Source organism: Clostridium sp. C8-1-8, from assembly GCF_009928445.1.
Lineage (GTDB): Bacteria > Bacillota > Clostridia > Clostridiales > Clostridiaceae > Clostridium_AR.
Window position 1 is genome coordinate 173,015 of record NZ_JAABNO010000007.1, and the last position, 57,671, is coordinate 230,685.

A 57,671-nucleotide genomic window follows, 5' to 3' on the forward strand; every position below is an offset into this window, starting at 1 on the left:
TTTTGATTATAATTATATTGTTTTTCTGCTATGCTATAAGTTTTTTCGTTATTAATCTGTTGTTTTGAGTTTGAGTGGTTCATATTACTTGTTGCTTGCTGATTTGAATTAGAATTACTAGTTGAAATAGTAGAATCACTTGTTGCTTCTTTTTTTGAATTTGAATCGTTATTTTCAGATATGTTAGTCTTGGAAGAAGCATAATTAACATAATTACTAGTGCTACATCCTACTAAACTAACACATAATAAAACCAGTACTGGTAATAACATTTTTTTCTTCATAAAACACATGCCCTTTCACAAGTATTTAATCCATTTCTTCGAAGGCTGGATACAAACTTAGGAATTCTAGTGAACTATTCTGAACACTTTTGCTTTTCTAAATATATTATGTCATTTAACTCTCTTAAAATATTCTTATTGTATAAAGCATGATAGAAGCTAGAATATTTATATCATCAATATTTTATTTACAACATTTTTTTGAAATCCTCATAATTGTATAACTATTATTAGAAGCACATTTATTCACTGATAGTTGTTAACTTTATACAACATATTATAGCAGTGTCGTTTAAAGTAGAATTAAACATAAAAATAAAAAACTAGTATAAATCTAATATTATTCTTATAAACAGCTTATTACATACCTTAGTTTCCATGTGTTAGTATTACATCATAGAAATTGTTTAAGAGGAAAGCACTTAGTTAATCGCTAAGTGCTTTTTTGCGCCATGAAAAAAGGTGTTTTGCTAGATAAACCTAGTAATATCAAAGGCTTAGAACAGATATTTATGTTAAACAGTAAAAAATAAAATTATATCGACTTCTAGAATCTCTTCACATAGGTTCAGAAAAGGCAGATGTACAAAAAAGCTCGCTGAAGAAGGCCGATTCAGCGACTTTTTTATTAAATGCTAACGCATTAAAGGAGGTGGTTATTTTGTGACTTTGATATTCAATAAAAATCATACGTTTAACAGCATAATTCAACAAAGATTAAAAATTACAATTATAAAATTTGAGGAGGAATAAAAATGGGAAAGAATTATCCAGATATAAAACCAGGAGAAATAGTTTCAGGAGGTTTTACCTATCCAAACAATGCTCAGATAGTAGGGGATTCTCTTTATATAAGAGATGAGAATGGAAATACAATTGCAGGAAGACAAACTGATAATGGTGATAAGATCACAGTTCTTGATGTAGGATACACAAAACAGCTTACTTTAATACAGTATCCTGCAGGAACTTCAGTAAGACAAGGTTATGTAACTAACAATACTAATATAATCAAGTATATAAATCAAGGTGCTTGGAAGAATGGATCTAGTGCAGAAAGTGTATATGATGAAAACAATACAGTAATAGGCTCTTTAGATCCTTATGAAGTAGCAACACCTTTGTATAAAATTAGTGATGGTAAAACTCATGTGGTATATAACACTAGTAAAGGAGCAAATACGAAGTCAGGTTATGTTGTATATGCTGGAGCAAATGGTTCATCTAATCCTACAGGTGGTATAAACCCTGGTGAAGTAGTTCCAGGCGGATTTACTTATCCTAACAATGCACAGGTTATAGGTGATGACTTATATATAAGAGATGCAAATGGAAACACAATAGCAGGAAGACAAGTATCAAATGGAGATAGAATTACAGTATTGGATGTAGGGTATACAAAGCAACTAACTTTAGTTCAGTATCCAGCAGGAAGCGTAGTAAGACAAGGTTATGTTACTAATGTCCCATCCTTAATAAAATATGACAGGCAAGGCGAATGGCATAATGGATCTAGTGCTGAAGAAGTGTTGGATGAAAATGGTGCTCACTTGGGTTCTTTAGATCCATATGAAGCAGCAACACCATTATATAAGAAAAATGGAATGACACATGTTGTTTATAATACAGATAAAGGGCCAAATACAAAATCAGGTTATGTTAGATATGAAGGAAGTTCAATAAGCCCTATTACAATACCTCAAGTATCTGTAGCTGGCGCACAAAGGATAGTATATGGTACAAGCGGTAAAGGCAGAGATTTGGCAGCATATAAGATAGGCAGTGGAAGTAATTCTTTAGTATTTGTTTGTGAACAGCACGGATTTGAAGATAATTGGAGCAGAGACGGAATTGAATTAGTTTATATAGGTAATGATCTAATTAATTCGCTTGCAGGCAGTTCAACAAATGGATGGACTGTATATGTAATTCCAGCAGCAAATCCAGATGGGCTCATAGATGGCTATACTAATAATGGACCAGGAAGATGTACAATAGTAGGAGCAGTTGATACTAATAGAGATTATCCTATAGGCTTTACCCCTCATGGTACTACAAGAAACTGGACAGGAGATGCTCCATTAAGTGTTTCAGAGTCTAGAAGTTTGAGTACTTTCATACAAGGAGTTAAGAATAGTACCTCAGGTGAAATGGTAGTAATAGATCTTCATGGCTGGGAAAATGCTGCTATCGGTGATCCTCAAATTGGTCAGTTCTTTAGAAATCAATTTGGCTTTGAACAGAGGAATGGTTATGGTGAAGATAGTGGATTTATGATAGCTTGGGCTAAATCAATTGGTGCAAAAGCAGCTTTAATTGAACTTCCTACTAATACCCACAGCCATGATGATGTAGTTAATGGTGGATATTCACAGAAGGTTATAAATGCAGTAAAGAATTTAATGGGCACAATCAGTATGGAACAGTTAAATAAAGATGCGAAATCTATTATGAATATATTAAAAATAGAATTAAATGACTTTAAGCTTAATCATGAATTTGTTGTATATAATGGACCTATATATATAAAATATGAGTTTGGATTGACACCTTTTATTGGTTCTTCAAACAATACGGTTTCTGTTAAAGATGGAAAAATAGAAAATATAGAATGGGTATTTGATAAATTAAGTGTAGTCACTCCGATTGTGAGTCCATCGATAGGAAATTTAACAAGTATTCTTGAAGATTTAGTAAATAGATTAGGAATATCTATTACTAATGGAACTATAAAGTTCGGGTTTAATACTGAAGAAAAAACAATAGAAATAGAAATTGCCAAGGAAAGACAAGATCAAAAATTATTTACGAAAATAAGTGTCGGATTTAACGAGTTACCTGACAAGGTCGTTAATGTTCTAGCTACTGGAGGAAAAATTCTTTTATTTGCTGGACTAGTAGCTTTAAGTTTTTACCTTTTAGTTGAGGGGGCAGGAGTAGCAATAGTAGCTATATTTGTTAAGGTAATTTCAGCTTTAGCAGAAGCTTTAGGTTAATGAAAAAAGTAACAGATATGATAAAGTTATATCTGTTACTTTTGAATTAGAAGATTGTATAAAAATGGCTAATAAACTAAAAGTTTATTAATATAGTCGAGAAACTTTTTTTCTTCTTCTAAACTTTCAAATATTCTTTTGGGTACAAATATAGTATCTTTATAATCATTAGTATAAAGGTGTATGTATTTATCGGTTTCCAATAACCTATCAAGTGATTTACGGGGTATTTCTTTTTGAGAGAGGGATGATGTTACCAATATACTCTCATCATTTAAGAATATGGATTTTTTGGATAAATTATATTTTATATTTTTTTTAATTACATCGTTTATCTTCTTTTTAGTAACTAAAGGTATTATGAGTATGCAAACTATGTATAATATTATAAAAAATACAAAGTTCTCCCCTGATATGAGTGTGAGAAGTAAGGAACTGAAAAAAGTAAGAACGTAAGTTTCTATAAGTTTACCTTTTTTGTAGTATTTATGATGCGTTTTATTTTCTATGCTTCCCTGTATGAATTCTTCCTCTGAAAGTGTGTATTCAATATTCATAGTGACCTCCTTGAAAATAAATACTTTATTTAAATTAAATATTTTTAATATACAACTAATTATCAATTGACACTTGGATTTTTTAGCTACTTCTATTATAGTATAAAATTCATTTGCTATTTATTCAATAATAATGTACAAGACTTGAAGATGTTAAAATAAATATATAAAGCTATATAATTAAAAGTAGCTTATGGAACGGTTGACAGAGAAGGTAATTTTACTTGATTTTTTATAAGCTTACAGGCTAATAGGAGGTGAATAAAATAGATAAACAAAATATAATAACCTCAATAATTGCTGTAATTGGGACAGACATAACTTGGATTTTTGGCATGTGGGATACGGCGTTAATGGTACTAATTGCTTTTTTGGTGCTTGATTATGCTACAGGAGTTATAAAAGCCTATATAAATAAGATAATATCTAGTGACATAGGTTTTAAAGGCATAGCTAAAAAGTCAGTTATATTTATAGTACTTATAGTAGCTGTTTTACTGGATAAGTTATTAAATACAGGTACTTGGGTATTTAGAACCTTAGTATGCTATTTTTATATTGCTAACGAAGGAATTAGTTTGCTGGAAAACTGTGTGGCTCTTGGACTGCCTATACCAGAGCAATTGCAAAATGCGCTAGTTCAGCTAAAGGATGGCAACAAAAAAGCAGTTAACGATAAAAACGAACAGTAAGAGCAACAAAAGTAATATATTAAAAGGTATCATTAAAATATTAAAAAGTAGATATTATTAAGTTTTAGCCACTAATGAAATTTCATTAGTGGCTTTTTAACCGTATAGGTTTTTTTAAAGAATTTAGGGTTTCATAAAAGCAGATAAAGAAAAAACATCAACTAAGTGGAAATTATTAAAAAAGTCACATATTCAACAAAATCAATTGCTGTACAAACAAGTACAAGAGATGTTATAAGGAGAGTGGTAAACGTGAAAATTGCAATAAGAGGTGGGCATAACTTTCAAGCTCCAGGGGCTTCAGGAATAATTGATGAAACCTCTGAAGACAGGAAAGTAAAAGCTGCAGTAATAAAATATTTAACACAAGAAGGACAAGAGGTTATAGATGTTACTCCAGGTGAATGCGATGTAAATACAGATTTAGAATATGGAGTTAATAAAGCTAACTCTTTTTGAGCAGAACTATTTGCATCAATACATTTTAATAAAGCTTATGATAGTTATAATAGTGCCATAGGAACTGAGGTATGGATATATGCTATAGGAGGTAAAGCAGAGCCTATAGCTAACAGGATAGTAAATAAGATTTCTATTAAAGTTATTGGATGTGGTCATAAAGGTACTTAGTAAAAGACTCTCTTTCTAAACTAGAAGAGAATGCGTTAAAAGGTATTGACATGCCACTGTTTATGTTAAGGTAAATTAGTATATGCTTCTTAGTAATTATTATATCATCTACTGAGTTCCATGGTAGCCTATATTCAGAAGAGCTACTTGTTGCTTCAAATCCTTCCTCGGATAATTCTAAAGTGGTAGATTCAAGATTAATTGGTCCTAACATATCAAGAAAACGCTTTTTATAAATTATATCAAGAAATTTAGGAAAAAATATAATCCATAGTATACCGAATACAACCATAAGTATGGATAAGAAGTTTAGTGCTTGATTAAGATATTGATAAATTAAATTTAAAACTACTATTATTGGAGCGATACCTGTAGAAATAAATTTAGCATATTTAGAACGTTTAGAGGCTTTAGATTCCTTATTGAAAATAAGCAAATCTTCAATTGTATTTGTAAAGAATATTTTAATAGTAATCACCCTATCTTTTCAATATAGTATTATAAATATTTGCAAATAGTATTTCCATCTTCGTCAAATACATAAGTAAGGTTTGTCAATGCATCAACTTTTACAATGGTTACTACATTTTGTTTTAAATTCATCGATGGAATTTTATACTTACCATGATTTAAAGGGGTTATCTTCTTAGATAATAAATTTACAAAATAAAAGTTTCCTTGAGCGTTGACAAATACTTTATTAGTGTTCTTAAAAGGGAATACTATGATATTTGTTACTCTTTCTTTTAAAAATGATGTCACTAAAAACTCTCTTAAATCTTCAGATAAAGGAGATTTAATTTTTATTACTGATTTCTCGTTATCTATATAAGTAAATACACAATCCTGATTCTTTGTGATCTGGTAGCTACAATAATTTAAATTGTTATTTTTTATTTCTATAGTCTTATTTGATATAATATTGTCTTTTTCGTTATCTATTTCAAATATTCCAGCAGTTCCATAATTATATAATTTATTTTCAACTTTCATTACTAAACTGCAATTATAGTTAATTTGTTCAGTTACACTAGAAAAGCTGTACTTACTGCTATTCAAATCATTTTTAATAAATATAACTACGCACAATAATATTATTAGGGCAAAAAAAGCTAGTAGTATCTTTTTAAACATTATTAACTCCTTTATTAATAAAAATTAATGAAATCAACTTATCAAATTCCGTATTAAGAAGTTTGATTAAGCTCTCTTTTAGTTCTAAAATATTTTTATATTATTTTTGGTACAAGTCAGATATTTTAGTTAATCAAGAATTTGTGTACTTTAAATACATGATGAATTTCATATTATAGTACCTTTAACTATAGTATACAAATAAATCACTAAATTTTCATTTAATAAATTTATTATAATATGATGAGAAATATTAATTTTTTGCATACAAGAATATAGCAAGTATGAAAAAGTAAGCATGTTTTTATTTGTAACTGAACCTCTTACTCTGAAATGCGATTTTTTCTACATAATAAGACAGCAAATTTATTATGTAAGAAAATTACAATTTTGTGTGTTTTTATGTAGAGGCGTTGACAAATAAGTATAACTTAGCGATAATAGGACGTTTTAAGGATAATGGTGTTGATTATTGAATTAAGATAGAAGATTCTCGGGTTTAGTGGACTTATATGAGAAATATTAATAACTTTTGAAAAGCATAGATGTTTAAATTAAACAAGAGCCTGGTTTTTACATAAATGAGTTAGTTAATGCTTAAAAGCTTGATTATCTAGGATAAAACAGGAAACTATTAAATGATTAAAGCTGAATTGGAAAGTAATATTTAGGTATATAAATTCGTATTTGTGTAAGTTACTAGCACTTATTGATAAAACTTATAAAAATATTATGTCGATAGAAGGAAGATAATAAATAAAATAATTCTATATATTCAGTTGTTTTATTAGAATATCTAATTCTAAATTATTTTTTTGAAGAAGAAAAAGTTGAATTAATATTAAAAACATATAGTAAATATATCGAAATTAAGCAGAAGAATCGACTGTTGTATGCATAATATATAGTTTGAAAGAATACTGTGAATTTATTGTTATTATAAGAAGATAAAAATTATGGATGAGTTAAATATTAAGAACTTTTACACTAGGTTATGGAGTTTTTTGTAGAAAGTATGCATCATAAGAAGCGCAAAATATAGCATACTATAAGTATACCATTAAAGAGTTTTTACTCTATAGATTACGTCGAAAATAATCTATAATGAGGTCTTTGATGGTGTTAGGTACTAAAAATATATGCAAAGCTTTTACTTGTTTCGCCAATCTAAGACAAGTTGAAAAAATAGTCGACAAGATGGTTGATAACTAAGTTTGCATATATATAATTAAAAATTTATGGAGGTGCTAGTAATGAACAGTAGACATAGAAGAGTTTATACAGAGAAGACCTTCAAAAAAAATGGTACCAAAACACAAAACCAATGGGCTAAAAGCAGATTTCCAACAACAATTGAAGAGCCAAGTAAAAATAAAAGTGGAGTAATGGCAGAGGAACAAGGTTGGACCTAAGATTTAATAAAAAGTCTAGTTATGTAGTTTGTAACTAGACTTTTTTATTTTTTATAATAATATACAATAATGTCACAATTTTATATTTATTGATGTGTTTTTTGGAAAAGATAGTTATAATGGTATTAGGGATAAAAAAGTATTGATGAGTGAAGGGATGATCTATTTGCAGTTTTATAGTCCAAATGAGAAAATAAAACTAATGAGGACAAACTTAAGGGTTAATCAGTGGGAATTGGAATCGGAAAACATGTCTGTAGGCTTTATTAGCATGATGGAGATTGGGAAAAGAAATGTAAGTAAGGAAAGCTCAAAAAAGCTATCGGAAAAGTTCAATCTTATAGCAAAAGAGAACTCAATAAAGATTGAGCTTGATGAAGAGTATTTTTATAGGCAACCTGAAGAAGATGCTAGAATTTATTGTGAGCTGGAATTGCAAAAAGAAAATAATCATAAGCAATTAGACGAGCTTATAGTTATAGCCAATAGGTTTCAATTACTTGATTTATTGGCTAAGATATATCATTTAAAAGCTTTGAGGTACATGGAAGAAAAAGATAATAATAATGCTTTTATATGCTTAAATAATTGCTTAGGAATATACAAGGAACTTAGAGAAGACAAGCTTCAAGCTAATATCTATGATTTGATGGGAAGTTGTAAGTTAAAGCTCAGTGAGTATGATGAAGCTATATTCTACTATACCCAAGCCATAGCATACTCAATATATGAAGATAGCAATGATATATTTTTTAGAGCAAACTTAAATATTTCTAATGCATATGGGCGTAGTAAATCTTATAAGAAATCTATAGATATAATTGATAAAAATATTTTAAAGAGAAGTTCTATAGTTGAAGCTAAATATGTTACTAATGCAAGGGTAATAAAGGCTATTTCATTAGATAAGCTTGGTAGAAGAGATGAAGCTTTAAAAGAATATTTTAAATTGCTTGAAGATCTGAATGATGAAAATCAAAAGTTACTGGCTTTAATCTATAATAATGTAGGTGAATGCTACTATGAAAAAGGCGAATATAATGAGGCTTTGAGATATTTATCTAAAGCAAATATAATAAAGAATAGAGTAGATAAAGAAACCTTATCAAATACTCTTAATATAAAAGCAAAGATATTTTTTAAACAAGGACTATATGAAGAAAGTATAATGATTCTTGAGATGGCTATAAGAATGGCTGAAAAGTATAAAAAAACTGAGATTATTTATGATAATTACTTTGATTTGGTTTTTATTTTAGAGTCAAGAAATGATATAGAGAAAGTTATTTATTATATGAAAGAATTTTTGAATACTCTAAAAGAGTATGACTTTGAAAAAGGAAATTTGTTTGCGATGTATAAGCTTTCAGAAGCATATAGTAAAAATGGACAACTAAGTGAAGCCTTTGACACTATGAAGCAGTTAGAAGAGATTTTATAAAATGAAATATATAACTCTCGATTCTTATTTAAAGTTACTAACTAAGAGTATACTAAAAATATAATAATTTATTATTGGAAACTTAAATAATATACAAACATACCTGATAAAAAATAACTAATTGTTATTGATTAGCGATTTTTTGTTAGGTATGATATAATAAAGTTGGTACTTATGTAAAGGATTTCTTTGTTGATATATAAGCATCTAATAAGAAATGTATGGCTAAAACCTATGTTGCAAATAGGCTGTGGTTTTAGGATAAAAAATAAGTAACAAATATTTATTTTTTGAAGATAAAAGAATTACCATAAAAATTATAAATTAAAATATAGTAGGATAAGGGGAATGTATATGGGGTTCAATAGTATTAATGAAAGCAGTAAAAGTGATGCAGAGGTTTTTGTGGAAAGACTTGAAAATTTGTTTGGTAAACCGCATTCTGTGAGAAAAGCGGAATGCTTGGACGGAGGAGTGCCAATCCATATATTCTATTATTACAATCTTCCAAAGAAGGGAATGATAACTTCCGTGACCTATGGTTTATCTGAAGGAAAGCATCCAGACTGGCAGAATGGAAGACCTGAATTAATGGTTACTGTCAAATCAGAAGAAGAAGCTTGGGGATTTGCTTCAGCGTTTCTAGCAACTAACTTTAGAGGAGAGAAGCCATTTGGGTATGGAGACTTATTTACCTTGGAGGAGCCTATATCAAAGGATTCGGATATGGTAGGCTATTTTGTTTTTGCACCTTCTATTCTAAATCAAGCACAGGCTAAGATAGAACTACCAACAAAGACTGTATACTTAACAGGAATGTATCCATTATATAGCGAAGAGATAGAGCTTTTTAAAAGGATAGGACTAAAGGAATTCTTTAGTCTTGATGGATATGATTTGTATGATGTAAAAAGAAAGAATCTCGGGTATAAATAAAGAGTTTCTATATTGAAACTTAATTTGTACTTGTATGACAATCTAGGCCTCTTGTGACTTTTGTATAAATTTAATTAATAGTTGTAGACATAAGTAAAAATAGATATTATTATCAATATACATCTTAAAAGGAGGGATAATAATGGAACTGTTTAACTATCATATGCATAATAACTATTGTGATGGTAAAGGTGAGCCTGAAGACTATGTAAAGAAAGCTATTCAACTAGGCTTTAAGGCTATTGGTTTTTCTAGTCACGCTCCGGTGGCCATAAAAAATGATTGGACTATGAAACAGGAAAACCTACACAAGTACCTGGAAGAAATATTAAGTCTAAAAGAAGAGTATAAAGAAAAAATTGATATATGCCTAGGCTTAGAGATAGATTATATAAAGGGAATTATGGGACCAGGAGATGAAATATATAAATCTATTCCACTAGAATATAGTATAGGATCAGTTCATTTTATGCCTATTAAAGATAGTGGAAAGTATCTAACTGTGGACTATTCAGAAGAAGAGCTAAGAACAATAATTGATGATGGTTATGATGGAGATGCTTACAGATTTGTAGAAGCATATTATACTTTTATTAGAGAAATGGCTTCTTCAAGCAAACCTAATATCATAGGTCATCTAGATTTGATAAAGAAGTTTAATAAGGATAACTTGTTTTTTAGGGAAGATGACGAAAGATACGTTAATCAGATCGAAAAAACATTGCAGGTAATAAAAGAAAATAATCTTATTGTAGAAGTAAATACAGGTGGAGTAACTAGGGGGTATATTAAAGAATTTTATCCAAGTCAATGGATAATATCAAGATGTAAAGAACTGAATATTCCTATGAATATAAGTAGCGATGCTCATATTGTGGACAATATTGATGGGTGCTTTGAAGCTGCTGCTGGTCAGTTAAGAAATAATGGAGTAGAAGAACAAAAAGTATTGTTTAAAAATAGGTGGATATATAGCAAACTCTAATATAACCACTTATTTGAAAAGATAATATTAAACATAGATTTTAATATAATTGCAGAATAATATTTATCAGCCAGACCTTCGTCAATGAGGGAAAAAAAGGCAGGTACACAAGAAAAAATTCGCTGAAGAAATTTGATTCAGCGAATTTTTTAGTTAATTTATGTTACAAATTAAATCTTTAATATAATATGATAGTTAACTTAGCTTAAGTTTGGTGTTTATATAAAAACATGAATTAATACAACTTTCAGCAATCATATAATTATTATTGGCAACAGCGCTAAGGTAAGCAAGTCTATAAAACTTATCTGCTTTCTTAGGAATTTTAATAAATCTATAGTAGTGGAAAAGAGAAAAATATATATCAGCCTCGTAGAGCTTATTCTCACAATATCTGTAGTCATAAGTTAAATCTTCAACAATCTCCACATACTCCTTAAGTTTACCTAAATTAGAACCTTCTAGATATATGCTCAGCATATTGCAGCATGCAACAAGTTTTTCTTCGGGATTACTACTAGAGTCAAATAAAAGCTTATGAATTTCTACAGCATTTTTTGAAAAGCCCTTTTCTTTTAATATGTTTGCTTTTAGGGTTAGTAGATTAAATAGATTAATAGTACTTACTCCAAAGTTACTTTCGAAAAATAATATATTATCTAAGGCTTCGTCAAACCTTTTAAGTTTCTTTAACACTAATATATAATTTAATATTAATTTAGACTTTTTGTATGATGATACATAAAGATCATTATTTAATACTTCTAATAAGATTTTATATGCCTCATTATTTCGATTAAGTTTTAAAGCTAATGAGCTTAGACATATTGAAATCTTCGCCTTAATATCATCACTACTATTTGCTCTTAACTTATAAGCTTTTTTGAAGCAATAGTAGGAGTCAGAGATTTTTCCTTTTTCATTAAGTTTATCTCCCAATTTTAAATAGAATGATAAGGGATCATTTTTATCTTCTAGTAAATATAACAACTCTTGATTTTCTATCAAAATCTTCTCAATTTTGCAATCATATAATTTGTAATTCATGCGATATCTTCCTTTAAAATAAATTTAGGTTAGAAAAATACAACATTCTTAAGGTTACCTATAAAATACAGTACAATTACATTTTACCATAAAAATACAAATATTGAAATTATATTTACAAATTGTGTAAAAAATATTAATATATAAGTATCATAATAAGGAGGTTTGTAACATGATAGATCCAATTGGACAATGGGATTAATGGTGATGTGTTAAGAGAGGTTTAAAAATAATTTTTTGAATTATTTTTAAACCTCTTTTTACTGTAAATAAAAATATTTCTCAATTTCATCCTTTTTTATTGACCATTTTTCGCAAAAAGCATATAATGATATTAACATATGAACACTTATTCATATGTTTGTTGGAAAATGATGTGAGGTGATTAAATGATTAATGAAAAAGTTGAAAGTTGTAATTGCACCATTATACATGAAGATGTTATAAGACAAGTTAGTGAAAAGATACCGCAGGAAGAAACCTTATATGACTTGGCGGAACTTTTTAAAATATTTGGAGATAGTACAAGAATTAAGATAATATGTGCACTTTTTGAGGCCGAAATGTGTGTTTGTGATATTGCAGCTTTGCTAAAGATGACTCAGTCAGCAGTATCTCACCAACTTAGAGTATTAAAGACTTCTAGATTGGTTAAGCATAGAAGAGAAGGAAAAGTCATTTATTATTCCCTAGATGATGAACATGTAAAAAATATATTTAATCAAGGTTTAGAACATATAACAGAGGGCTAATTACTGAGAGCTAAGAATTTAGACTTAAAAATTAGGCGCTGTTAATTTATAAAATTTAGTTTTTGAGAACTTTAACAATATAGCTAGACATAGTCAAGACTTAGGAAGATATCAGAGGTTAGAAAATAATAAAAAAGTTATATACAAGAATTAGCACCAGTTTTTTAAGGGGGAAGATAAATGGAACAAATAAAGCTCTATCTAGATGGCCTTGATTGCGCTAACTGTGCAGCTAAAATAGAAGATAAGATAAATAAGTTAGAGGAAATAAAAGAAGCTAACGTTAATTTTGCCAATAGAACCTTAACTATGACAGTGGAGGAACAGTATAAAGAGAGCATCATATCAAAAGTTACAGATATAGTTGTAGCTCAAGAGCCTCATGTTAAGGTAAGAAAGCCTGCTAAGGCGAAAATAAATAGATCAGTAAAATATCATGCTCCCTGTGAGGATGAATGCTGTCAAAATAATAACGACTACCAAGTTAAAGATGGTGAAAATATAAATATCCAATTGAGTCATAAGGAAGCGATACATGAACATGGTCATGCAAATAGTAATGGACACTCACATGTACATGAACATGATCACAGTGAAGAGGGACACCATCATTATGAAGAGGAAGAAGATCACCATGGACATGATCACGAACATGGCGGTGAACTGTCTAAGGCAAGAATAGCAAGGATTGTTGCTGCTATAGTTATATATGCCATAGGTATGATATTTAATTTTGGCTTTTACGGAGAACTAGGGGTATTCTTAGTGAGCTATATTCTTGCTGGTGGAGATGTTTTATTACTAGCTTTTAGAAATATTAAAAAAGGTGAAATATTTGATGAAAATTTCTTGATGGTTATTGCTACTATAGGAGCTTTTGCTATAAAAGAGTTTCCAGAAGCAGCAGCAGTTATGCTGTTTTACCAAATTGGTGAAGCATTCCAAGACATGGCTGTTGATAGATCAAGAAAGTCTATACAAGGACTTATGGATATAAGACCAGATTACGCTAACTTAAAGATAGCTTCTGGTGAAACAAAGGTTGACCCAGAGAGCGTAGAAGTTGGAAATATTATAATTGTAAAGGCAGGAGAAAGAATTCCTTTAGATGGAGTAGTATTAAAGGGTGAAGCATCTATAGATACCTCTGCTCTTACAGGCGAGTCAATACCTAGAGAAGTAAGATCCGGTGATGAGGTACTGTCTGGAGCCATTAATAAAAATGGTTTGTTAGAGGTTAAGGTAACCAAAGACTTTGGCCAATCAACAGTAGCTAAAATATTAGACCTTGTTGAAAATGCAGGAAATAAGAAAGCACCAACAGAAAAATTCATAACTAAGTTTGCTAGGTACTATACACCAGCAGTAGTATTTGCTGCTTTAGCACTTGCTTTTATACCTCCAATTATAATGAGTGATCATAATTTCTCTCATTGGATATATAAAGCACTTACTTTTTTAGTTGTTTCTTGTCCTTGTGCCCTTGTTATATCTATTCCTTTAACTTTCTTTGGAGGAATTGGAGCGGCATCAAGACAAGGTATTCTAATAAAGGGAGGCAATTACCTAGAAGTGCTTAACAGAGTTAAGACAGTGGTATTTGATAAAACTGGAACCTTGACAAAAGGTGTGTTTAAAGTTTCGAATTTAGATAATAAAAATGGTTTTACAAAAGAGCAATTGATAGAGTATGCAGCTTATGCTGAATTTTATTCTAACCACCCTATAGCTACTTCAATAGTTAAGGAATATGGTAAGGCTATAGATAAGAACAAGATAGATTCCTTTGAAGAGGTCTCTGGAAGAGGAATAAAAATTAATTTTAATGGACAAGAGGTTTTAGCGGGAAATATAAGACTAATGGAGGATAACTCCATTAAAGCTGAAAAACCTAGTGAAGCTGGAACTTTAGTACATGTTGCTATAGACAAGAAGTATGCTGGCTTTGTATTGATTGCTGATGAAATAAAAGATGACTCAAAACAAGCTATAGAAAGCTTAAGAAGAAATGGCATTGAAGATATAGTAATGCTTACTGGTGACAATAAAAAGGTTGCTGAAGCAGTTGCTGAAAAGCTTGGTATAAAGAAGGTATTCTCAGAGCTTCTACCAGCAGATAAGGTGGAAAAGCTTGAACAGATATTTAGTAAAAAGCAAGAAAAGGATGCAGTGGTCTTTGTAGGCGATGGAATAAATGATGCACCGGTTCTAGCAAGAGCAGATATTGGAATAGCAATGGGAGGAGTTGGTTCAGATGCTGCAATAGAAGCAGCAGATGTAGTTATAATGACCGATGAACCTTCTAAAATATCAACTGGTATAAATATAGCAAAGAGAACAAGTGTAATAGTTTGGCAGAATATAGTTTTTGCCTTAGGTGTAAAACTTCTTATCATGGCTCTTGCAGCAGTAGGATATGCTACTATGTGGGAAGCTGTGTTTGGAGATGTAGGAGTTGCACTTATTGCAGTTTTAAATTCTATGAGAATTTTAAAGGTTAGAAAAAATTAACTGTTTTGCTTTTTAAAAACTATATAATTATAAAAATAGCAATATAATATATTTAAAAATATTATATTGCTATTTAATTTTTAAATGTATTGACATATTACCACATCATCAATAAAATCATAATTAACAATTAGTTCAAAATAAAAATTGATAATATGCCCGTTAAAAATAAATGCGTTGACGGAGACAGTCATTTAGTTCTTAAAAGCCACAGAGAGTCGAGGTTAGGTGAGAATCGATGTTTTTTCTAAGTGACAATCACTCTTGAGCAGAAACCTGAAAGCAATGGCGCGAGTAAGGAAATTCCGGTAAGCCCCGTTATAGGCAAGGGTTTGATTGAACCTGGTGATATTTTTTTATAAGGCGGAGATGATAACATATCCCACTTTAAATGATTTATATCATTGGAGTGGGATTTTTTTATTCTTTATTCCTCTCTTAGATACCTCACCTACGTTCAAAGGCATAGAAACTACTTAAATTACTTACTTAAAGTTCATCTGAAATTTTTCTATTAAAGCTACTAAAGTATAGATATACTGAAGAGTTCCAATTTCAACTATCAATTTATATATGCTTGATGATTTTAAAAAATGGATATTGTCAAAGGCGCATATATTAAGCCCCATAATAAAGCATTATATGTCTAATATAATTTAAAAGTTTTATTAGTATTTGGCATACATAAAAATAACATAACAGCATCAACTAAAGTCTAATTGGCACATAACATAAAATTTTTTATTCTTTAGGAAATTATTTTTTTGATAAAGCTGTGCATAACTATGTACATATGGCTTAAATGTATATATTGGATTAAAGAATAAAAAAAGAGAAATTATGTCGCCTGCCAAATTTTCCTCATATGCATTCGGAAAGGCAGATGCGCAAAAAAACTCACTAAAGAAAGTCGCTTTAGCAAGTTTTTTATAAATTTTTACTGTAAAAAAATTAAATATATTAATTTATATTGAATAATAACCATATAATGGGAGGTTGCGATGGAAAGACATGTATTATCTGTTTTAGTGAAAAACTCATCAGGTGTACTTAGCAGAGTATCAGGGTTGTTTATGAGAAGAGGCTTTAATATCGACAGTTTATCAGTTGGTAGGACTGAGAATCCAGAACTAGCTAGAATTACTATAACATTGATGGGAGGGGATGAAGCTTTAGATCAATTTATTAAGCAATTAAATAAACTTCAAGAAGTAATTAAGGTGATCAAGCTTACACCTGAGAATTCAGTAGTAAGAGAGTTGGTTCTAATCAAGGTAAAAGCCGATGCTACCGAAAGAGCTGCTATAAATGATGTTGCAAAGATCTTTAGATGCAAAGTTGTAGATCTTGATAAAGAATGCTTAACTCTAGAGCTCACTGGAGATGATAGCAAGGTATCTGCTCTTATAAAGCTTATGGAAGAATATGGGGTTAAGGAGATTGTAAGAACTGGACTTGCTGCAATTGAAAGGGGAAGTAAGGAAATAAGCTCTTATGGGGACTACTTTGAGGAAGAGTATGTAGGATAGGAAAAATTAATATTTACAACAGTTAGTTATTATATTTCACTAGGTTTGTATAAGTTCGAAGGTGCTATGCAGATTTATATGTCGGAAAATTCCATTAATATAGAATTTTCAGCGAAATAATCCTTTAAAGCTAAGGGTTAAAGATAAAAGCAATAAGTGATTTGAAAAGGGGCTTGGATATAGTAAGAATCATCATATACAGATAAACTAGTTAATTCACTATTATTCTAATAAGAATTTCTATGTGAAATAGTTTATCTATAGAATAGCAATAGCATTAGAAGGGGTGATTAATTGAATAGGAAAATCTATATTTTAGATTCTACCTTAAGAGATGGGGCTCAAGGACAAGGAATTTCGTTTTCCTTAGAAGATAAGATTAAGATATGTAAGTCTTTAGATAAGTTGGGGATAGATTATATAGAAGCTGGCAATCCTGGATCAAATCCTAAGGATATGGAATTGTTCAAATCTATGAAAAATATTACCCTAAACCATGCTAAGCTTGTAGCTTTTGGAAGCACTAGAAGGATGGGGACTAAGGTTGAAGAAGACAAGAACCTTAAAGACCTCTTAGAGGCTGGGGTAGATACGGTAGTACTATTTGGTAAGTCTTGGGACTTTCAAGTAACAGATATACTAAGGGCTACTTTAGAAGAGAACTTATCTATGATATATGAATCAGTAAAGTTTTTGGTGGATAAGGGAAAGACGGTGATATTTGATGCAGAACATTTCTTTGATGGATATAAGAATAACGAAGGGTACGCCTTAAAGACTATAAAGACTGCCAAGGAAGCTGGCGCTGAAGTTGTGGTACTGTGCGATACCAATGGGGGAACTTTACCTCTAGAAATAATTAAAATTGTAAGTAAGACTCATGAAATATTAGGGGATAGTTTAGGTATACATTGTCACAATGATGTGGGAATGGCTGTAGCCAATTCAGTGACAGCGGTTGAAGGCGGAGTAAACCATATACAGGGAACTTTTATCGGTATAGGAGAAAGGTGTGGCAATGCAAATCTATCTACAATATTACCAACTCTAATATGTAAGTATAATTATGAACTTGAAGCAAGCAAAAATTTAGATAAATTAACCAAGATCTCAAGATACATTTCTGAAATATCCAATATAACTTTAACTGATGATACACCATATGTAGGAGCCTCAGCTTTTGCTCATAAGGGAGGTATGCATATTGATGCTGTATCAAAGGACCCTAAATCTTATGAGCATATAAAACCTGAACTTGTAGGAAATAAAAGAAGATTTTTAGTATCTGAAGTTAGTGGAAAGAGCACTATTTGGAAAGAAGTTCAAAAGATTTTTCCAACTATAAAGAAAGATAGTGAAGAAGTAAAATTAATAACTAATAAGCTAAAGGAATTAGAATTTGAAGGGTATCAGTTTGAGGGAGCAGAGGGAACTGTGGAGCTGGTAATGAGAAAGATAATAGGTAAGTATGAACCTTTCTTCAATTTAAATCATTTTAAGATTATAGGTGAGCAGCCATCTTTAAAAGGGACTTTTAGCTCTACGGCCTTGATCAATATAACCGTAGATGGGAAGACAGAAATTACTGCTGCAGAAGGGGATGGACCAGTAAATGCCTTAGATAAATCCTTGAGAAAAGCACTAGAAGTATTTTACCCTCAACTTAGAAGTGTAAGGCTTGTTGACTATAAGGTTAGAGTTTTAGATTCGGAAAGCAACACTGGGGCTAAGGTTAGAGTTCTTATAGAATCTACAGATGGAGTAGAGAAATGGAGCAATGTTGGAGTGTCTAAGGATATCATCGAAGCTAGTTGGATAGCTTTGGTGGATTCAATTGAATATAAGCTGATTAAAGATATAGAAAGAAAAGTAAGAACTTATTTTTAGGAGGAATTTAAAATGGGGATGACAATGACTCAAAAAATATTAGCAAGCCATGCAGGACTTGATTATGTGAAAGCAGGACAACTTATACAAGCAAAGCTTGACCTAGTTTTAGGTAATGATATAACTTCACCTGTGGCTATAAAGGAATTTAAAAAGCTTGGAGATTTAGAAGTTTTTGATAAAGAAAAAGTTGCAATAGTACCAGATCACTTTACTCCAAACAAAGATATAAAAGCAGCAGAGCAATGTAAATTTATAAGAGAATTTGCTCAGGATAAGGAGTTAACAAACTTCTTTGATATTGGTGAGATGGGAATAGAGCATGTTTTGATACCTGAAAAGGGATTGGTTGTAGCTGGAGATGTGGTTATAGGAGCTGACTCACATACTTGTACCTATGGGGCCTTAGGTGCATTTTCCACAGGAATAGGTTCTACTGATATGGCAGCTGGTATGGCTACTGGCAATTGCTGGTTTAAGGTGCCTTCAGCCTTAAAGTTTGTATTGAAGAATAAACCTGCTAAGTGGATAAGCGGTAAGGATATAATCCTTCATATCATAGGACTTATAGGTGTAGATGGAGCATTGTACAAATCCATGGAGTTTACTGGAGATGGTTTGAAATATCTTTCTATGGATAGCAGATTTACCATGGCCAATATGGCAATAGAAGCTGGAGCTAAGAACTGTATATTCCCAGTAGATGAAAAAACTGTTGAATATATTCAAGAGCATTCAACTAGGGAGTATAAGGTTTATGAACCAGATGCAGATGCTGAATATGATGAGGTTTATGAAATAGATTTAGCTTCTTTAAGACCAACAGTAGCCTTCCCTCATTTACCTGAAAATACTAAGACTGTAGATGAAACAGGAGAAGTTAAGATAAACCAAGTGGTTATAGGATCTTGTACAAATGGAAGATTAGAGGATCTCAGAGTAGCAGCTTCTATCTTAAGAGGTAAAAAGGTTGCTAAGTACGTTAGAACTATAGTATTTCCTGGAACTCAAAAAATTTATCTTCAAGCCATGGAAGAAGGCTTATTGAAAGATTTTATTGAAGCAGGAGCAATTGTGTCTACTCCAACTTGCGGACCTTGTCTTGGTGGTCATATGGGAATACTAGCAGCAGGTGAAAGAGCAGTATCTACTACAAATAGAAACTTTGTTGGAAGAATGGGACATGTAGAGTCAGAGGTCTATCTAGCAAGTCCAGCAGTGGCAGCAGCTTCAGCACTTACTGGAGTTATAACTGACCCAGAATTAGTTTAGGAGGAATAGGCATATGAAAGCAAAAGGAAGAGTTTTTAAATATGGAGACAATGTGGATACAGATGTAATAATACCAGCAAGATACCTAAATACTTCAGACTTTAAAGAGCTTGCAGCTCACTGCATGGAAGACATAGATTTAGAATTCGTAAATAAGGTGGAACCTGGAGATATAATAGTTGCAAACAAAAATTTCGGCTGTGGTTCTTCTAGAGAGCATGCACCTATAGCAATAAGAGAAAGCGGAGTAAGCTGTGTTATAGCTTCTACCTTTGCAAGAATTTTTTATAGAAATGCTATTAACATAGGTCTTCCAATATTAGAATGTGAAGAAGCAGTAGCAGGTATTGATGCAGAGGATGAGGTTGAAATAGATTTTAATAATGGGGTAATAAAAAATCTTACCAAACAAGAAGAATATAAAGCTGAACCTTTTCCAGAGTTCATGCAAGAAATCATAAGAAATAAGGGACTTATAGGTTATATAAATAATAATAAGTAGTTTAAATGATATTGGGTAAAATTAAGCTTCTCTAAAAATATAAGATAGCTGAAAGTGGCTTAAATACTATAAATTCTTAAGAATTTAAGAATTTAACAATATAACAATATAACAATATAACAAATTAAGAAGTTAAGAAGTTAAGAAGTTAAGAAGTTAAGAATATATAAGTTTAAGAAGCGAAGAAGTTGAAATTAAGTGGTCATTCATCCGATGCTTAAATGAGCTTACGCTAATATTTCGCTCATAGAGCATATCTTTAATAACCACTTAATTTTAATAATACTCTTAGCGAAGCTTAAACATAGTCTAAAATTTAAAAAAGATAAGTTATAGAAGATAACATTTGCCTTTTTTAAGTATGAAAAATAAAAGCTCTGTGAAAGTACTGGGGCTTAAGCACCGGAGAAATATGATAGGCAGAGTAGTAAATAGTAAGCATTATAGCATTTAAGTGTAATAAAAGGGGGATATAAAGTTGACATATAAAGTTGCAGTTATAAAAGGTGATGGAATAGGACCGGAGGTTGTAGACGAGGCTTTAAAGGTTCTAGAGGTAATTGGGGAAAAGTATAATCATAAATTTGAATATAAATTCTTGCTTGCAGGAGGTTGTGCCATGGATGAGAAAGGCACACCACTGCCTGAGGAAACCTTGGAGGAGTGTAAGAAAAGTGATGCAGTACTTCTTGGAGCAGTTGGAGGGCCTAAGTGGGATGATCCAAGTGCTAAACAAAGACCAGAACAAGCTCTTTTAGGACTTAGAGGGGGTCTTGGACTTTATTGCAATTTAAGACCAGCGTTGCTTTATGCACCGCTAAGAGCGGCATCACCACTTAAAGACGAAGTTATTGGAGATGGCATAGATTTTTCTGTGGTAAGAGAACTTACTGGAGGAATTTATTTTGGGGATAGAGGAAGATTTGAAGAGAACAATGAGCAGTATGCTTATGATACTGAAAAATACTCGGTAACCGAGATAAGAAGAATTGTTAAAACTGCTTTTGATATAGCAGTTAAGAGAAATAAAATCTTAACTAGCGTTGACAAGGCTAACATCTTGGAAAGCTCAAGACTTTGGAGATCCGTGGTAGAAGAAGTAGCCAAAGACTATCCAGAAGTTAAAGTCAATCATATGTATGTAGATAATGCGGCTATGCAGATAGTCAGAAACCCAAGACAGTTTGATGTTATAGTAACTAGCAACATGTTTGGGGACATACTGTCGGATGAAGCTTCTATGATAACAGGTTCAATCGGAATGCTACCTTCAGCTAGTATAGGAGAGAATAATAGAGGAATGTATGAACCAATTCATGGAAGTGCCCCTGATATAGCTGGTATGGGACTAGCTAATCCCTTAGCAACCATACTTTCTGTAGCTATGATGCTCAAATTCAGCTTCAATCTTCAAGAAGAAGCTGAAGCCATTGAAAAGGCTGTATTAAGAGTGTTAGAAGCTGGTTATAGAACTGGTGACATATTCAGTGAAGGTATGAAAAAGGTTGGAACAAAAGAAATGGGCAGCTTAGTAATTGAGGAGTTAAAAAATAATTAGTCAATTATCTATATTTTTCAATTTAATACAAAAATACAAAGTTTGATATTTATCAAACTGTGGTGAACGCTATGTATTTGTATGATTTTATTAATATATACTCATAAGATTTATCTTTAAAGGTTTATATATATCTAAATTGTAGGTAAGGAGAAGGAAGAATGAGAAGTGATTTAGTTAAAAAGGGAGTAGAAAGAACTCCACATAGATCTTTGTTTAAGGCAGCAGGCTTTACCGATGAGGAGCTTGATAGACCGCTGATAGGAATAGTTACTTCACATAATGAGATAATACCAGGTCATACTCATCTGGATAAAGTAGTAGAAGCAGTAAAAAAAGGAGTTCTTCTTGCAGGGGGAACACCTATAGAGTTTCCTGTTATAGGAGTATGTGATGGTATTGCTATGGGGCATATAGGAATGAATTACTCCTTAGCTTCCAGAGAGCTTATAGCTGATTCCATAGAGTGTATGACTAATGCTCATGGCTTTGATGGTTTAGTGCTTGTTCCAAACTGCGACAAGATCGTACCTGGGGTGATAATGGGAGCTTTAAGACTAAATATTCCTTCTATAGTAGTTAGCGGAGGACCAATGCTTGCAGGAAAGTTCAAAGGCAAGGATGTTAGTCTTTCCACTGTATTTGAAGCTGTTGGAGCCTATAATAACGGAACTATGAGTACTTGTGATCTAAAGGAGTTAGAGGAGAAGGCTTGCCCTACTTGTGGTTCTTGTTCAGGTATGTATACAGCCAACTCAATGAATTGCTTGACTGAAGTTTTAGGCTTGGCTCTACCAGGTAATGGAACAATTCCAGCAGTTTATTCAGAAAGAATAAGACTAGCAAAACAAGCAGGTATGAAGATTTTGGATCTAGTTAAAGCTGACTTGAAACCTAGAGACATTGTAAATGAAAGAAGTATAAGAAATGCGCTTACTGTTGATATGGCTCTAGGATGCTCTACCAATAGCGTGCTTCATCTGGCGGCTATAGCAAATGAGGCTAAGGTAGAGTTTGATTTAGATAAGGTAAATGAAATAAGCAGTGTAACACCTAACTTATGTAAGTTAGCTCCAGCTGGTGGCCATCATATTGAGGATCTATATTGGGCTGGAGGCATAAAAGCTGTTATGAAGGAACTTGCAAAGCTTAACCTTCTAGACATAACTTGTGTAACTGCCAGCGGCTTAAATCAAGGGCAGATAGTTGAAGCAGCCTTAGAAACTGATCATACTGTTGTAAAGTCCGTAGAGGAACCTTATAGCAAAACTGGTGGTATAGCAGTATTAAGAGGTAACTTAGCAGTTGATGGAGCAGTGGTTAAAAGATCTGCAGTACTAAAAGAGATGATGGTTCACCAAGGTCCTGCAAGGGTGTTTGATTCAGAAGAAGATACTATAAAAGCAATAATGGCTGGGGACATAAATGAAGGTGATGTAGTTGTTATAAGATATGAAGGTCCTAAGGGTGGCCCTGGAATGAGAGAAATGCTTTCACCAACTTCAGCACTGGCTGGTATGGGATTAGATAAGAGTGTTGCTTTGATTACAGACGGAAGATTCTCAGGAGCAACTCGCGGCGCTGCTATAGGACATGTGTCACCAGAAGCCTATGAAGGTGGGCTTATAGCTTTAGTTGAAGAAGGGGACTTAATATCAATAGATATACCTAATGGAAAGCTAGAACTTAAGGTAAGTGATGAAGTATTAAGCTTTAGAAAAGAGAATTGGACTTTACCAGAACCAAAAATAAAAGAAGGCTATCTCAGTCGCTATGCGAGACTAGTAAGCTCTGCTAGTACTGGGGCAGTATTAAGATAGGAGGATCCCATGAAATTAAACGGCTCAGAGATATTAATTAATACTTTAATAGATGAAGGGGTAGAAATAATTTTCGGCTATCCTGGCGGAGCTGTACTTAATATATATGATGCTATCTATAAAAATGAACATAGGATAAAGCATGTGCTTACCTGTCATGAACAAGGTGCAGCTCATGCTGCCGATGGATATGCAAGAGCTACGGGAAAGGTAGGAGTATGTCTTGCTACCTCAGGGCCAGGCGCTACTAATTTAGTAACTGGTATAGCTACAGCATATATGGACTCAGTGCCGATGGTAGCAATAACAGGTAATGTTACTACTCCTCTTTTAGGTAAGGATAGCTTTCAAGAAGTAGATATAGTAGGTATTACAATGCCTATAACCAAACATAACTTTATAGTTAGGGAGGTTGGTGAACTTCAAGAAACCATAAGAAAAGCTTTCTATATTGCCAAAGAAGGAAGACCAGGGCCTGTTCTTGTGGATATACCTAAGGACATTACTGCAAAGCTTTCTGAGTATGAAAGTAAAATGCCAATGGAAATAAAAAAAGACTGTAGATTTGTCACTGAAAAAGCTTTAGCTAACTTAGCTCAGTTTATAAATAATGCTGAAAGACCTTTGATCTTTGCAGGTGGTGGAGTAATAAGCTCAGGAGCTACGGAGTTACTTAAGGAGCTTGCCTTAAAGATAAATGCACCAGTAGCTACTTCTTTGATGGCTATGGGAGCATTTCCAGGGCAACATGAACTTTATACAGGTATGATGGGCATGCACGGAACAAAGGCTTCAAACCTTCTAGCAACAAAGGCAGATCTTATAATAGCTATAGGGACAAGATTCTCAGATAGAGTAGTAGCCAATAGAGAACATGTTAAGAATGCAAAGATAGTTCAGATAGATATAGACCCAGCAGAATTAGATAAGAATATTAAGACCGATGCCAATATAGTAGGGGATGTAAAATATACCCTTGAAAGACTTATGAATCTCATAAAAGAGAAGCGAAATGATAGCTGGTTAGAACTTATGAGGGAATACAAGGCTTTAAAGTCTTATAAAGAAGATCCTGATAGTGTTACTCCAGAGTTATTGTTTAACAGTTTATATAAAAGCTTTGGAGAGGATTTAGTCATGACTACGGAGGTAGGCCAGCATCAGATGTGGGCGGCACTTCACTATACCTTCTCAAAGCCTAGAACTTTACTAACCTCAGGTGGACTTGGAACCATGGGGTATGGCCTTGGAGCATCTATAGGAGCTAAGCTTGGCAAGCCTGAAAGTAAGGTTGTTAATATAGCTGGAGATGGAAGCTTTTCCATGAATGCTATAGAGCTTGCTACAGCAGTAAGCAACAAGGTTCCAGTGGTTGTAATAATTTTAAACAATGGGTGTCTTGGTATGGTAAGGCAATGGCAGAACTTCTTCTATGAAAGCAGATATTCCTATACAACGCTAAATAGAGGTACTGACTATGTTAAGCTAGCTGAAGCTTATGGAGCTAGAGGTTATAGAGTAACTGAGCCCGGTCAGATTGATGAAGTTTTAGAAGAGGCCTTTAACTCAGAGGTTCCTGTGGTAATAGATTATGTGATAAACATGGATAAAAAGGTGTTTCCTATGGTTGCACCAGGAGCTCCGATAGATGAAATAATCACAGAAAATTAGGAGGTGAAGTATTGAGGCGAATAAAGATTTTTGACACTACCCTTAGAGATGGAGAACAAACACCAGGAGTTAATCTTAACTTGAAGGAAAAGCTTGTTATAGCAAGAAACTTAGAAGCTTTAGGTGTTGACATTATAGAAGCAGGATTTCCTATGGCGTCTATTGGTGACTTTGAAAGTGTAGCCTCCATAGCTAATACTATTAAAGATTCTACTGTTGCTGCTCTTGCTAGGGCTACTAAAGGAGATATAGACAGGGCTTATGAAGCAGTAAAACTTGCCGAAAGTCCAAGGATACACACTTTTATTGCTACTTCTCCTATACATCTAAAATACAAGCTCAATATGACAGAGGATCAGGTTCTAGAAAGAGCAGTAGAAATGGTTAGATATGCTTCAAGTCTTTGTTCTGATATAGAGTTTTCAGCTGAAGATGCTTACAGAAGTGATTCGGATTATTTAATAAGACTATTCACAGAAGTAATTAAGGCTGGAGCAAAGGTCATAAATATACCAGATACTGTTGGCTATGCTCTTCCAAATGATTATGGCAGTTTCATTAGAAACATAATAGACAAGGTGGAGGGAATAGAAAAGGTAGATGTGTCAGTTCATTGTCATGATGATCTTGGAATGGCCGTAGCAAACTCTTTAAGTGGTGTTATGAATGGAGCGACTCAAGTAGAGTGCGCAATAAATGGTCTTGGAGAAAGGGCTGGTAATGCCTCCTTAGAAGAGATAGTTATGGCTATTGAGACCAGAAAGAACTATTTAGGCATGACTACTGGTATTAAGACTAATGGTCTATGGAGAAGCAGTAAGATAGTATCTTCTTTAACTGGAGTGATGGTTCAGCCTAATAAGGCAATAGTTGGGGAAAATGCTTTTGCTCATGAATCGGGTATACATCAAGATGGGGTGCTTAAGGAAAAGTCAACCTATGAGATAATCACACCAGAATCTATAGGAAAAGTACAGAATAATAATATAGTGCTTGGAAAGCATTCTGGAAAACATGCCTTTTCCAGTTATCTAAAAGAAAATGGAATAGATATGGATGAAGAGGCTGTAAAGGTTGCTTTTGATAAATTTAAAAAGTTAACAGATAGAAAGAAGAATATAAACTGGAAGGATATAGAGGCTATTGTAAATAATAATGCCAATGTAACAGAAGAAACCTATAAGCTTATTTCCTTCCAAACACTTGGTGGAAATAGAAGTATACCAACTACCACCGTAGAGATTGAGTTTAATGGTGAAATCTTAAGAGAAAGTTCTGTTGGGGATGGAACAGTTGCTTCAGCATTTAAAGCAGTAGAAAGGGCTATTAATATTCCTATAAAGCTTAAAGACTATAATATACAGTCAGTAAGTGATGGAGAGGACGCACTAGGAGAAGTTACAGTAAAGATTGAAGAAGGTAACAACATATTTGTTGGAAAAGCTCTTTCTGGGGATGTAATAGAAGCTAGTATAAATGCATTAATCAATGCTGTAAATAAAATGATAGAAAAAATAGAAAAGGATGGGGAATAATTATGGTAAAAATGTATTACGAAAAAGATGGAGATCTATCACTATTGAAAAATAAGAAGGTAGCAGTAATAGGCTATGGAAGTCAGGGACATGCACATGCATTAAATTTACACGAAAGTGGAGTAGATGTAACTGTAGGGCTATACAACGGAAGTAAATCTGTTGAAAAAGCACAAGCTGCAGGACTTAAGGTAGCATCAGTTAAGGAAGCTACAGAGCAATGCGACATAATAATGATATTAGTGCCTGATGAAAAACAAGCTAAATTATATAAGGAAGAGATTGAACCAGCATTGACTGAAGGCAAGGCCTTAGTTTTTGCTCACGGCTTTAATATACACTATGGACAGATCGTACCTCCTGCCTATGTTGATGTATTCATGGTAGCACCAAAAGGGCCAGGGCATATGGTACGAAGAACTTATACTGAAGGCTCAGGTGTGCCATGCCTTATAGCAGTACAACAAGATTATTCAGGAAGGGCAAAAGACTATGCCTTGGCTTACACTATAGGTATTGGTGGAGCAAGAGCAGGAGTTCTTGAAACTACCTTTAAGGATGAAACTGAAACAGATTTGTTTGGAGAGCAAGCTGTACTTTGTGGTGGGGTAACAGAGCTTATAAAAGCTGGCTTTGACACTTTGGTTGAAGCAGGATACTCTCCAGAGAATGCTTACTTTGAATGTCTACATGAAATGAAGCTAATAGTAGACTTGATGTATCAAGGTGGTATGAGTACCATGAGATACTCTATAAGTGATACAGCTGAGTATGGTGACTATGTGACTGGAACAAAGATAGTTACTGAGGACACTAGAAAAGCAATGAAGGCAGTATTAAAGGATATACAAGATGGAACCTTTGCAAGAAACTGGCTTGTAGAAAATGCTGTGAATAGACCTTACTTTAACGCTAAGAGAAGAATGGAAAAAGAACATCCAATAGAAAAGGTTGGAAAAGAGTTAAGAGCTATGATGAGCTGGATAAATACTGATCTAGACTAGTTTTGTAGGTTACCATAAATTACTACGGAGTTTATTTGACAAAAAAACAAAAAAAACTACAAATCGTGTTGACATTGAGGCCATAATTAAATATAATGGTCTTCGTTGAGAATACTTTCAGGCATAAGGGAGTAGCAGACAGCATTTAATGTTGTTTCAAAATCAACATACTGATGCTTTTCATCTGGCTTTGTATTAATTTGTGAGACTTATGTATAACGAGGGTTGCGTTATACATAAGTCTCATTTTCTTTTGGTTAAAATACACTAATCTATATACATTGGAAAATGAATATGACAAAAAATTCGCTGAAGAAAGTCGCTTCAGCGAATTTTATTACATTCTCTATGCATTTGCAGAACCAGGAGCTAAATAGACTCTTTGAGCCAGCTCGTCATCTAATAGATAAAGTGCAGCAGGGTTTGTATCAGCTCTTCTAGCCTTCTTTATTATTCTGTTGAAATTATCTTCTTCCTCAACTTGCTCGTCAACAAACCACTTTAGTAGAGATATTGTGGCATGTTCTTTTTCCTCGCTTGCAAGGTTTGCTAATTCATAGATTCTTTTAGTAACTTCTTGCTCGTGTTCATAGCCTTTTTCTAAAACATCTACCATGTTCTTAAATTTTAGCTGAGGTTTATCTATGGATTCTAAAGATACATCACCATTCTTTTGGTATACATAATCAAAAAATTTCATGGCATGAAAAATTTCTTCTTGAGCTTGAACTCTAAAGAAGTTTGCAAATCCATCTAGGTCTTGTGAATGCGCGTAGGCAGCCATAGCTAAATAAGAATAAGATGAATAGAATTCGTAGTTTATTTGGTCATTTAAAGCTTTTATCAAAGATTCGCTGAGCATTGTTATCCTCCTTTTATACATTTGTAAATTTAAGAAGTTAGAAAAAATAAGAAAACATTTTTTAATGCTTATTTCTCTGGTATTGATTTGAATATCATATAACTATTATTAGTACCTTATTTACCTTTGATTAGATCTGTACGTATTAAAGCTTTAAAATTTTACTATTATTCCTTTAATTAAAGCTTGTAAAATAAGCATTGATTATATTAATATATTTTTACAAATATATATAAATATAAATTGAAAATTATAGTAGCTTTACATTTGTAAAGTATCTTATTTATACTTATAAAGTATTATCATAAATGACAAATATAATTCTCATTTTAAACAATTTTATCAAAAACAATACTAATATATAGATAAGTTTAGATTAATTGTGGTAATATATATAAGGAAAAGAGTACTATAGTGGATTTATACTTTTTAGAATTTATAATTTTTTAATCTGTGAATGATTTTGATATAACGGTTATTTTATTGGCCTGCCAGGTATTCTTCAAAGGGGCTGAAGGGCAGATGCGGAAAAAATCACTAATGAAGAGTGCATTAGAGATTTGTTAATTTAAGAAGAGGTGACAGACATGGAAAAGAAAAAAAATATATCTATGGCAGTTATAAAAAGACTACCTAAATATCATAGATATCTATTAGAATTATTAAAAAATGATGTTGATAGAATTTCATCAAAAGAATTAAGTGAAAAGATAGGTTTTACAGCATCGCAAATAAGACAAGATTTAAATTGCTTCGGTGACTTTGGACAGCAGGGGTATGGATATAACGTAAGAGATCTATACAATCAAATAATAGCTATATTAGGGCTTCAGAGAGAGTATAAAAGCATAATAGTTGGTGCTGGTAACATAGGTCAGGCACTAGCAAATTATACTCAGTTTGAGAAACTTGGTTTCAATTTGCTTGGTATGTTTGATGCTAACCCAAGACTTACTGGAATTAGAATAAAGGATATAGAGATAAAAGATGTAGATAGCATGAAAGGTTTCTTAGACGAAAATCATATAGATATTGCTATAATCTGTGTTCCTGACAACAGTGCTCAAAAGGTTTGTGATGAGCTTGTAGCAAATGGTGTAAAAGGAATATGGAACTTTGCTCCTGTAGATCTAGTAGCACCTAAAGATGTAATTGTGGAAAATGTACATCTTAGTGAAAGCTTACTAACATTAGCATATTTAATAAACGAATCTCAGAATTAAATAATAAATGAAATAGTGGCTTAAAAATTGTTAAAAAAGACACAAAATATATTGCAAAGTTATTCGCAAACAAGTATAATCATAATTGAAGTTGAAAGACTTCAATTATTTTTTGCTAGTGATTGTTATAATATTAACAAGCTTCAAAAATATTTAACATAATATGACAGAGTTTTTATTGTAATATAAGATATATGAAAATAAAACTTATATGCTTTGTTAAGAATATAACTACTTTAAGGAGGCCATAACAATGGAATTAAAAAATGTTATCCTTGAAAAAGAGGGAAATATTGCTGTTGTAACAATAAACAGACCAAAGGCTTTAAATGCACTTAACTCAGAAACATTAAAGGATATAGACACAGTGGTAGCAGAACTTGAAAATGATAAAGAAGTTTATGCTGTTATATTAACAGGTGCTGGAGAAAAGGCATTTGTTGCAGGTGCTGATATATCTGAAATGAAAGACTTAAATGAAGAGCAAGGTAGAGAATTCGGAGCTTTAGGAAATAAAGTTTTCAGAAGATTAGAAGTGTTGGACAAACCAGTTATTGCAGCTATTTCAGGTTTTGCACTAGGTGGAGGCTGTGAATTAGCAATGGCTTGTGATATAAGAATCGCTTCTGAGAAGGCAAGATTTGCTCAACCAGAAAGTGGCCTTGGAATAACTCCTGGCTTTGGTGGAACACAAAGACTTCCTAGATTAGTTGGACTTGGTAAAGCAAAAGAATTAATATACACTGGAGATATGGTTAATGCTGCAGAAGCATTAAGAATTGGTTTAGTTAATAAAGTTGTACCTCTAGAAAGCTTAATGGATGAAGCTAAGGCTTTAGCTAAAAAGATAGCTGCAAATGCTCCAATAGCAGTTAAGCTATGTAAGGATGCTATAGATAGAGGAATGCAAGTAGGTATAGATGAAGCTATAGTAATAGAAGCAGAAGACTTTGGTAAGTGCTTTGCTACTGAAGATCAAAAAGAAGGAATGTCTGCTTTTGTTGAAAAAAGAGAAAAGAACTTCAAGAATCAATAATTAACAAAAATATTACTTTTAATTAAATTAAGTTTAATTTATACTAAATTAAAATATATTAGTAAATACTAGGCGGAGTACAAAAGTTTTTCTCCGTGGACAATAAATATAAGCAGAACTGTTAACTCAGTTCTGCTCAAAGTAAAAATAGTAGTAAGCGCAGCAATTAATTAATTGTTACGTGCAGAATAAAAATGCAGGAGGCAGAACAATTAATAATTGTTCTGTGCAGAATAAAATAGCAGGAGGGAATAAATAAATGGATTTCCAATTAACAAGAGAACAAGAATTAGTAAGACAAATGGTTAGAGACTTCGCTGAAAATGAAGTTAGACCAATAGCAGGTGAAATTGACGAAACTGAAGAATTCCCAATGGAAAATGTAAAGAAAATGGCATCACTTGGCATACTAGGAATTCCTTTCGATAAGAAATATGAAGGTGCTGGCGGAGATGTTTTATCATACATCATAGCTGTTGAAGAATTATCAAAGATTTGTGGTACTCACGGTGTTATAGTATCAGCTCATACTTCACTTTGTGGTTCAGTAGTAAATGAATTTGGTACTGAAGCTCAAAAACAAAAATATCTTCCAGACTTAGCTAGCGGAAGAAAACTAGGTGCTTTTGGTTTAACTGAACCAGGTGCTGGTACAGATGCTGCTGGTCAACAAACAACTGCAGTATTAGATGGAGATAACTACATCCTTAACGGATCTAAGATATTCATAACAAATGGTGGAGTTGCTGAAACTTTCATAATATTTGCTATGACAGATAAGAGCAAGGGAACAAAAGGAATAACAGCTTTCATAGTTGAAAAGAGCTTCCCAGGTTTCTCAATAGGTAAAGTTGAAAACAAGATGGGTATCAGAGCTTCATCAACAACTGAACTTATAATGCAAAACTGTATAGTTCCAAAGGAAAATATGCTTGGACAAGAAGGTAAGGGATTTGGTATAGCTATGAAGACTCTTGATGGAGGAAGAATAGGTATAGCTGCTCAAGCTTTAGGTCTTGCTGGTGGTGCATTAGAAGAAGCTAAGAAGTATATGTTAGAAAGAAAGCAATTTGGAAAACCACTTTCTGCTTTCCAAGGTCTACAATGGTATATAGCTGAAATGGATGTTAAGGTTGAAGCTGCTAGATACTTAGTATACAGAGCTGCATGGCTTAAGCAAAATAAGCTTCCTTACACATTAGATGCTGCAAGAGCTAAATTATTTGCTGCTGATGTAGCTATGGAAGTAACTACTAAGGCTGTTCAAATATTCGGTGGATACGGATATACTAAGGAATACCCAGTAGAAAGATTAATGAGAGATGCTAAGATAACTGAAATCTACGAAGGAACTTCAGAAGTTCAAAAGATGGTTATTTCAGGAAACATTTTAAAATAGTTTTAGGGAGGACAGAAAAAGATGAAAATAGTAGTTTGTTTAAAGCAAGTACCAGATACTACAGCTGTTAGAATAGATCCAAAGACTGGAACTCTTATAAGAGAAGGTGTTCCTTCAATAATAAACCCAGAAGATAAGCATGCTTTAGAAGCAGCTTTAAGAATAAAGGACCAAAAAGGAGCTCACATAACTGTTGTAAGTATGGGACCTCCACAAGCTCAAGTAGCTTTAAGAGAAGCATTATGCATGGGTGCTGATGAAGCTATATTAATAACTGATAGAGCATTTGCTGGAGCTGATACTCTTGCAACTTCAAATGCTATAGCAGGTGCTATAAGAAAGTTAGAATACGATATAATATTCGCTGGAAGACAGGCTATCGATGGAGATACTGCACAAGTTGGTCCAGAAATAGCAGAACATTTAAATATACCTCAAGTAACTTATGTTCAAGATGTTACTGTAGAAGAAGATGGTCTTTTAGTTAACAGAGCATTAGAAGATGGATATGAATTAATAAAGGTTCAAGCTCCAGTTCTTTTAACTGCAATTAAGGAATTAAACGAGCCAAGATATATGAATGTAGGTTTAATCTTCGGAACTGCTGGTAAGGAAATTAAAATATGGTCAGCAGACGATATAGATGTAGATAAGAGCTTATTAGGACTTAAAGGTTCACCAACAAAGGTTAAGAAATCAATGACTAAGGAAACTAAGGGTGCTGGAGAGTTAGTTGATTTACCAGCTGGTGAAGCAGCAGATTACGTATTAAGAAAATTAATTGAGAAACACTACATCTAAGATTTGGGAGGTAAAATATTATGAATATAGCAGATTATAAAGGCGTATGGGTATTCGCTGAACAAAGAAACGGCGAACTTCAAAAAGTTTCATTAGAACTTTTAGGAGAAGGAAGAAAGATTGCTGACAAGCTAGGAGTTAAGCTAACAGCTTTATTAATAGGTAACAACGTTAAAGGATTATCTGATAAGCTAGGCGTTCATGGAGCTGACGAAGTTTTAGTAGTTGAACATGAATTATTAGAAAACTACACAACTGATGGATACACTAAGGTTATCTGTGATCTTGCTACAGAAAGAAAGCCAGAAATACTATTCATAGGTGCAACATTCATAGGAAGAGACTTAGGTCCTAGAATAGCAGCTAGACTTTCAACTGGTTTAACAGCTGACTGTACATCACTTGATATAGATGAAGAAGGAAAATACCTTCTTGCTACAAGACCAGCTTTCGGTGGTAACTTAATGGCTACTATAGCTTGTGCTGACCACAGACCACAAATGGCTACAGTAAGACCAGGAGTATTCTCAAAGGTTGATAGCGAAAATAAGGCTGTAGTTGAAGAAATTAAGGTTAACTTAACTGATGCTGATGTAAGAACTAAGGTTGTTAAGGTTGTTAAGGAAGCTAAGGATATAGTTGATATAAGTGAAGCTAATATCATAGTTTCAGGTGGTAGAGGAGTTGGAAACAAAGAAAACTTCGCACTTCTTAAGGAATTAGCAGATGCTCTAGGTGGAACAGTTGCTGGTTCAAGAGCTGCTACTGAAGCTGGATGGCTAGAAGCTGCTTACCAAGTAGGTCAAACTGGTAAGACTGTTAAGCCAACAATATATATAGCTTGTGGTATATCAGGAGCTATCCAACATACAGCTGGTATGCAAGATTCTGATATGATCATAGCAATAAATAAGGATGCAACTGCACCTATTATGAAGATGGCTGACTATGCTATAGTTGGAGACTTAAACAAAGTTATTCCAGAACTTATTGCAAAAGCTAAGGCTAGAAAAGAAGAAGCATAATTTTTATAAAACTGATTAATCATAAGTTTGATATAAATACAAAGTCCTACCTTCTAAGGTAGGACTAAATATGTAAATTTTAGGAGGTATACCCATGGAAAAGATATTTGTTCTTGGTGCTGGTACAATGGGAGCTGGTATAGTTCAAGCTTTCGCTCAAAAAGGATATGAAGTTATAGTTAGAGATATAAAAGAAGAGTTTGTTGACAAAGGAATTGCAGGAATCAACAAAGGTTTAAGCAAACTTGTTGCTAAAGGAAAGATGACTGAAGAAGTTAAAGAAGAAATTCTTTCAAGAATATCAGGAACAACTGATATGAACTTAGCTGCTGACTGTGATCTAGTAATCGAAGCTGCTGTAGAAAATATGGCAATAAAGAAGCAAATATTCGCTGAATTACATAACATATGTAAGCCAGAAACAATATTAGCTTCAAACACTTCATCATTATCAATAACTGAAGTTGCTGCTGCAACTGGCAGACCTGACAAAGTTATAGGTATGCATTTCTTCAATCCAGCTCCAGTAATGAAGCTTGTTGAAGTTATCAGAGGAATGGCTACATCACAAGAAACTTTTGATGCAGTTAAAGAAGTTTCATTAGCTATAGGTAAGGAACCAGTAGAAGTTGCAGAAGCTCCTGGTTTTGTAGTTAACAGAATACTTATACCAATGATCAACGAAGCTGTAGGTATACTTGCAGAAGGAATAGCTTCAGCTGAAGATATAGATAAGTCAATGATGCTTGGAGCAAATCACCCAATGGGACCTCTAGCTTTAGGAGATCTTATAGGCTTAGACGTTTGCTTAGCTATAATGGACGTTCTTTACAATGAAACTGGAGATACTAAGTACAGAGCTCATAGCTTACTAAGAAAGTATGTTAGAGCTGGCTGGTTAGGAAGAAAGTCAGGTAGAGGCTTCCACAACTACGCAAAATAATAAATTCTTGATGAATTTTTAAACACAACCATTTTAGGTTGTGTTTTTTTCTTTATGTAAAGTTTATTTTCTGGGAAATAAGAATAAATAATTTTGATTAGGAAGCTATATTTTGAGGCTACAGATTGAAGCAGTATAACTTTATAAACTTTATCCATAGTCTTTACTTAAATTTTGAACTTACATAAATAAATATTGCAGTATTTACTAATAATATCCTAAGGGAAGCTAGAGATTTAATCTACAAAAATTAATGAGTAAGATCTTATAGGGAGCCTTTATGAAAACTTAATTTATACTTGTTATAAAATCCCGGCTTCTGAGGATTTTGTGGCATTTATAAATTAATAGTTGAAGTTGGTTCCTTATGTCAAAACATTATTTAGACTTTACTTTATAGTTAGAATATTCTTCATAGCGATAATCTATGAATAGGAACTTTAAAAATCGGCTATGTTTAAGAATATTGTTGAAATTAAGTGGTTATGAAGGAGATGCTATATGCTCAAGCTTATCTAAGCATCGGAGGACTGATAACTTAATTTAAAGGTGCTACTTTAACAGAGTCTAAAAATTAAATTGATTTTTAAATAATATCAGGAGGCATTTGTTTATGAATAGATTTACTTTACCTAGGGATATATATTATGGAAAAGGCTCTATGGAGCAATTGAAAAATGTAGAGGGGAAGAAGGCTGTTGTAGTAACAGGGGGAAGTTCTATGAGGAAGTCTGGTTTCTTAGATAGGGCAGTAGACTATCTAAAGGAAGCTAATATAGAAGTTAACCTAATTGAAGGTGTTGAGCCAGATCCTTCAGTAGAAACTGTAATGAATGGATCTAAGCAGATGCTTCAATATGGGCCGGATCTTATAGTAGCTATGGGAGGAGGCTCAGCAATAGACGCTGCAAAAGCCATGTGGATCTTTTATGAGTATCCAGAGGAAAGCTTTGAAAACATAAAAAAGCCTTTTTCTATACCTGAGCTAAGAAACAAAGCAAGGTTTATTGCTATTCCATCAACCTCTGGAACAGCTACAGAAGTAACTGCTTTTTCAGTAATAACTGATTATAACACAAAAATAAAGTATCCCTTAGCGGATTTTGATATAACTCCAGATATAGCTATTGTGGACTCAGAGCTGGCAGAGTCTATGCCTCCTAAGCTTACTGCACATACAGGAATGGATGCTATGACCCATGGCATAGAAGCCTATGTGGCAACTCAGCATACTTGTTTTACAGACCCTCTTGCATTGCAGGCTATCCATATGGTAAGAGATAATCTATTAAAGTCCTATCAAGGTGATATGGTATGTAGAGAAAACATGCATTATGCTCAGTGCTTAGCTGGTATGGCATTTAGCAATGCCTTGCTTGGAATAACGCATAGTATGGCACACAAGACTGGGGCAGTGTTTAATATTCCACATGGCTGTGCAAATGCAATATACCTTCCATATGTTATTGATTTTAATAAGAAAGCTTGCATGGATAGATATGCAGACATAAGCAGAAGATTAAAGCTTGAAGGAAATAGTGATGAAGAGTTAGTTGAGTCCTTAAGAGAACTTATACGATATATGAACGAAAAGTTAGGAATACCAAATACCTTAAAGGAATATGGAGTGAAGGAAGATCTCTTTAATGAAAAGCTAAAAGAAATATCAGCCAATGCCATAGAAGATGCCTGCACTTTATCAAATCCTAGAAAGATAACTAAGGAAGAAATGGAGAAATTATTTATCTGTAGTTATCATGGTACAAAAGTATTTATATAAAGCTTTTTTCGCTGGCTAGAAAAGTATAAATATTTACTAGTTAAACATAGTAATATCAAGAGGTTGTAGCACTGTTTTTTTTTACTTTGGTTACATTAAAGTAATAAGTCAAAATTGATTGGTTAAGTATTAGATGCTTTAGTGAGAATGTTGAAAAAGCATTTTACACTAATAACTCTAACATATAGATTCTGGTCAGAACCATTTTATTTTACATATATGGATATATAATTAAGATTGATCACCTTTTCTGATTGTGCAAGTATATGGAAATAATGTTTTCATAAATGATCATTTAATGATGGTTGTTGGATAAGTATAGTATATTTCTGTAACAACTTATTAATTTTAATTTATAGTAAGCACTACCTTTTAGTTAATATATAACTAAATATAAAAATAGGCTATGTTTAATAATGTTATTGAAATTAAGTGGTTAAGAAGGATGCTATATTTCTCATTAAAAAGCATCGGATCACTGACCACTTAATTTCAGCACGGTACTTTAACAGAGTCTAAAAATAAAAAGTAAATTGAAATAATAAGTATTAATTATTAAATGAAAATTTATATTTATTGCTAAGGATTTTAAATTGATAATTGTAAAAATTAAAATATAAAAGTATAATTATAGTTAAGAAAAATATGTCAGTCTTACTGTTTAGATAGGCAAAAATAATAATAAGCATCGCATTAGCGAAATTTTTTCTAAATAGATAAATAAGAAAAGGTGATAAAATGGATTTTAAAAATGTAGAATACTATGATGATAAAGTCGTACTGAAAGAAGCTAAAAGTTTTAATATAAAGCAGGTATTTGAGTGCGGTCAATGCTTTAGGTGGATAAGACAAGAAAGTGGTACTTATATCGGAGTTGCTCATGAAAGAGTTATAGAACTAGAAGAGAGCGGAGAAGACATAATAATACATAATACCAATAAAGATGATTTTGATAACATATGGATGGAGTATTTTGATCTGGAAAGAGACTACTCTGCTATAAAGGATAAATTCGCTGGAGATCCGCTGTTAGAAAAAGCAGTAGACTTTGGCTATGGAATAAGAATATTAAAACAAGATCCTTTCGAAATATTAATAAGCTTTATAATATCTGCTAGAAATTCTATTCCATCCATAAGCAAGACTATAAGTAAAATCAGCGAAAAGTGGGGAAGTGCTATAGAGTACAAGGGTAATACTTACTATGCATTTCCTACTATAGAGCAGTTCTCAAAGGCGTCCTTAGAAGAAATAAACACTACTGGAGCGTCATTTAGAAGTAAATATATATTTGATACTGTAGCTAAAGTAAAGGCTTGTAATGAGCTTTTAAGCGAAAATAAAGATATAGCTTCTATGAGTGAAGAAGAAAAAGAACTTCTTCAATATGATTTAAATATGATTTCAAACCTTAGTGATGATGATTGTCACATAGCACTTCAAAAGTTTAAAGGTGTTGGAGCTAAGGTTGCTGATTGCGTTATGTTATTTTCTATGAAAAAGTATTCCGCTTTTCCTGTAGATGTATGGGTTAAGAGAGCTATGGCTCATTTCTACTTAGCACCAGACGTATCACTTAACAAGATTAGAATTTTTGGAAGAGAAAAGTTTGGAGATCTTTCAGGCTTTGCACAGCAATATTTCTTCTACTATGCTAGAGAGAATAACATAAAGGTTTAATTGATAGTGAATTTAGATAGTAAAGCTTAATCTTGCTTATGTAAGTTTTATTTTAAATCATAAGATACTGTAAGAATTAATTGGATAGCCAGTAAGAGATTATAAAAGTTTAAATACTTTTTAAAATCCTTAGGCTATCTTTTTCTTATATCCTTAGATTTTTTAACTGATATATGAGAATCTCCAGGATGCTTTGTGATGAATTTTAAATATTTTTTTATCTTATCATCATTTTTAAGTTTAGTGATAGTATAGAGCCTTACAGACAATTCTTTGTTAGAATATAGTGCATGAATCTGTTTATGACACGGAAGGCATAACATGGCTGTATCTAGGTCTTTACCACCTTCTTCTTTAGGAACTAAATGATGCACCGTTATATTTGATACCTCTCTTCCACACAAATCACAAATATATTTTTCACTATGCATAATATCACCCTTTATTGAAATTTTAATTATATACTCTGCTAAAATAGTATGTCGAAATTAATTGACAACAGAATTATCTACTTTTTTCACCTCATAATATAGAAGAGTTCTGAAAATAGATTCTTGCACCAAAGAGGAATGTCTTTATATGTATTATAATAAAGAATAAATAAAAATATTACAATTATTGTATAAAAATAATGTATAAAATGATATAATGATGTAGAAAATGGCAAAATAAAGTGTTTTGTAACCCATGTTTTTAAATATTAAGATAAAATTAAGTAAATAATAAGAAAACTATAGTGTTAGCTATATTGCCAGTATTATATACTGTTTATTAGGGATATTAAATAATTATAATAATAAGGATATGGGATTATGAAGGAAAAATTAAAGAAATATAAATATCATATTATTGTCGGAATACTTTTGTTAATTATATTGGCTATATTTTATAAATATTATGCCAAGTATATAGATGTATTTACAGATGTAAGGAAGCTCAAGGCGAAGCTTATAAGCTATGGACCATACTCTTGGCTGGCTTTTTTAGTTATGCAGATAATGCAGATAGTTATATTTATAATACCGGGAGAAATAGTGCAAGTGGCTGCGGGTTATATTTTTGGTCCGTGGATTGGTTTTGCTCTGTCTCTTTTAGGCGCTGTTATTGGGAGTGCCATTACTTTTGTTATATCACAGAAGCTTGGAAAGCCTTTTGTAGAGAAATTAGTAAGTGACAAAGATCTTTGGCTCCTAAAAAAGCTCGATCACTATAAAGCAGGACATAGTGAGAAGAATAAAGCTGATAAGTCAGAGAAAGAAAAACATAAATCCCTTAGAAGAATTGTATTCTTACTATATATCATACCTGGGATACCTAAGGATATTTTAGGATATATATGCGGTATAACAAGTCTTTCATTAAAAGAATTTTTGATTATATCGAATATAGCTAGAACACCTATGCTCTTTGTGTCCATATTTTTTGGACATAATCTCTCAAGAAAGAAGATAGTTCTTCTTGTAGCTATAATAGGAGTTGTTTGTATTTTGGTTTTGATAGGGGTTTTAGTAGGTAAGAAAATTATTAATAAGGATGAAAAAGAAAGTTAAGATTGTATTCTAGATGTGTTTATAAAAAATAGATTCTGGATAAGTAAGTGGAAACTGGTTAGATAAATAAATAGGTCAAAGAATAAAAATTAAAGTTATTTGGCTTTCCAGAATCTTTTCATATAAGTCTAGAAAAGATAGATGCGCAAAATTCACTAAAAAGATTACTAAAGTGAATTTTTATAAGTTGTGAGAGGTGCTTGATGACGAGAAAATTACATATTAATGAAGAGTGTTTTGTAAACTTAATTGCTATATCACTTATGGGGATAACTCCACTTATAATGATTCCTGGAGCCTTTGATGGATACTACACTCCAAAGCTATATTTTGTATACTTTATATCAACTATATCATTAATTTATTTGTATATAAAAAGAGATACACTTAGTTTTGATTGGGTGGATAAGCTTTTAGGATTATTTATTGGAATACTTTTTATTTCAAGTTTGATGGGCATAGATATTCACAATTCCTTTATCGGAAATATGACTGATAGGGAGCCATTTTTTTTATATCTCTGTTATTATATTATCTTTCTATTTATTTCTAAGAAATTTAAGATTTCTAAAAGATTTTTTGATATTTTATTTATATGTGCAACAATTGTTTCAGTTTATGCGTTGCTTCAGTTTTTTGGAATTAATCCTATAAAGCTCGATAAGGTAAGAACTGCTACAATGAGATTTCAAGCTATAAGTACATTAGGATATAGGAATGCTGTTGGTGCTTATATATCATTGTTTTTACCAATTGCTATTTCATTGTTTATATATAAAAGTGAGAAGCGGTATCTTATAATAACTGCAATACTTTTTGCAACACTGGTTAGCAGCCTAACAAGAAGCAGTTGGATTTCATTAGCTGTTTACATTACCATTCTTTTTATAATATCGATAAGAAATAAGAAAAGATTTATAAATTGGATGGCTGTAATAGTTGTAATGATAGGAATATTTTTTGGATTAAACTACTTAAGGAGCGGTCAGTTAAATAATAGATTACTCTCCATTAGTAACGATGCTACTTCTCTACAACAGTCAGGCAATGAGATGGCTGGTTCAGGAAGGATATATATATGGAAAAATGGATTAAACCTTTTATGGGATAAACCGCTTTTAGGTTACGGTATGGATAATTTTGGTGTGGCATTCATGGATAAATACGCTGATGATAATAACTTTATGGTAAAGAAGTTAGGTGGTACTATAACTAAAGCTCATAATGAATATCTTCAAATATTAGTGAGTAGCGGTATTTTTGCAGAAATTATTTATCTGATGATTTTATTTATAATTGTAATAAAGGTGGCTATAAAAGGTATTAAGGAGCAAAATAATTATTTAATAGCTATAGGCTTAAGTATAATATCATATAATATTCAAGCGTTTTTTAATATAAGTATAGTTAGTGTATCACCTGTTTTTTGGACTGTTATTGCAATCGGATACGGGTTAGTTAAACAGGGTGAATGCAAGGCTATAAGTAGACAATCATTAATTATACGATATATTGAGAAATTTGAACTGATAAGAATATTTTCATTTTTAATTATGGGACTAATACCTATAGTAATCTTACCTGGTTTAAAAGATAGATTTTACGAACCTAAGATAATATTAGTGTATTTAGTAGTTATGTTAGCTATGTTATTTATATATGATAGGAGAATATGGTCTAAAAATACTCTAATTGATTATTTAATAGTATTTTTTATACTATGGATTTTGATATCGACATTATTTTCAGTTGATATAGCAACTTCTATAGTTGGAAGACCTTCTAGAAGGGAGGGATTCTTAGCTATATTTTTTTATTGTTTGATTTTTCTTATAATGTATAAGCACTTTAAATTTTCTGATAATGTATTTAAGATTATAAATATTTTCATATGCACGATATCTATATATGGAGTTGCTCAATATTTAGGCTATGATTTTATACATGCAGATTACATAAGAAAAGATTGGCATAATATTGCTTACTCTACTATAGGGAATAGAGATTTTTTTGCTATATTAATGACACTATACTTGCCAGTGAATATTTGCTTTTATTTAAGCGAAGGTAAGAAAAAATATTTATTTATATCAATAATTATATTTGCTGGATTAATTGCGTCAGTAGCAAGAAGTAATTGGATTTCATTTATAGTTTATGGAATGATCATCTTCTTTTATTGTTTAAGAAAAAGAAAGTATCTAATAAGGTGTTTAATTTGTTTAGTTCTCTTTATTATTACATTTATATCAATTAATCTATTAACTGATAGCAGTATATCTTCAAGAGTTGATTCAATAGGTTTGGATGCTAAAAAAATTGCTTCTCAAAATAACGATACCGTTGGAAGTTCACGTATGTATATATGGAAGCGTGGTATAACCTTTATTCCTGAGCATCCTATGTTTGGAAGTGGGCCAGATACATTTGGAATAGTATTTTTACAGAAGTATTCTGATGAGCTTGAATATATGCAGAATATAACTGGCGGAATAGTTGATAAAGCTCATAATGAATATTTGCAACTAACAGTTACTAGTGGAATTCCTGCGTTGTTGATTTATCTTGCTTTAGTTGCATTTATCTGCTTAAAACTTATTAAAAGGATTAGCAGAGCTGAAGAAACATATCAGATTCTATACTTAGGACTTCTTATGGCTATTATAGGCTATTTAGTTCAAGCTTTCTTTAATATAAGTGTTGTAAGTGTTGCACCTGTATTTTGGGCTATGCTTGGAATTGGAGCAAATATAGGGGATAGGAGTGTTAGCGAGGTAGAATAATAATATTATAGTACAATCTATTATTAATATAGAGAAAGAGAGGTTTAGCTTAAATCTCTCTTTCTTTTTTAATATAGAACATGAAGAAATAAGTTATAAAAAGTCTCCCAAATATGATGAAATTATATAAATTTAAGAGTTAATACTGCTTTCATCAGATAGGTTATATGCTTTTTTATGCCTATGATATATAACCTTAAATATAGTCACTTGAATAAGGGTTAAAGCTATTATTGTTATACCACAAACCATAAAGAAGTTTTCTGGTAAGGCGTTTATAACTGGGTCAGTAGCAGGATCAAACAACCAAAGATCATTGCTAAAGAATAGTTTGTGGAAGTTTTCGAAGGTCTTATCGAAATTATTTAATACCAAAATAAGTATAGATATCGAAAAAATAGATAGAATATAAAAAGTATGATTAAATATCTTAAAAATTTCCTTTGATAGATATTTTTTCTTGAATATGAATAGTAGCGCAAAAAGTATTACAGTGCTCCAGGTTATTATATGTAGATAAATAAATATATTTTTTACATCTGCAAAGTGTGTTTCTCCACCAGCACTCATAGGAAAGTTTAAAAATTTTAATTTATGAATAGATGGCAATTGTAGATATTTTATAAGCACTTTGTAATTTGCCATAAGTTGTCCTTCTGTAAGAGATGTAGCTTTAGTTATATCGAGAGCTTTTATACTTATTTTATATAAAGGAGTAAAGTTCAAGGTTACAATAGACCATAGTCCTATGGTTGCTAAGGTTAAAAGTAAAGATAAAAAAAGATTAAAAATTTTATTAATGTAATTAAAGTTTTTAGATATCATCATAACGTCCTTTCTTTCGGCATAGAATATAAAGTTTCATACTTTAATTATTATCATTTTTTATAAAAAATAAATAGCTTTATAAGAAATTTTATAATATTTTTACGAAATTTATAGATTTTTTTAAATATATTACTAGAGTTTATTAAAAATAGTATTAAATTAAATATATTATAACTATAAAAACAACAACGAATAAGCAAGATGAAGAAATAATTAGAAAATTCAAGATAATTTCTCGTAATCACATTATTTAATCTAAAAAAATGGATAAAAATATCAATTTGTTGTTGAATTATTAAAAACTATTGTCTATTATAATAATTGTATTAGCACTCAATATTAATGAGTGCTAACAAATAAGCTAAATATAAAATTATATATACTCTAAAAATCATAAGGAGGGTTTAGAAAATGAGAATTAAACCACTTGGTGACAGAGTTGTTATCAAAAGATTAGAAGCAGAAGAGAAAACAAAAAGCGGTATAGTTTTAACTGGAGCAGCTAAGGAAAAGCCACAAGAAGCTGAAGTAGTAGCTGTAGGGCCTGGTACTATCATTGATGGAACTAGAGTTGAACTAGAGGTTAAGGTTGGAGATAAAGTATTGTTCTCCAAATACGCTGGAACAGAAGTTAAGCTAGATGGTGAAGAGTACACTATATTAAAACAAGAAGACATACTAGCAATAGTAGAATAATAGACAGGAGGTAGATTGATATGGCTAAGCAAATAAAGTTTGGTGAAGAAGCAAGAAGATCTATGCAAGCTGGTGTTGATAAGCTTGCCGACACTGTAAAAGTAACTTTAGGACCTAAGGGTAGAAATGTTGTTTTAGATAAGAAATTTGGTGCACCACTTATAACTAATGATGGTGTTTCAATTGCTAGAGAAATAGAATTAGAAGATCCATTTGAAAACATGGGTGCTCAATTAGTAAAAGAAGTTGCTACTAAAACAAACGATGTAGCTGGAGATGGAACTACAACTGCTACATTACTTGCTCAAGCAATAATAAGAGAAGGTTTAAAGAATGTAACTGCTGGAGCTAATCCAATACTTCTTAGAACTGGAATAAAGACTGCTGTTGAGAAAGCAGTAGACGAAATTAAGAAGATATCAAAGCCTGTAGAAGGTAAAGAAGACATAGCTAGAGTTGCTGCAATATCTGCTGGAGATCCTGAAATAGGTAAGCTTATAGCTGACGCTATGGAAAGAGTAGGCAACGAAGGTGTTATAACTGTAGAAGAATCAAGATCTATGGGAACTGAACTAGATGTTGTTGAAGGTATGCAGTTTGATAGAGGATATGTATCACCTTACATGGTTACTGATACAGAAAAGATGGAAGCAGTTTTAGACAATGCTTTAATACTTATAACTGATAAAAAGATAAGCAATATTCAAGAAATACTTCCAGTGCTTGAACAAATTGTTCAAACTGGTAAGAAGCTTCTTATCATAGCTGAAGATATCGAAGGTGAAGCTATGGCTACACTTGTGGTTAATAAGATAAGAGGAACATTTAACTGTGTAGCTGTTAAGGCTCCAGGTTTTGGTGATAGAAGAAAAGAAATGCTTGAAGATATAGCAATACTTACAGGAGGAACTGTTATATCAGAAGAGCTTGGAAGAGACCTTAAAGAGACAACTCTTGATATGCTTGGTCAAGCTGACAGCATAAAAGTGACTAAAGAAAATACTACTATAGTAAATGGTAGAGGAGAAAAGTCAGAAATAAAGAACAGAGTAGCTCAAATAAGAACTCAATTAGAAGAAACAACTTCTGAATTTGATAAAGAAAAGCTTCAAGAAAGATTAGCTAAGCTTGCTGGTGGAGTTGCTGTTATTAAAGTAGGAGCAGCTACTGAAACTGAATTAAAGGAAAGAAAGCTAAGAATAGAAGATGCTTTAGCAGCTACAAAGGCAGCTGTTGAAGAAGGTATAGTTGCTGGTGGTGGAACTGCTTATGTTAATGTTATAAACAAAGTAGCAGAATTAACATCAGAAGTAGCAGATACTCAAGTTGGTATAGATATTATAGTAAGATCACTAGAAGAGCCAATGAGACAAATAGCTACTAATGCTGGAGTAGAAGGTTCTGTAATAATAGAAAAAGTTAAACACAGTGAAGCTGGTGTAGGTTATGATGCTCTATATGGAGAATATAAGAACATGATAAAAGCTGGTATAGTTGACCCAACTAAGGTTACAAGATCAGCACTTCAAAATGCTGCATCAGTTGCATCAACTTTCTTAACAACAGAATCAGCTGTAGCTGACATTCCAGAAAAGAATCCTCCAATGCCAAATCCAGGTATGGGAATGGACGGAATGTATTAAAATAAAACAACTTAAAGCTAGAGTGGTAAAACATTCTAGCTTTTTATTTTTGTTTCTATATTGATCAGTAATTTTGAAGATAACCTATAAAGTAGTGCTTGTTTATACTGTGAATATAAACTTTAAATACTAATCTTATAATATTTCAAATAATTTGGAGCTAAATTGAGTTATTTGTAATAAAAAGGGAAAGTACTGTAATAAATAAAGGTTTTTTTAGATATTTGTTGAATAAAGTTAATGTTATGAAATGATAGGAGTGAAGATATGGATCTTGAAATTATGATTTCAGCTTTTGTTTTTATTTTCGGCTTAGTTATAGGAAGCTTTTTAAATGTTTGTATCTATAGGATACCAAGAGGAGAATCTATTGCTTACCCACCTTCTCATTGCACTGATTGTGATGCAGATATAAAAGCTTATGATTTAATTCCTGTTATAAGTTATATATTTTTAGGGGGCAAGTGTAGGCATTGTGGTAGTAAGATATCTATAAAGTATCCGCTAACGGAACTTTTTACAGGTATAGTTTTTGTTTTAATTTATAATCAATATGGCATCTCTATTGATACATTGAAGTTTTTAATATTAGCTGTGTTTTTAATAGTAATAGGTTTTATTGATTTTTATACTACTGATGTATATGCTGTGACTATTTATCCTTGTTTAGCCATAGGTGTTATATTTACTTTAATTAATAAGTTCTACTTACATAATGATATAAATTCATATCTCATTGGTTTGATTGTAGGCTTAGGTGTAATTGGATTAATTGCCTTAATAACAGGAGCTATGGGCGGAGGAGATGTTGAAATCGCAGCTTTATGTGGTATATACCTTGGATGGTCTAATATGCTAGTTATGATTTTCTTTGCGTTTATTGTTGGTGCAATTATAAGCCTGATACTAATAGCTTTAAAGAAAAAAACAAAAAAAGATCCTATTGCATTTGGGCCCTTTTTAGCAATTGGTGCCATGATTGCAATCTTGTTTGGTAATCAGATAATCAAATTCTATGTAAATATAGGGGTATAATAATAAATATATCTATGTTAACAAATAAGTGAATAAAATGTTTACTTGTTGACTATAATTCAAGATAGTGTGATGTAATAATCATATGTTTTGTTATTTTTAATAAGTAAACTAGAATATACGGTTTAAACAGCAGATTTGTAGAGAGTTATAAAAACTTTAGTGGTGAAAAATGTATATTTAGATTTCTTTATAGAATGAAAGAAAAAATATACCAATAATCAACAAAATTCGACAGGAAAAATACTGTAGATTAAATTATATATTCATGTAAATGATGGTCAGACTTTGTAGAAATGCCGTATTTAATAATTTATTTAGTGAGTATAAAAAATAACATTAAAAATTAATAAGGGTTGCCAATTTGTGGCATAATTTTACCGTTGCTTTATTAAAATTAAGTTTGTATACTAATATTATGTTAATTATAATTATTTGCCCTACGGGTTAGAAGGAGATGCTATGGAGGGAGTAGTTAAGAGAAGACTAGGTGACATGCTTGTGGAATCTGGTAAAATATCTATGCCTCAACTTCAGGAAGCTCTTAAGAAACAAAGGATAACTGGGAAAAAACTTGGTGAAATGCTTATTGAGCTTAGCATGGTAACCTCTGAAGACATCATGGAAGTTTTGGAGAAGCAGACTGGAATTAAAAGAATTAATCTTAATATAACAAGTTTCGATAAAAGAGCACTTAAGGCTGTTCCAGAAAGTGTATGTGATAAATATGAACTAATTCCTTTTGGATTTAATGAAAATAAGATTTTGGTCGCTATGTGGGACCCACTTAATATATTTGCTATTGATGATGTAGCAATTTCTTCAGGTTTTGAGGTAGAAACCTATATAAGTACAAGAGAAGAGATTAAGAGACACATTGAGACAGAATATTCTAGTCAGAAGGTAAGTAAGGCAGCAGAAGAGCTTTCAAAGGGAAAATTAGAAGCAAAGACAATACATACTCAAGAAGAGGAACAATTTGACGACATTAAGAATGCACCAGTTGTAAAAATGGTTGAGTATTTGTTTAAAAATGCTGTTGAAATGAGAGCATCAGATATACATATAGAACCTTTTGAAAATGAAATCAGAATAAGGTATAGAATAGATGGGCAGCTACAAGTAACTAATTCCCTTGAACCTGAAAGTCAGGCAGCTCTTGTTACAAGAATTAAAATCTTAGCTGGACTCAATATAGCTGAGAAGAGAATTCCTCAAGATGGAAGAATAATAACTAAGGTTGGCAACAAAGATGTTGATCTGAGAGTTTCTATACTTCCAGTGGTTGCAGGTGAAAAGGTAGTTATAAGAATACTTGATAGAGAAAGCTACCAGATAGGTAAAGAAAGACTTGGAATGAAAATTGAGGACTTAAAGATTTTAGAAAGAATAGTAAAGTCTCCTCATGGAATAGTGCTAGTTACAGGACCTACAGGTAGTGGTAAGTCTACAACCTTATATACTGTATTAAATGAGTTAAATACTGGAGATGTTAACATAGTTACCGTTGAAGATCCAGTTGAATATACCCTAAAGGGAGTAAACCAAGTTAATGTTAACACAAAGGCTGGTTTAACCTTTGCTAGTGGTCTTAGATCAATATTAAGACAAGACCCTGATATAGTTATGATAGGTGAGATAAGAGATAGCGAAACAGCTGAAATAGCTATTAGAGCAGCTATCACTGGACATTTGGTGCTAAGTACTCTACACACCAATGATGCTCCTTCTTCTATATTAAGACTTGTAGATATGGGAGTTCAGCCATATCTAGTTTCAACTTCTATTGCTGGGATAGTAGCACAGCGATTAGTTAAAAAGATATGTCCGAATTGTAGACAAGCACATCAAGCATCTCTATATGAAAAGGCTATCTTAGGTGAAGACAATGAGAATGAGATTACTGTGTACAAAGGAACAGGCTGTGGTTACTGCAACAATACTGGATATGCTGGTAGAGTTGGTGTATATGAGATCATGGAGATAACCAGAGAACACAGAGATTTGATGTTAGAAACTAGAGATTCTAATAAACTCAAGGACTTATCTATTAAAAATGGGATGAAGACTCTTAGTATGGCATGTAAGGAGCTTGTACTTGATGGTGTAACCACCATAGAAGAAATGGCTTCGATTGCTTTCTTAAAAGAGTAAAAGATTCTTTGAGAAAAGGGGTATTTAAGTAACATGCCTAGTTTTAAATATAAAGCAATGAATGAAAATGGTGAAAGGCTTCAAGGAACCTACACCGCAGACTCTAAAGATGAAGTCATGGAAATGATAAGTGCCAATAATTATTATCCTCTTCTTGTAGAAGAGATAAATCAAGGAACAACAATAAACCTGCAGATGTTTGACAGAGTTAAAATAAAAGACATCGCTGTGTTCTGCAGGCAGTTTTATACCATGCTAGATGCTGGAGTGTCTATAAATAGTTCACTCAACATACTAGCAAGACAGCTTCCAAATAAGAAGCTTCGTGAAACTCTTTCAAAGGTAGAGGATAACGTAAAAAAAGGCGAAACTCTATCCGAATCAATGAAGCTTCAAGGAAAGGTATTCCCAGACTTACTGATAAGTATGGTGGAAACTGGAGAGATGAGCGGTAACTTAGATAGTGTAATGCTAAGAATGTCTACTCATTTTGAAAAGGAAAACAAAATTAATAATAAAGTTAAATCTGCTATGATTTATCCAACAGTACTTAGTGTTATGGCGGTTTCAGTTGTAACAATACTGCTAACCTTCGTTATGCCTACATTTGTAGATATGTTTACACAAAGTGGTGTTCAGCTACCTCTTCCAACAAAAATACTACTTGGTATAAGTACTGGAATAAATAATCATTGGCTTATAATACTTATAATTTTAGCATTAGCTATCTTAGGATTAAGATACTACTTTAAAAGCGATAGTGGAACATTATTTGTCAGTAAATTTAAGCTTACTTTTCCAATAATTAAGGGGTTAAATCAAAAGATAATAGTGTCTAGATTTACTAGAACTTTATCTACAATGCTATCTAGTGGTGTAAGTCTAGTGCAAGCCCTAGAAACAGTATCTAATGTAGTGGGAAATAAGATTGCTGAAAATAAGCTGTTGCAAATAAGAGAAGAGCTTGTTAAAGGTGAAGGCTTATCTAAGCCTATAGAAGAAGCCGGAATATTTCCGCCGATGCTTGCTTCAATGATAAAGATTGGAGAAGAATCTGGATCTTTAGATGATATATTAAACAAAACCGCAGATTTCTATGATGAAGAAGTTGAAACTACAATACAAACTACTACAGCACTTTTAGAACCATTATTAATTGTAATAATGGGAGTAGTGGTAGGTTTTATAGTAATATCAATAATGTTACCAATGTTTACTATGTATCAAAATATGTAGTAAATTAAAATATAATAAAAATTCAAGGAGGAATTAATAATGTTAATGACATTAAATTCAACACTAAACAAGAAAAAGAAGAAAGGCTTTACGTTAATTGAACTTATTATAGTTATAGCTATAATAGCAATACTTGCTGCAATTGCTATACCAAAGTTTATCAACATTAAGAAGGACGCTAATATAAAAGCAGATATAGCTAATGCAAAGACAATTTCTAATGCAGTTTCTGCATTAGTAGCTAATGGTAGTTTAGGGCAAAGTGTAACAGCTATAGACCCTAATGATACTGCTAGTAATGATAACAAACTTGTACATGATTATTTACAAACTGTACCTACTCCAAAGGCTATGACAGGAAAGTTTTCAGTAAGTATATCTAATGGGAGTGTAACAGTAAGTATTACACCTACTACTGGTAATGCTGTACCAGTTTATCCAAATGGAGATGGAAGTACATATCCTACAACTCCATAATATTATAAATTAATTATTTTAATCTAAAGTGTAAAGTTATCAAATAACTTTACACTTTAATCTATAATTATCCTTAACTAGCTTATATATGCTTAAACTATTGAATTATACGTATTTTAAGCATATATAAACTAAAGTTAAATTAAAAAAGAAAATTACAAAATTATAAATACTGAAATAAATAATACTGGCATGAAAAACAAACACATAAAATCGGAGGTTCAAATATATGAATTTCAGCAAAGTTAAAGATTTGATGAATGTAGACATAAGTGATATAAAAAATAAGATATCCAATAAATCCATAGAAACAAAAGCTCCAAAGAAGAAGGAGTTTAATAAAAAGGTAGTTTCATTTGATTTTGGAAGCGATACTACTAAGGTAGTTGTAGGAAAATATAGCAAGGGACTGCTAGAAATTGAAAGGTTAATAAGTGCTAAGACTCCAGTGGATGCAGTTGGGGATGGCAATATTCTTAATCAAGAAATGATGTCTGTTTTCTTAGAACAGCTTTTAACTAACAACAAGATAAGTGTAAAAGATGCTGTTTGTACTAACAACTCTACAAGCATAATAAATAGAGAGGTTACCATACCAGCAGTTCAAGAGGATGAAATAAATACAGTAGTTAAGTATGAGATACAACAATACCTACCAATAAATATGGATGATTACATAATTCAACAAACTATATTAGATAAATTCCAGGTGGAATCTAAGCTTAAGTTTAAAGCTTTAGTAATAACCTATCCTGATAAGTTAGCGTCAAAGTACTATAGACTTCTGACAAATGCAAATCTAAAGCCCTTTGCCTTGGATATATCGTATAATTCTTTAAATAAACTGGTGAACTACGGAAATAAAGTAAATGGAGAAAGTTATTCAAAAGAACAAACTTTAGCCTTTATAGATATGGGAGCAAGTACTCTTAATGTTAACATCTATAAGAATGGAAAATTGGAGTTTACAAGAATTATAAAGTCTGGTGGGGCTAATATAGATGCTGCTCTTAGTAGAAGGCTCGAAGTATCGCTAGAAACTGCTGAAACAGAAAAGAAGGCTAAAGCAGATTTGTCTATGTTAGAAAATAATGAAGCAAGTAGAGTTGCAGTGGATGTTGTAGATGAATGGCTTTCAGAATTAGAAAGAATAATTCAATTTTATAGAAATAAGAAGGTTGGAAATAGTATAGATAAAATATTCCTATATGGTGGAAGCTCTAATCTTAAGGGCATAGAAAAATACGTATTTGATAGACTTTCTATTCCTACTAATAAAGTTAGGACTATAGGAAACGTAGAACTTAATTTAAAACTGACAAATGAAACTTTAGAACAGTACCTTAATGCAATAGGCGCTATAATAAGGTTATAAGGGGGAGTAAGAGGATGAATGATTTTAATTTTTTCGCCCCTTATCAAGGGAAGCAGAAACAAGTAGTAGGAAAGAAAATCTATGTTTATACAATATCAGCAGTAGTTGGAGTTCTTATACTGGGATCTTTGATATGGAATAGCATAAGTATATTTATGTTAAATAGAAGCATAGATAAGTATCAAAGCTCTATAAATTCTACTAAGGTTCAAGAAAAAGTGAAAAAGGCAGAAGAAGTAAATAAGAAGATAGAAGTATTAAATAAATATGATGATGGTCTTACTAAGATAAATAGTGCTATAAACAGTAGAGACACTATATCATCGACTTTGCTTAAAGATATCAATTCTACCTTACCTAAGGATGTTTACTTTAAAAGTATATCTGTTGATGGAAACAGTTTAAGTATACAAGGTGTTTCTAAAACAAGAACTGCCATAGGAGAAGTTCAACACAATATGAAAAGTTTAGATATAATAGCAGATGCCCAAATAGGAAATATAAGCGGAGATGATTCTGATGCAGGAAATTATACCTTTGACCTAAAATGTACATTAAAGGATGTTGATGAAAAATGAAGATAAGTGATAGAGAGAAGTATCTATTAGGTATACTGCTAGCAGTGTTGGTGGTCGTGGGGTATTATCAATTTATTTATACAAGGCAAGTTAGTAAAATAAATGGATTAAAAACACAACAAACAGCTGCAAAAGCAAAATACGATAATATAATGAATACCATAAACTCATTAGATAATAAAGAAGCTAACTTAAAGATTTTAAATGCAAAGATTATAGATAAGTCGAAGGATATATATCCGGAGCTAATTCAAGAAAAGTTAATATTAGAGTTGGACGATTTACTTAAAAATGCAAGCCTAAAGGGAAACATAAGTTTTTCTAACATACAGGTTCAAGGAATAGAAGCTCAAAAAAGCACATATCAACCTTTACCAGCATCATCACTTCAGTCTTTAGCTGATCAATATAATAACAATGGAACTTCTAGTAATTCTAAAGACTCAAGTAAGGTAAGTAGTGGTTCAGCTTCTACAACCAACAATAATAAAACTGTACAACAAGCTTCTAGTGGACAAGCTAACCAGACTGCACAATCTGCTCAAAACAATGCAGCAGCAGGAAATACAGCTGAACAAATGAAGGTTACTCTTAGCTTTAAAGGAAGCTATACTAATCTAACAACATTTATTAAAAACATAGAGGAAAGAAGTAAAAGAATAGTTTTATCAAATCTTTCTATGTCACAAAGTACTCAGACTGGTATAACTGGTACCTTAACTCTAGAATTTTATGCTGTTCCAAAGATTGGTGACGATGATAAAGAGTACTCTAAATGGCTATTAAATAATAGCTATGGAAAGGATACTCCTTTTGGAGGTGGACAAATTGCATTAGCCTCGACCATAGAAAATGCAGCGAAACCAAAGGAAGAGAAGAATGACTTCTCAATGGTTGCCAAGCCAATAAATTCAGATCTGCCTACAGTAATAATTGGTAGAGATAATGATCAAAGTAGGACAAGTTATCTTTACGCAGATAATGCTGGTATTGAAAATGTTGAGATGGTAGTAACTAAAGATAAGGATGGTAACTATTACTACAAGTATAAGACTAGTAAGAATAGTTATCCGCTTCAGTATGATACAAATGGTATAGAATTCAAACCAAATTCTTCTGATATAAACTTCAAGATTTATGCGTCCCCAAGGCAAGGATCAACGGATAAGTCTGGAGTAAATCTAAAAGTAATCAATAATACTGATAAAGTTGTTTCAATTGCTATAAATGGTGATGATGGTTCGAATCCTAGAATAAAGGTAACTGGAGAAGGAAAAGCAGTTAATGTTACCAAGAATTAGAGGTGGTGCTTATGAGTAGGAATTTTAAAAAGAAAATGGGAATGACTCTTTTAGAAGTAATCATAAGCATAGCGATAATAGGTATTATGCTTATACCAATCAGCAATATTATACTTACTTCAGTAAAGGTAAATAAGAATGGTGAGGATAAGCAACAGGCTGTTTACCTTGCTCAGCAAGTAGTAGATGGTTTGAAAAATGTAAGTTCATTTGAGAATGCACGAATTATTTTAAACAATGATAATTCTAATGGATTGCAAATAAATGCTGCTGGTACCTCTGGAAGTATAAGTATTGGAAGTTATAGGGTAAATGTTTCAATAGGTAGGAAAAGCCAAGATATAAGTTATAGTAACAATGGGACAAGTGCTTCATATGATGAGCAAATTGAGATCAGTAGAGATGATTCAAATAGAACTTTTTCTCTTGGGGCTACAACTACATCTATTTCTGAAAATAAAAATGATATATATATATATATTGATTCATCAACTAGTGAAGGAAAGGCTCAGTACAATGTAGCTGTAAAGAATAGTAATACCGAAACTGCTAGTAATATATTTAGTGATACAAGAAGCACTTTTAACAATAAAATAAATCTTAATTTTAATGATTTGTATAAAAGTGATAACAATTTTAATATACATGTGAAAAATAATCTTGAAAGCCAGATTGATTTTTATGTTACGGTTCCTATAGATAGAGTATATAAAGATGGCGATAGCAGAGCTGTAAAGTACTCAGTAGTGAATGAAGGTGGTTTAGTTAATGTATATAATGCATCTGAAGGTAATGCTAGCATATTTAGAAAGAATTATGATGTAAAAGTAGACGTATTAAAACAGGACAAATTGATTTATTCTATGAACTCAAATGTAGCTAAGTGATTGGAGGGGAATGTTAATGAAAAAGAAAAAAGGTAGTACATTAATAACTGTAATAGCTATATTTGCTATTGTAACTACTGTAGGAGTTTCTATTTTAGCATTGACTACCTCCAGCTATAAATCAAGGATAATTGAAAGTAGGAGGATCGAGAATCTGTATTCCACTGAATCTGGATTAGATATAGCTTACGCAATTACTGGAAAAGTAGTAGAGCAGGCTTCAAGATCAGGAAATGATAATGTTAGTAATTTTATAAATAATCAGCTTAATGCTCAAATCGCTAGTGAAAAATTAAAGATGAAAAGTGGGGCTAACTGCGACTACCCAAGAAGTAATGATGTTAAAAAAAGTGCACTTTTAAACGACGATTATTCTATTAATTTGAGTGGAGTAAAAAATGTGTTAGACAGTAAATTTACGTATGCTTTTAATACTGTAATACAGAATGAATTGAGTTATTGCATTGATAATAAGGTTTACTTAAACAATTACTCTGCTACTACTGATAAATATACACCTGTAACTTTTACTGCTAGTAAAGATCCAGACTTCTCAGCTGAAGTTAAAGGATTTGATGCCTCAAATACTCAAAATGATACTAGTCCGGTTAGATTTAATTTGAAGATTACTTCTACTTATCAAGAAGAATCTAGTACAGGTAATCACCAGAGACAGATAGCAGCAAATTATAAAATTACACCAAAATACTTAGGTGGCTATGGACTTAAAACAGATAAGGCTACTTTAGCTATAAATCCAGTTATACAAAAAGCAATAGCGGCTGATGGGGATTTAAATGTTAAGAATACGGGAGATTTTATAGTAAACGGCTCAGTGTTTGTTAAAGGTAATGATTATGACAGTATAGGATCTATTGCGTACTACAAATATAAAGGTGGAATAAGTGTAGAAAATTCTACAACAAAGTTTTCAGGAGACGTTATAACATCAAAGACTTTAAATTTACTAAACAATACAAACTCACAGATAGAAAACCTTTATGCTAATAATATTTATGTTGGAAATACTGAAGGAAAGAAGTCTAGTGATAATATTATCCATATAACTAAATCTGCACTTTTAGATAATGACTTAGCTATGAATGCTGTTTCTTCAAGCGTTACTATTGAGCAAGGATTATATGCAATAAGTGATATTACAAATCCTAGTGATTATGTTAATTATCCAAATTACGATCCTGAAAAAACATATTCATACAAGGCTAAAGACAAACTCAAGGCAAAGGAGAAGTCCTCCAGCAGTATTATTATGAATTCTACTGATAACACTTCTAAAATATTAGTTAATGGTGAAGCCTATATTATGGGCACTGCCTACATAAATACCGGTGGGGAAAAGGGAAGTTACCAGACTGGTGAGTCAGTAGCTGTAAAAGGATATTATAATGCTTATACCACAATGCTTCCACGGGAAGAAAATAGTGATTATTATTATTCCTATTACCCACCTTTACAGTTAATTGATAAAAAGGATATAACGGTTTTTGATAAAAGTGCGCATTTTTATGATTATTATAATACAAAAATAACTAACGGTGAGAAGGTTAATATTACTGACCAAATTCAATTACCTATGAATGGAAATACCAAAAGTGTGGGTGCATATGTAAGTAGAGGTAATATATACAGTTCAAGCTATAGCTTGGATGACTCGGAAATTGTTTTAAGAAAACAAAAAGAGTATGCAAAACAAGTTTATGAGATGGGAAACTCGACTTTGAGTGAAGCTGATATAATTAAGGCATATACTGGGGGTGCAGTTGAGAAAACTGTAACTTCTGAGCTTAATTTAAGTTCTGATAGGGATTTTCAATCTACGGCAAGTGATAATAATACAATAATTATAAATAGTGATCCAACAAAACGCATTTTTATTAAGAACGGAAATTATAGCGTTGGTAGTACTCCTAATGATATTGTAATAAACAAGTCTCCTATAAAAGGAATAATAGTAACTGCTGGTGATGTTTATTTATCGGGAGATGTTGAATTTACAGGAACTATAATAAGTGAGAAAAGTGTTAATGTAGACAATTCTACTAGTGGGCAAGGAAATACCCATGTTACTTACGATGCAGATTATGTTCAAAATACTATTATTGACCCAAAGTATAATAGTAAATTTAAGAACTTATTTAATTCTGAAGATGTTATATCAAATCAAATAAAGGAAGCTTCAAGTGAAGTTACTTATTCTAACGAT

47 protein-coding genes (2 of these 47 running past the window's edge) are annotated in these 57,671 nt (G+C 32.0%); 39 read left to right on the top strand and 8 right to left on the bottom strand.

The annotated features are described in order from the left end of the window. Positions 1-284: the 5' portion of a hypothetical protein gene (locus GXK57_RS09805; protein WP_160675113.1), read on the bottom strand. Its footprint begins 595 nt before the window's first position; the window shows 284 of its 879 coding nt (coding positions 1-284); it begins with the start codon at positions 282-284; the stop codon falls past the left edge of the window. 755 nt (positions 285-1,039) lie between these two features. Between GXK57_RS09805 and GXK57_RS09810 the strand changes: the two genes are divergently transcribed. Next, on the top strand, positions 1,040-3,280 hold the full coding sequence (locus tag GXK57_RS09810) for a M14 family zinc carboxypeptidase (RefSeq protein ID WP_160675116.1): 2,241 nt from the start codon (positions 1,040-1,042) through the stop codon (positions 3,278-3,280). Positions 3,281-3,348: 68 nt separating this feature from the next. On the opposite strand, the gene GXK57_RS09815 is transcribed toward GXK57_RS09810, so the two are convergent. Continuing rightward, positions 3,349-3,837, bottom strand: a complete 489-nt coding sequence (locus GXK57_RS09815; RefSeq protein WP_160675119.1) for a YcxB family protein — start codon at positions 3,835-3,837, stop codon at positions 3,349-3,351. A 266-nt stretch (positions 3,838-4,103) separates the two neighbouring features. On the opposite strand from GXK57_RS09815, the gene GXK57_RS09820 reads away from it, so the two are divergent. Continuing rightward, positions 4,104-4,529 (top strand): phage holin family protein, encoded by a 426-nt coding sequence (locus tag GXK57_RS09820; protein WP_160675274.1) that lies wholly within the window; start codon positions 4,104-4,106, stop codon positions 4,527-4,529. A 252-nt stretch (positions 4,530-4,781) separates the two neighbouring features. After that, entirely contained in the window at positions 4,782-4,988 is a 207-nt protein-coding gene (locus tag GXK57_RS09825; protein ID WP_160675122.1) for a hypothetical protein, read from the top strand. A gap of 142 nt (positions 4,989-5,130) precedes the next feature. Here GXK57_RS09825 and GXK57_RS09830 read toward each other — a convergent pair whose 3' ends face one another. Further along, positions 5,131-5,637 (bottom strand): YcxB family protein, encoded by a 507-nt coding sequence (locus GXK57_RS09830; RefSeq protein WP_160675125.1) that lies wholly within the window; start codon positions 5,635-5,637, stop codon positions 5,131-5,133. Positions 5,638-5,657: 20 nt separating this feature from the next. Then, positions 5,658-6,293, bottom strand: a complete 636-nt coding sequence (locus GXK57_RS09835) for a hypothetical protein (RefSeq protein WP_160675128.1) — start codon at positions 6,291-6,293, stop codon at positions 5,658-5,660. A 1,253-nt stretch (positions 6,294-7,546) separates the two neighbouring features. Between GXK57_RS09835 and GXK57_RS26345 the strand changes: the two genes are divergently transcribed. The 4 genes from GXK57_RS26345 to hisJ all read left to right on the top strand — a co-directional run bounded on the left by GXK57_RS26345 (position 7,547) and on the right by hisJ (position 11,067). Continuing rightward, entirely contained in the window at positions 7,547-7,705 is a 159-nt protein-coding gene (locus GXK57_RS26345; RefSeq protein WP_183278970.1) for a hypothetical protein, read from the top strand. A 166-nt stretch (positions 7,706-7,871) separates the two neighbouring features. Then, positions 7,872-9,146, top strand: coding sequence for a tetratricopeptide repeat protein (locus GXK57_RS09840; RefSeq protein WP_160675131.1), 1,275 nt, complete (start codon positions 7,872-7,874; stop codon positions 9,144-9,146). A 354-nt stretch (positions 9,147-9,500) separates the two neighbouring features. Next, positions 9,501-10,082 (top strand): suppressor of fused domain protein, encoded by a 582-nt coding sequence (locus GXK57_RS09845; protein ID WP_160675134.1) that lies wholly within the window; start codon positions 9,501-9,503, stop codon positions 10,080-10,082. A gap of 142 nt (positions 10,083-10,224) precedes the next feature. Then, entirely contained in the window at positions 10,225-11,067 is an 843-nt protein-coding gene (gene hisJ / locus GXK57_RS09850; RefSeq protein ID WP_160675137.1) for a histidinol-phosphatase HisJ, read from the top strand. Positions 11,068-11,262: 195 nt separating this feature from the next. Here hisJ and GXK57_RS09855 read toward each other — a convergent pair whose 3' ends face one another. Then, positions 11,263-12,114, bottom strand: a complete 852-nt coding sequence (locus GXK57_RS09855; RefSeq protein WP_160675140.1) for a hypothetical protein — start codon at positions 12,112-12,114, stop codon at positions 11,263-11,265. A gap of 389 nt (positions 12,115-12,503) precedes the next feature. Here GXK57_RS09855 and GXK57_RS09860 point away from each other — a divergent pair, with 389 nt between their 5' ends. The 11 genes from GXK57_RS09860 (at position 12,504) to ilvC (ending at position 28,155) form a co-directional block, all read left to right on the top strand. Next, positions 12,504-12,866: a metalloregulator ArsR/SmtB family transcription factor gene (locus tag GXK57_RS09860; protein ID WP_160675143.1), complete on the top strand. Its 363-nt coding sequence runs from the start codon at positions 12,504-12,506 to the stop codon at positions 12,864-12,866. A gap of 180 nt (positions 12,867-13,046) precedes the next feature. Beyond that, positions 13,047-15,377, top strand: coding sequence for a heavy metal translocating P-type ATPase (locus GXK57_RS09865; protein WP_160675146.1), 2,331 nt, complete (start codon positions 13,047-13,049; stop codon positions 15,375-15,377). A 1,001-nt stretch (positions 15,378-16,378) separates the two neighbouring features. Then, a complete protein-coding gene (gene ilvN / locus GXK57_RS09870) occupies positions 16,379-16,906 on the top strand; it encodes an acetolactate synthase small subunit (RefSeq protein ID WP_160675149.1) in 528 nt (175 codons plus the stop codon). 294 nt (positions 16,907-17,200) lie between these two features. Further along, on the top strand, positions 17,201-18,793 hold the full coding sequence (gene cimA / locus GXK57_RS09875; protein WP_160675152.1) for a citramalate synthase: 1,593 nt from the start codon (positions 17,201-17,203) through the stop codon (positions 18,791-18,793). Positions 18,794-18,805: 12 nt separating this feature from the next. Beyond that, on the top strand, positions 18,806-20,065 hold the full coding sequence (gene leuC / locus GXK57_RS09880) for a 3-isopropylmalate dehydratase large subunit (RefSeq protein WP_160675155.1): 1,260 nt from the start codon (positions 18,806-18,808) through the stop codon (positions 20,063-20,065). Positions 20,066-20,078: 13 nt separating this feature from the next. Beyond that, positions 20,079-20,567, top strand: a complete 489-nt coding sequence (gene leuD, locus GXK57_RS09885) for a 3-isopropylmalate dehydratase small subunit (protein ID WP_160675158.1) — start codon at positions 20,079-20,081, stop codon at positions 20,565-20,567. 478 nt (positions 20,568-21,045) lie between these two features. Next, a complete protein-coding gene (leuB, locus tag GXK57_RS09890; protein WP_160675161.1) occupies positions 21,046-22,125 on the top strand; it encodes a 3-isopropylmalate dehydrogenase in 1,080 nt (359 codons plus the stop codon). Positions 22,126-22,286: 161 nt separating this feature from the next. Then, the gene (ilvD, locus tag GXK57_RS09895) at positions 22,287-23,945 is read left to right on the top strand and encodes a dihydroxy-acid dehydratase (RefSeq protein ID WP_160675164.1); all 1,659 of its coding nucleotides are present in this window, start codon (positions 22,287-22,289) and stop codon (positions 23,943-23,945) included. Positions 23,946-23,954: 9 nt separating this feature from the next. Further along, positions 23,955-25,616, top strand: coding sequence for a biosynthetic-type acetolactate synthase large subunit (gene ilvB, locus GXK57_RS09900; RefSeq protein ID WP_160675167.1), 1,662 nt, complete (start codon positions 23,955-23,957; stop codon positions 25,614-25,616). A gap of 11 nt (positions 25,617-25,627) precedes the next feature. Further along, positions 25,628-27,151 carry a 2-isopropylmalate synthase gene (locus tag GXK57_RS09905; protein WP_160675170.1) on the top strand — a complete coding sequence of 508 codons (1,524 nt, stop codon included), beginning with the start codon at positions 25,628-25,630 and terminating at the stop codon, positions 27,149-27,151. A 2-nt stretch (positions 27,152-27,153) separates the two neighbouring features. Next, complete coding sequence (gene ilvC / locus GXK57_RS09910; RefSeq protein ID WP_160675173.1) at positions 27,154-28,155, top strand: ketol-acid reductoisomerase; 1,002 nt, start codon at positions 27,154-27,156, stop codon at positions 28,153-28,155. Positions 28,156-28,501: 346 nt separating this feature from the next. Here the strand turns inward: ilvC and GXK57_RS09915 are convergent, their stop codons facing one another. Continuing rightward, positions 28,502-29,017 carry a ferritin gene (locus GXK57_RS09915; protein WP_160675176.1) on the bottom strand — a complete coding sequence of 172 codons (516 nt, stop codon included), beginning with the start codon at positions 29,015-29,017 and terminating at the stop codon, positions 28,502-28,504. Positions 29,018-29,604: 587 nt separating this feature from the next. Between GXK57_RS09915 and GXK57_RS09920 the strand changes: the two genes are divergently transcribed. The 8 genes from GXK57_RS09920 to GXK57_RS09955 all read left to right on the top strand — a co-directional run bounded on the left by GXK57_RS09920 (position 29,605) and on the right by GXK57_RS09955 (position 38,904). Then, positions 29,605-30,240 carry a redox-sensing transcriptional repressor Rex gene (locus GXK57_RS09920; protein ID WP_160675179.1) on the top strand — a complete coding sequence of 212 codons (636 nt, stop codon included), beginning with the start codon at positions 29,605-29,607 and terminating at the stop codon, positions 30,238-30,240. A 253-nt stretch (positions 30,241-30,493) separates the two neighbouring features. After that, positions 30,494-31,276 (top strand): short-chain-enoyl-CoA hydratase, encoded by a 783-nt coding sequence (locus tag GXK57_RS09925; RefSeq protein ID WP_160675182.1) that lies wholly within the window; start codon positions 30,494-30,496, stop codon positions 31,274-31,276. A gap of 259 nt (positions 31,277-31,535) precedes the next feature. Beyond that, on the top strand, positions 31,536-32,675 hold the full coding sequence (locus tag GXK57_RS09930) for an acyl-CoA dehydrogenase (RefSeq protein ID WP_160675185.1): 1,140 nt from the start codon (positions 31,536-31,538) through the stop codon (positions 32,673-32,675). A 21-nt stretch (positions 32,676-32,696) separates the two neighbouring features. Beyond that, a complete protein-coding gene (locus GXK57_RS09935; protein WP_160675188.1) occupies positions 32,697-33,476 on the top strand; it encodes an electron transfer flavoprotein subunit beta/FixA family protein in 780 nt (259 codons plus the stop codon). A 20-nt stretch (positions 33,477-33,496) separates the two neighbouring features. Beyond that, positions 33,497-34,501 carry an electron transfer flavoprotein subunit alpha/FixB family protein gene (locus GXK57_RS09940; RefSeq protein WP_160675191.1) on the top strand — a complete coding sequence of 335 codons (1,005 nt, stop codon included), beginning with the start codon at positions 33,497-33,499 and terminating at the stop codon, positions 34,499-34,501. A gap of 94 nt (positions 34,502-34,595) precedes the next feature. Further along, on the top strand, positions 34,596-35,444 hold the full coding sequence (locus tag GXK57_RS09945; protein WP_128211849.1) for a 3-hydroxybutyryl-CoA dehydrogenase: 849 nt from the start codon (positions 34,596-34,598) through the stop codon (positions 35,442-35,444). A gap of 613 nt (positions 35,445-36,057) precedes the next feature. Beyond that, positions 36,058-37,224, top strand: a complete 1,167-nt coding sequence (locus tag GXK57_RS09950) for an iron-containing alcohol dehydrogenase (protein WP_160675194.1) — start codon at positions 36,058-36,060, stop codon at positions 37,222-37,224. Positions 37,225-37,962: 738 nt separating this feature from the next. Next, positions 37,963-38,904 (top strand): DNA-3-methyladenine glycosylase 2 family protein, encoded by a 942-nt coding sequence (locus GXK57_RS09955; protein ID WP_160675197.1) that lies wholly within the window; start codon positions 37,963-37,965, stop codon positions 38,902-38,904. Between the two features lie 134 nt (positions 38,905-39,038). On the opposite strand, the gene GXK57_RS09960 is transcribed toward GXK57_RS09955, so the two are convergent. Further along, the gene (locus GXK57_RS09960) at positions 39,039-39,335 is read right to left on the bottom strand and encodes an HNH endonuclease (protein ID WP_160675200.1); all 297 of its coding nucleotides are present in this window, start codon (positions 39,333-39,335) and stop codon (positions 39,039-39,041) included. Positions 39,336-39,716: 381 nt separating this feature from the next. On the opposite strand from GXK57_RS09960, the gene GXK57_RS09965 reads away from it, so the two are divergent. After that, a complete protein-coding gene (locus GXK57_RS09965; RefSeq protein ID WP_160675203.1) occupies positions 39,717-40,454 on the top strand; it encodes a TVP38/TMEM64 family protein in 738 nt (245 codons plus the stop codon). 203 nt (positions 40,455-40,657) lie between these two features. Beyond that, on the top strand, positions 40,658-43,237 hold the full coding sequence (locus GXK57_RS09970; RefSeq protein ID WP_160675206.1) for an O-antigen ligase family protein: 2,580 nt from the start codon (positions 40,658-40,660) through the stop codon (positions 43,235-43,237). A gap of 132 nt (positions 43,238-43,369) precedes the next feature. Here the strand turns inward: GXK57_RS09970 and GXK57_RS09975 are convergent, their stop codons facing one another. Then, complete coding sequence (locus GXK57_RS09975) at positions 43,370-44,065, bottom strand: TIGR01906 family membrane protein (RefSeq protein ID WP_160675209.1); 696 nt, start codon at positions 44,063-44,065, stop codon at positions 43,370-43,372. 411 nt (positions 44,066-44,476) lie between these two features. Between GXK57_RS09975 and groES the strand changes: the two genes are divergently transcribed. From groES to GXK57_RS10030, 11 genes are all read left to right on the top strand, one after another. After that, positions 44,477-44,761 (top strand): co-chaperone GroES, encoded by a 285-nt coding sequence (gene groES, locus GXK57_RS09980; RefSeq protein ID WP_160675212.1) that lies wholly within the window; start codon positions 44,477-44,479, stop codon positions 44,759-44,761. A 20-nt stretch (positions 44,762-44,781) separates the two neighbouring features. Then, the gene (gene groL, locus GXK57_RS09985; protein ID WP_160675215.1) at positions 44,782-46,404 is read left to right on the top strand and encodes a chaperonin GroEL; all 1,623 of its coding nucleotides are present in this window, start codon (positions 44,782-44,784) and stop codon (positions 46,402-46,404) included. 267 nt (positions 46,405-46,671) lie between these two features. Continuing rightward, entirely contained in the window at positions 46,672-47,439 is a 768-nt protein-coding gene (locus tag GXK57_RS09990; RefSeq protein WP_243156400.1) for an A24 family peptidase, read from the top strand. A 462-nt stretch (positions 47,440-47,901) separates the two neighbouring features. Then, complete coding sequence (locus tag GXK57_RS09995) at positions 47,902-49,593, top strand: GspE/PulE family protein (RefSeq protein ID WP_160675218.1); 1,692 nt, start codon at positions 47,902-47,904, stop codon at positions 49,591-49,593. A gap of 33 nt (positions 49,594-49,626) precedes the next feature. Beyond that, positions 49,627-50,829 (top strand): type II secretion system F family protein, encoded by a 1,203-nt coding sequence (locus tag GXK57_RS10000; protein WP_160675221.1) that lies wholly within the window; start codon positions 49,627-49,629, stop codon positions 50,827-50,829. Positions 50,830-50,868: 39 nt separating this feature from the next. Then, entirely contained in the window at positions 50,869-51,306 is a 438-nt protein-coding gene (locus GXK57_RS10005; RefSeq protein ID WP_279285495.1) for a prepilin-type N-terminal cleavage/methylation domain-containing protein, read from the top strand. Between the two features lie 229 nt (positions 51,307-51,535). Further along, positions 51,536-52,681 carry a type IV pilus assembly protein PilM gene (gene pilM, locus GXK57_RS10010; RefSeq protein ID WP_160675223.1) on the top strand — a complete coding sequence of 382 codons (1,146 nt, stop codon included), beginning with the start codon at positions 51,536-51,538 and terminating at the stop codon, positions 52,679-52,681. A 14-nt stretch (positions 52,682-52,695) separates the two neighbouring features. After that, on the top strand, positions 52,696-53,259 hold the full coding sequence (locus tag GXK57_RS10015; RefSeq protein ID WP_160675226.1) for a PilN domain-containing protein: 564 nt from the start codon (positions 52,696-52,698) through the stop codon (positions 53,257-53,259). Further along, positions 53,256-54,560: a GspMb/PilO family protein gene (locus tag GXK57_RS10020; protein WP_160675229.1), complete on the top strand. Its 1,305-nt coding sequence runs from the start codon at positions 53,256-53,258 to the stop codon at positions 54,558-54,560. Before GXK57_RS10015 ends, GXK57_RS10020 begins: the two co-directional genes overlap by 4 nt. Before the next feature lie 11 nt (positions 54,561-54,571). Further along, a complete protein-coding gene (locus tag GXK57_RS10025; protein ID WP_160675232.1) occupies positions 54,572-55,447 on the top strand; it encodes a prepilin-type N-terminal cleavage/methylation domain-containing protein in 876 nt (291 codons plus the stop codon). A gap of 16 nt (positions 55,448-55,463) precedes the next feature. Continuing rightward, positions 55,464-57,671 carry the 5' portion of a hypothetical protein gene (locus GXK57_RS10030; protein ID WP_160675235.1) on the top strand. 63 nt of this gene lie beyond the right edge of the window, so 2,208 of the gene's 2,271 nt are visible here — the first part of the coding sequence; the start codon lies at positions 55,464-55,466; its stop codon lies beyond the right edge, outside the window.

Bases quoted from the DNA above. Each gene is read 5' to 3' on its own strand.
- GXK57_RS09810 (WP_160675116.1), top strand. From the start codon at position 1,040: ATGGGAAAGAATTATCCAGATATAAAACCAGGAGAAATAGTTTCAGGA.
- GXK57_RS09815 (WP_160675119.1), bottom strand. From the start codon at position 3,837: ATGAATATTGAATACACACTTTCAGAGGAAGAATTCATACAGGGAAGC.
- GXK57_RS09835 (WP_160675128.1), bottom strand. From the start codon at position 6,293: ATGTTTAAAAAGATACTACTAGCTTTTTTTGCCCTAATAATATTATTG.
- GXK57_RS26345 (WP_183278970.1), top strand. From the start codon at position 7,547: ATGAACAGTAGACATAGAAGAGTTTATACAGAGAAGACCTTCAAAAAA.
- GXK57_RS09845 (WP_160675134.1), top strand. From the start codon at position 9,501: ATGGGGTTCAATAGTATTAATGAAAGCAGTAAAAGTGATGCAGAGGTT.
- hisJ (WP_160675137.1), top strand. From the start codon at position 10,225: ATGGAACTGTTTAACTATCATATGCATAATAACTATTGTGATGGTAAA.
- GXK57_RS09855 (WP_160675140.1), bottom strand. From the start codon at position 12,114: ATGAATTACAAATTATATGATTGCAAAATTGAGAAGATTTTGATAGAA.
- GXK57_RS09860 (WP_160675143.1), top strand. From the start codon at position 12,504: ATGATTAATGAAAAAGTTGAAAGTTGTAATTGCACCATTATACATGAA.
- GXK57_RS09865 (WP_160675146.1), top strand. From the start codon at position 13,047: ATGGAACAAATAAAGCTCTATCTAGATGGCCTTGATTGCGCTAACTGT.
- ilvN (WP_160675149.1), top strand. From the start codon at position 16,379: ATGGAAAGACATGTATTATCTGTTTTAGTGAAAAACTCATCAGGTGTA.
- leuC (WP_160675155.1), top strand. From the start codon at position 18,806: ATGGGGATGACAATGACTCAAAAAATATTAGCAAGCCATGCAGGACTT.
- leuD (WP_160675158.1), top strand. From the start codon at position 20,079: ATGAAAGCAAAAGGAAGAGTTTTTAAATATGGAGACAATGTGGATACA.
- ilvD (WP_160675164.1), top strand. From the start codon at position 22,287: ATGAGAAGTGATTTAGTTAAAAAGGGAGTAGAAAGAACTCCACATAGA.
- ilvB (WP_160675167.1), top strand. From the start codon at position 23,955: ATGAAATTAAACGGCTCAGAGATATTAATTAATACTTTAATAGATGAA.
- ilvC (WP_160675173.1), top strand. From the start codon at position 27,154: ATGGTAAAAATGTATTACGAAAAAGATGGAGATCTATCACTATTGAAA.
- GXK57_RS09915 (WP_160675176.1), bottom strand. From the start codon at position 29,017: ATGCTCAGCGAATCTTTGATAAAAGCTTTAAATGACCAAATAAACTAC.
- GXK57_RS09920 (WP_160675179.1), top strand. From the start codon at position 29,605: ATGGAAAAGAAAAAAAATATATCTATGGCAGTTATAAAAAGACTACCT.
- GXK57_RS09925 (WP_160675182.1), top strand. From the start codon at position 30,494: ATGGAATTAAAAAATGTTATCCTTGAAAAAGAGGGAAATATTGCTGTT.
- GXK57_RS09930 (WP_160675185.1), top strand. From the start codon at position 31,536: ATGGATTTCCAATTAACAAGAGAACAAGAATTAGTAAGACAAATGGTT.
- GXK57_RS09935 (WP_160675188.1), top strand. From the start codon at position 32,697: ATGAAAATAGTAGTTTGTTTAAAGCAAGTACCAGATACTACAGCTGTT.
- GXK57_RS09940 (WP_160675191.1), top strand. From the start codon at position 33,497: ATGAATATAGCAGATTATAAAGGCGTATGGGTATTCGCTGAACAAAGA.
- GXK57_RS09945 (WP_128211849.1), top strand. From the start codon at position 34,596: ATGGAAAAGATATTTGTTCTTGGTGCTGGTACAATGGGAGCTGGTATA.
- GXK57_RS09950 (WP_160675194.1), top strand. From the start codon at position 36,058: ATGAATAGATTTACTTTACCTAGGGATATATATTATGGAAAAGGCTCT.
- GXK57_RS09955 (WP_160675197.1), top strand. From the start codon at position 37,963: ATGGATTTTAAAAATGTAGAATACTATGATGATAAAGTCGTACTGAAA.
- GXK57_RS09960 (WP_160675200.1), bottom strand. From the start codon at position 39,335: ATGCATAGTGAAAAATATATTTGTGATTTGTGTGGAAGAGAGGTATCA.
- GXK57_RS09965 (WP_160675203.1), top strand. From the start codon at position 39,717: ATGAAGGAAAAATTAAAGAAATATAAATATCATATTATTGTCGGAATA.
- GXK57_RS09970 (WP_160675206.1), top strand. From the start codon at position 40,658: ATGACGAGAAAATTACATATTAATGAAGAGTGTTTTGTAAACTTAATT.
- GXK57_RS09975 (WP_160675209.1), bottom strand. From the start codon at position 44,065: ATGATGATATCTAAAAACTTTAATTACATTAATAAAATTTTTAATCTT.
- groES (WP_160675212.1), top strand. From the start codon at position 44,477: ATGAGAATTAAACCACTTGGTGACAGAGTTGTTATCAAAAGATTAGAA.
- groL (WP_160675215.1), top strand. From the start codon at position 44,782: ATGGCTAAGCAAATAAAGTTTGGTGAAGAAGCAAGAAGATCTATGCAA.
- GXK57_RS09990 (WP_243156400.1), top strand. From the start codon at position 46,672: ATGGATCTTGAAATTATGATTTCAGCTTTTGTTTTTATTTTCGGCTTA.
- GXK57_RS09995 (WP_160675218.1), top strand. From the start codon at position 47,902: ATGGAGGGAGTAGTTAAGAGAAGACTAGGTGACATGCTTGTGGAATCT.
- GXK57_RS10000 (WP_160675221.1), top strand. From the start codon at position 49,627: ATGCCTAGTTTTAAATATAAAGCAATGAATGAAAATGGTGAAAGGCTT.
- GXK57_RS10005 (WP_279285495.1), top strand. From the start codon at position 50,869: ATGTTAATGACATTAAATTCAACACTAAACAAGAAAAAGAAGAAAGGC.
- pilM (WP_160675223.1), top strand. From the start codon at position 51,536: ATGAATTTCAGCAAAGTTAAAGATTTGATGAATGTAGACATAAGTGAT.
- GXK57_RS10015 (WP_160675226.1), top strand. From the start codon at position 52,696: ATGAATGATTTTAATTTTTTCGCCCCTTATCAAGGGAAGCAGAAACAA.
- GXK57_RS10020 (WP_160675229.1), top strand. From the start codon at position 53,256: ATGAAGATAAGTGATAGAGAGAAGTATCTATTAGGTATACTGCTAGCA.
- GXK57_RS10025 (WP_160675232.1), top strand. From the start codon at position 54,572: ATGAGTAGGAATTTTAAAAAGAAAATGGGAATGACTCTTTTAGAAGTA.